Consider the following 57671-nt stretch of genomic DNA (forward strand, 5'->3'; position numbering starts at 1 on the left):
GACACCAATTTACAAAGCTCAATCAACGCGCAAAACAAAACCCCGCCGAAAATCGACGGGGTTCGTCAGCAGTCTGAGGCAGGCGCGGGCCACGGTCCGCGCCTTTTCTTCATTCAGGCCTTCGAGATCAATCCTTTTCGAAGACACGCGCCTTGGCCACGACGCCGGCGACGGCGCCGCCGATCAGCGGCGCGACGATGAACAGCCAGAGCTGGTCGATCGCTGCACCGCCCGAGAACAGCGCCGGGCCGATGGAGCGGGCTGGATTGACCGAGGTCCCGGTGACCGGGATCATGGCGAAGTGAATGCCCGCCAGCGTCAGGCCGATGACCAATCCGGCAAATGCCGTCGAGTGCTTTTCAGCGGTAACACCGAGGATCACCGTGACGAAGGTGAAGGTGCCGATCAGCTCCCACAGGAATGCCGAGCTCACGCCCCATTTCGCCTCATCCCAGCCATTGGCACCGAAGCCGCCTATGTGGCCGCCGGCCTGGCCGGAAACGATGATCCACAACGCCAGTGAAGCCAGGATGGCGCCGATGATCTGCGCGATCCAGTAGGGAATGACGTCCTTGGCCGGCAACCGGCCGGCAAGGAAGACGCCGAGCGTCACCGCCGGATTGAGATGCGCGCCCGAAATCGGACCGATCGCACAGGCCGCCGCGATGAGACCGATGCCGAATGCCAGGCCAATGCCTTCCTGACCAAGAGGCAGCGCGCCGCCGAAGCCGCCCGTCACCACCGACGCCGTGCCGATGAATACCAACAGAAATGTGCCTAGAACTTCCGCCAGATAAGTCTTCATTGCCCTCTCCTCGTGACGATCCGCCGGTCCGCGTTTTCCGCGCCGCGAATCATGGTTGGAAGAGTATTCCCAACCGAAAAACTTGGAAATCAGAGCTGTTGCGCCATGTACGATGCTTGCGCTCACCAAGTTACGAACATTAGAGATCTTTCATTTACTGATCGCTCTGCTGGTGCCGACCCGGATGATTTATTGATCATACAGTTCTGGCAGGCCACGGTCGGGCTGCTGCCTCGTCGCGAGTCGGAGCGGGGTTCAATCCGGACGTGAAAGGCTCTAAGAGCAGGCCGAGAGATGAATGTGCTCGATTTGATGGAATAACGAATGCGACTGGGCGGACGGCTGGCTGCGGCCATCGAAGTGCTGGAGGACATTGGCCGGCGTCACCGGCCGGTGGCCGATGCGCTGAAGGATTGGGGGCTCTCACACCGTTTCGCTGGCGGCGGGGATCGCGCCGCGATCGGCAACATCGTCTACGACGCGCTGCGCCACAAACGCTCCGCCGGCTGGCTGCTCGGCGAAGATACGCCGCGTGCCATCGGCTTCGGGGCGCTGCTGCTCGAATGGGGCCAGACGGCGCAATCACTCAACACCGTGCTCGAAGGCGACAAGTTCGCGCCGCCGCTGCTCAGCGCCACGGAACTCCAGGCAATCGCACAGCGCAGGCTTGCCGACGCGCCGCCCGCGGTTCGCGCCGACATACCCGATTGGTGCGAACCGCTTTTCGAACGGGCCTTCGGCGGAACGTGGGTCGAGGAGGGCGCCGCGCTGGCCACCCGCCCGCCGCTCGACATCCGCGTCAACACGCTGCAGGCTGACCGCGCCAAAGTGCTGGCCGAGCTGGCGCAGACCGGCGCCAGCGCCGCGCGGATCGCGCCACAGGGCATCCGAATCCCGCCCATCGACGGCGACGGCAGGCACCCTAACGTGCAGGCCGAGCCGGCCTTCCAGAAAGGCTGGTTCGAGGTCCAGGACGAGGGGTCGCAAATCGCGGCCACGCTTGCCGGCGCGACGGCCGGCATGCAGGTGCTCGACTTCTGCGCCGGCGCCGGCGGCAAGACGCTGGCGCTGTCGGCCGCGATGGAAAATCGGGGACAGATCTTTGCCCATGATGCCGAAAAAGCGCGGCTGGCGCCGATCTTCGACCGCATCCGCCGCTCGGAGAACCGCAACGTGCAGGTCGTCACCAAGCCGGCCGAACTCGCTCCGCTCGCCAATCATATGGACATCGTGCTGGTCGACGCGCCCTGTACCGGCAGCGGCACCTGGCGGCGCCGTCCCGATGCCAAATGGCGGCTGACGCAAAGACAGCTCGACGCCCGCAAAGGTGAGCAATCGGCGATCCTCGACGCGGCACGCGCCTATGTCAAACCCGGCGGCCTGCTGGTCTACATCACCTGTTCGGTATTCGACGACGAGAATGGCCAACAGGTCGCGGAATTCCGCGAGCGCAACAGCGGCTTTGCTCCGGTCGATCACCGTGCGCTCTGGAACAGCTGTTTTCCAGGCCATGAGGCGGCCGCGCGGATCGGCGCTGGCGGGGATGTTTCGCTGTCGCCGGCGCTGAGCGGCACTGACGGATTCTATTTCTGTGCCATGCGCAGGGCCAGTTGAACCGCACCGAGTGCCCTCATCCCGCATGGAGTTTCCCTGCTCGGCCGAGGCCTAATGCTGCAGTGCAGCAAAAGCATTTGCCTGCCGCCCATGCCTCTGCGATAAGCTTTCCCGGCAAACCTGAAGGCAATCGTGATGGCGGCAAAGATCGTACCGGCTCCAGACTATGAGGATCGCGTCAGGGCATCCTTCGCACGCCAGCAGGCGATGGCGACCATCGGCGCCGAACTGACGCTTGTGACGCCTGGCATCATCGAGATCGAGATGCCCTATTCGGCAGCACTGACCCAGCAGCATGGGTTCCTGCATGCTGGCGTCATTTCGACCGCGCTGGACTCGGCCTGCGGCTATGCGGCGTTCTCGCTGATGCCGGAGAATTCCGGCGTGCTGACCATCGAGTTCAAGGTCAATCTTTTGGCGCCGGGCAGGGGTGAGCGCTTTCTCTTCCGTGGCTCGGTGACCAAGCCTGGTCGCACCATTATCGTTGCCGACGGCCAGGCCTATGCCTTCGCCGCCGACGGCGAGGCCAAGCTGATCGCCACCATGACGGGGACGATGATGACGATGGTTGGGCGCGACGGGATTGCAGGGTGATACGATGGGTAACATTGTGCGGATCGGTGGCAAGGACGTCCTTTTCATCATGGCGGCACAGGCCGAATACGGGCCGCATTTGCAACGGTTGTTCACGCCACTGATGACGGGTGTCGGCCCGGTTGAAGCGGGCGTCAGGCTTGGCGCCGAACTGTCCTGGCTGAAGTCGGAAAAGGCGCTGCCCGATCTGGTGGTTTCACTGGGGTCTGCGGGAAGCCGGAGCCTGGAACAGACGGAAATTTATCAGGCCATCTCCGTCAGCTATCGCGACATCGATGCGTCGCCGCTCGGTTTCGAGAAGGGCGCGACGCCGTTCCTCGACCTGCCGGTGACCGTGCCGCTGCCGTTCCGCATTCCGGATATAAAGGAGGCCACGCTGTCGACCGGTGGGGCGATCATCACAGGCGCGGCCTACGACTCGATCGCGGCCGACATGGTCGACATGGAAACCTTCGCCTGCCTGCGCGCCTGCCAGCTGTTCGATGTGCCTTTGATCGGGTTGCGCGGCATTTCCGACGGGGCGGCTGATCTCAGGCATGTTGGTGACTGGACCGAATACCTCCATGTCATCGATGAGAAGCTGGCCGACGCCGTGACGCGCCTCGAACAGGCGATCGGGTCGGGCACGCTGCGGACGGATTCACCCCGTGACGAGCCGAGACCGCTCTGAACGTCAGGCTATGCAACCCATTGCGCAGACTCGTTTCTTTCTCTAAACGCTCGCCATGACAACAGCCAATCATCCCGATACCGTCCTGATTGTCGATTTCGGCAGCCAGTTTACGCAGCTCATTGCCCGCCGCATTCGCGAGGCGGGGGTGTTTTCCGAGATCGTGCCGTTCCAGTCGGCCGAGGCGGCGTTCAAGCGCATCAATCCGAAAGCCGTGATCCTGTCAGGCGGTCCTGCGTCGACCAGCGATATCGGCAGCCCGCGCGCGCCGCAGATCGTCTTCGATGCCGGCGTACCGGTGCTCGGCATCTGCTACGGCCAGATGGCGATGTGCGTGCAGATGGGCGGTGTCGCCGAAAGCTCCAACCACCGTGAATTCGGCCGCGCCTTCGTCGAGATCGAAAAGGATAGCCCGCTGTTCGAGGGCCTGTGGGCCACCGGCCAGCGCCATCAGGTCTGGATGAGCCATGGCGACCGTGTCATTGCGCTGCCGCCGGGCTTCGAGGTCTTCGGCAAGTCGGAAAGCTCGCCCTTCGCCATCTTCGGCAATGTCGAGCGCAGGATGTATGGCATCATGTTCCACCCCGAGGTGGTGCACACGCCCGACGGTGCAAGGCTGCTCAGGAATTTCGTCCATAACATCGCCGGCATCGAGGGCGACTGGACAATGCGCGCCTATCGTGAGCACGCGGTCGAGGCGATCCGCAAGCAGGTCGGCAAGGGCAAGGTCATCTGCGCGCTGTCGGGCGGCGTGGACTCCTCGGTCGCCGCGCTGCTGATCCACGAGGCAGTCGGCGACCAGCTGACCTGCATCCTCGTCGACCACGGCCTGATGCGCAAGGACGAGGCGGCGGGCGTGGTTTCGATGTTCCGCCAGCATTACAATCTGCCGCTGATCCTGGTCGATGCCTCGGACAAGTTCATCTCGGCGCTGGAAGGCGAAGCCGATCCGGAGAAGAAGCGCAAGACCATCGGCCGGCTGTTCATCGAAGTGTTCGAGGAAGAGGCGCAGAAACTGGGCGGCGCCGATTTCCTGGCGCAGGGCACGCTCTATCCCGACGTCATCGAGAGCGTCTCCTTCACCGGCGGTCCGTCGGTGACCATCAAGTCCCACCACAATGTCGGCGGCCTGCCCGAGCGCATGAACATGAAGCTGGTCGAGCCGCTGCGCGAACTGTTCAAGGACGAGGTGAGGGCGCTGGGCAAGGAACTCGGCCTGCCCGAAAGCTTCATCGGCCGCCATCCGTTCCCCGGCCCCGGCCTCGCCATCCGCTGCCCGGGCGGCATCACGCGCGAGAAGCTGGAGATCCTGCGCGAGGCCGACGCCATCTACCTCGACGAAATCCGCAAGGCTGGCCTCTACGACGCCATCTGGCAGGCCTTCGCCGTGCTGCTGCCGGTGCAGACCGTTGGCGTGATGGGCGACGGGCGCACCTACGAATTCGTCTGCGCCCTGCGCGCCGTCACGTCGGTCGACGGCATGACCGCCGATTTCTACCACTACGACATGAATTTCCTGGGTGCCGCCGCCACGCGCATCATCAACGAGGTCCGCGGCATCAACCGCGTCGTCTACGACGTGACGTCGAAGCCGCCAGGCACGATCGAGTGGGAATGATTTTGGGGCCTTCGCGCACTATCGCGTGCTATCGGAATACCCCTAAAAACGACTGATTTAATAAGCAGAAATCTTCGCCCGTCGATCGCGAACGATCGCGTGCAAAAGGACCGTTCTGACGTCTTTTTGACGGTACCGTTTTCTTGGCGCGCCAAAATCGAAAAGTGCCTTTTCATTGGGAATCACCAGCTGCGTTTCCCGTGGATGTGTTCCATGCTGGCAGCCATCCTTTCGCGGCCAGGGCCGGATCGCCAGCTTCAATGGCCAGCGGAATACCGTCGAACATGATCTTCATGTCCTCGAGCTCCGCCGAAATCTCATTGCGCTTGCCGTTGCAGTCCGGGCGTCGATTCGCCCAGCTTATTGCGGTACCCACGCCACTGGGCTATTTTAACAGTTGATTGGGTGCGGCATCTGCCAGCCATTGCGGATGCCTTTCGTGCCTTGCCGTTTCGGCGGATGTGAAGTCTTTAACGGACCGCGGCGTCACAAGCTGTGTCTTGTGACCCGACAGGTCACTAGCAGTTAAGGATGAGCCATGCTGCGATGTTGTGCTTTCATTGCGGCCCTGATCCTCGCGAGCTTCACGGCGTTCCAAGCTTGCGCCGATCGAAGGGTTGCGCTTGTCATCGGCAATTCCGAGTACCGCGAAATTCCGGCTCTGAAGAATCCGGAGAAGGACGCCGACGATGTGTCGAACACCTTCCGGCTGGCCGGATTCGACGTGTTCGTCGCTAAGGATCTCACCAAAATTGAGTTCGAAAAGCAGTTCCGCAACTACCTTGCGGCGGCGGACGGCGCTGATCTTGCGGTCGTGTACTATTCTGGCCATGGGTTTCAGATCGGCGGTGAAAATTTCCTGATCCCGGTCGATGCATCGCTCAGGAACGCGGCTGACATTGAGGTGCAGGCCGTAAAGCTCAACGATGTGCTGCAGCAGTTGCGCGCGAAATCGAAGATCCAGGTGATCATCCTCGACGCCTGCCGCAACAATCCGTTTCCACGCAAGGACTATTGGTTGCGAGACCAGCTGATCACTGCCGGCGACACCGGTCTTGCGCAGGTGAAAAGTTCGCTGAACACGCTTATAGCCTTCGCCACCGAACCCGGTGCTGTCGCTTATGACGGAAGTGGCGATCTCAGTCCTTTTTCCTCCGCCTTCTCCCGTCGCGCGCTGGCGCCGAACCAGGAGATACGCTCGGTGATGGCGGCCGTTCGCCGTGATGTGGTCGAGGCTACGGCTGGCAAGCAGGTGCCTTGGGAAAACTCATCGCTGATCGACGAGGTCGTCCTTATGCGTCGCACCAGCCGGCCCGCACTGCCGCCGGTGCTGGAAAAGGTCGTGCCGTCCGGCGTTGGGCCTGTCGCGCTCGACCTCCCGGAGCCGGTCGATGTCGATGGCGGCGCGGTCACCGTCAGCATCGAGAGACCGCCGGCGTTGGGGCGTCTGATCTTGGATAGCAAGCCGGTTGCGGCGGGTGAGTGGATCGCCGGCAAAGATCTTCCCCGATTGGAGATGGACGTGCCCAAGGGTGCTGGCGCCCAGGAAGAAGTCGACATGCTGGTCTATGCCACACGCGACAATTGGGGTGGCGAATCCCAGGGCATCCTGGTGTTCCGCGTCAAGAATGGGGAGGGCGCCGAGGGCAGGCAACTTATGGCCTCGATCGAGTCCGAGCAGAAACAGGAAGTGGTGGAACGAGGCATTCACATTACCGGCGCCGCCGAAGCGATCGAAAACCGTGACGTACAGGTTCCCGTCGGCGTGGGTCCGGTTCCGTTGAAGCTGGATTTCCCAACCACGGATCCCGCGGTCAGCCTGAAACTTGCGAGCTACCCGGCAACCGGGACACTGTCCCTGCCGGATCGGACCTTATCTCCGGATTCGCGCCTGATGGCCGATGAAGTCGACCACCTGCGCTACGAACCCCAGATTGGCGCCGTCAAACCACTGATAGTCGGCTTTGAAATCAGGGCGGACAACGCTTCGTCGAAGCCGGCGACGATGAAGCTGTCACCAACCGTCGATCCCTGCGATAGGGAGGCCGGTGAGCCTCTTGACCTGCAGGGCGTCGTCCCCGGCCTGCTGCCGAACGAAATCAGCAGCAACGCCGTCGACGTCTGCCGGGCGGCGGTCAAAGCCTATCCGGACGTCGCTCGCTTCCGCTACCAGCTCGGTCGGGCGCTGCTTGCGGTCGGCAAGGTCGATGAGGCCAAGAAGGCGATCCAGGAGGCTGCCGACAAGGGGCACGTCCGCGCGGTGTTCGAGCTTGGCTACCTCAACGCGACGGGAACGGGCATGCCCGTCAATCGCAAGCAGGCCAATACCTTCTACGCTGCAGCGTCCGACAAGGGGGATCCCTATGGGATGACCTCGTGGGGCCGCGCCTTGTTCAACGGCTACGGTGTCGAGCGTGACAGCACCAAGGGGCTGGACCTGCTGTTGAAGGCGGCGGCGATGGGGCACACCTATGCCATGAACGATCTTGCGGCGATCTTCACGGAAGGTCGCAATGGCGTGCCTGCCGATCCAGCTCGCGCCGTGGCCTTCCTCAAAGCTGGCGTCGAGCGACAGGACATGTATTCGATGAACTTGCTCGGCCGCAATTATCTCGCCGGCACGGGGGTCGAGAAGGACCCGAAGACAGCACTCTCGCTTTTCCAGAAATCCATGGATCTCGGCCAACCGTACGCTCCCGGCAGCCTTGCGCGCATGTACAGAGACGGTGTCGGCGTGCAGCAGGATCTTGCAGAAGCGCAAAGGTTATTCGAGCTGGCGACCGACCGCGGCGATCAGTCGGCCGCGTATGATCGCGCGGCTCTGGAGATGCGGAGGGGTGACAAGGCGGACCAGGCCGTGGCGGTGCGCTATCTTGCTTTCGCCGCCGCGCTCGATCTCCGCAACGAAATTCCGGATGCCAGGAGCAGACTGGCGAAGTTCGGAGCCAAGGCCAAGACGGCGGCTCTGAAGCGGATGCGTGAGGACCTCAAATCGAAGATTTCGGCGGACGGCACGTTGGACGATCGACTGGTCAAGACGGCCAGGGCGGTCTGGGAACAAGCCAACCCGCGCCGGGACTTGTTCTGATCAATGTGGAGGCAATACGGTGGGCTGGGCATCGAAAAAACACGCAATCGTCGCAACGATCCTATCAGGCGCTCTGGTTGTCGCGGGGTGCACGACCGTGACGCCGAGAGCCGAGCCGACCCCCACGGTGAAACACAAGACGAAGGTCATTCGCACGACGACCGCGCCAAAGGTTGTCGTTGCCAAGAAACTGATCAAACCCGTTGGGGAAACGCCTGAATCTCCGCCCCCCGTCTTACCGGCCATAGGCGGCGGCAATAGTGGTGGCAATAGTGGTGGCAACAGCGGCGGAAACAGCGGCAGCGGCGGTGGCGGCTGGGGAGGCTGACCAAAAGTTTCACTGAACTCGCTGATCGCCGCGCTCGGACTATGGCGACGCGCTCTCAGATGATTGCATGGCATGCGTCTTCAACCGCGCACGACGGCTAGAGCCGCTCGCCAAGCAAGGGCAAGTGCTCTATGCTCCGATCGCATGCCGGTATCGATATTGGGTTGTCCTGGGCAAGGGGGCGTTCCGTGGTCGAAGTCATCGCATTCTGGCGGAGGACGAAGGCAGGCGCTGCTGCGCAAGCCGCGGGTCTCACTATCATCGCAATGGCCGGATTGTTGCTGTTCTGGCCGCAAGCTGCCAATGCCGCGGCGAACTGGACGCTCGATCCTGCCGCCTCGGTGCTCACCTACCAGTCGGTCAAGAAGAACACGATCGTCGAGACCAACAAGATCAGGAACATCACCGGCACGCTGAGTTCCGCCGGTGACGCCAAGATCAGCTTCGATCTCAATTCCGTCGACACGGGTGTCGATCTCCGCAATGTGCGCATGCGCTTCCTGTTCTTCGAGACATTCAAGTATCCGACGGCCGAGCTGACGGCCAAGGTGGACCCGGCCGCATTTGCCGACTTGCCGGTCAAACGCCGGATCAAGGCAACCTTGCCATTCCGGCTGAGCCTGCACGGTGTCGACAAGGACCTGGAGGCGAGCGTCGTCGTGACCATGATCAGCGACACTCAGGTCTCCGTTGCTTCCGAGGCTCCCGTCGCGGTGCATGTCGAGGACTTCGGCCTGCTGCCGAACGTCGACAAGCTGCAGCAGGCCGCCAATGTGACGAACATAGTGCCCACCGCCTCGGTGTCCTTTGACTTCGTCTTCATTGCCGACGGCAGCAAGCCGGCCGCGGTTCAGACCGTCGCTGCTGGCGCCGATATCGGTCCGGTGGCCACCGATGCCGCGAAGACCAATTTCAGCGATGAGGAGTGCCTCAACCGGTTTGCCGTGCTGTCGCGCACCGGCGCCATCTACTTTCGCCCGGCAAGCGTCAGGCTCGATGCCAAGAGCCGTCCGCTGCTGGCGGAGGTCGAAGGTGTCGTCGGCAAGTGTCCGACGCTCAAGGTCGAAGTGTCCGGCCACACCGACTCCGATGGATCGCCCGAGGCAAACAAAACGCTTTCGGAACGGCGCGCCCAGGCGGTTGCCAATGCGTTGGTCGCCGACGGCGTGCCGCGCAGCCAGATCAGTGCCGCCGGCTATGGCGAGGATAGGCCGGTTGCCGCCAACGACACGCCAAAGAACAAGGCGCTCAATCGGCGGATCGAATTCTCCGCCACGAAGCTCGCGAACTGAGGTCGGGGTGGGCTCCCGTCCAATCGCGTTTTGCGCCGGCCTGCTTCGCGGCGCCGGTCTTGCCGCCCTTGTCTTGCTTTTGACTTTGACGGCCGCCAGCGCCGAGCGCCGGGTCGCGCTCGTGCTCGGCAACTCGCAGTACCAGCACGCCGCGCCGCTCGCCAACCCCGTGCGCGATGCCCAGGCGATGGCCGAGCGCTTGCAGAACCTTGGTTTCGAGGTGATCTCCGGCTTCGACCTCACCAAGCAGCAGACCCAGGCCACGGTCGCCCAGTTCGCCAAGCAGGTGCGCGGCGCCGATGTGGCGCTTTTCTTCTATGCCGGCCACGGCTTGCAGGTTTCAGGCAAGAACTATCTGCTTCCGGTGGATGCCGCGCTCGAGGACGAGACCTCGCTCGACTTTGAGACCGTGTCTGTCGATTTCATCCTGCGCCAGATGTCTCGTGAGACCAGCATAAGGCTGGTGTTCCTGGACGCATGCCGCGACAATCCCTTGGCCGATGTGCTGGCAAAGACCGCGGGCATCAAAGGTGCAAGCAGCGGGCTTGCGGAAATTCCGATCGAGAATGGCGGCGCGGGAACGCTCGTCGCCTTCGCGGCCAGTCCCAACCAACTCGCCTATGATGGCTCCGGCGACCATTCGCCCTTCACGACGGCATTGCTCCAGCACATTGGAGAATCCAATGTCTCCATCACCGAAGCGATGAACAGGGTGACCAGCGACGTCTTCAAGGCGACCGCCGGCAAGCAACGCCCCTGGATCAATGTTTCTTTGACCACCGAGGTTGTCCTGCACAAGGTCGATTTCAACGCGCCGCTGATCGTCGGCGAGGCGAGCGTTCCGCCGGCTGAAGCCGGCTCCGGAACCCGCAACACCGGCGCGTCGTCAGGCCTGGCCGACGACCAGCTTGCGCTCGATCTTCTACGCGCGAAAATCCCCAAGCTGGCGACTGACGGCCCGATTCTTTTCGATCGTCCCGTCAAGTTCGGCGACCCGGCGATCGACGGCAAGAGCATCGCCCAGTTGATCAGGAGCGAACCACTTTTCAGTCCGGTGGAAGGCCTCGACAAGTCGGTTTGGGAAGGCAAGCACTGCGACACCTGCCATGAGTGGAACGAAACAAGATTGTGCGAGCAGGCGAAGAATTTCGCCGCCAACGACGTCTCGGTCCTGCGCCTGCAGCATCCGCTCGGTACCCGCTTCAAGGTCGCTCTGGCCAGATGGGCACAAGGCGGTTGCCGGTGATGCTGGCCTGATGCCAGCATGACGGCGAATAGGGATCGGCGAAAGCCGTTACGCCTCCATCTCCGCCATCTGGATGCCCATTTCGACAAAGGCGGAAAGCACGGTAAACCGGTCCGCCAGCGAGGCGCGGGCCAGCCCGGCCAGAATTCCGGCATTGACGGCATGGGCGGCAGGAAATCCGGTCGACACCATGTTGAGGGTCGGCTCACGCCACACCGCTGCCAAAGCGATCCAGGCGGCCGGTGTCGCCGGCGGCAGGTCCAAGGCATTGCTCAGGGCAGCTTGATGGCGAGGATTGTCGGGTTCGCCGACGCGGTCGTGGACAAGCGCCAGCAATTCGAGATCCCGCTCCGCGAGGAGCTCAACAAGATTGCTCAGGCATTCATGTCCCCACCAGACGGCGGCTCGCTCGGGCAGGAGATAGGCGCAGAACGTGACGGCTTCTTCCGGCACCCGCCCGGCAAGCAGGGCACGGCAAAAATCAAGCGGCGGCTGACCGGTGGCCAGCGATTTCATGTCCCTGGCGATGGCGGGACAAGCAAGAAACAGATCCCGTGCCGTTCTGTATCCGAGTTCATTGGCCATGGCTGCCACACCCCGAAAGCCAGCGGAATAGCACTGAAGCCTGTGGCCGGGCGCCGGTCAAGCGTCAGTGTTGGCAGGTCGGCAGCCACGAGCAGCACGCGTTTGTTCGCAGACAATCGCTTGCCGATTTGATATGGTACGCGCCAGCGAAATCCTCTCGGACAGGAGTAACGGTCATGCGATGGGGCAGTTCAGCCTTGGCATTGGCGGCCATGCTTCTTTCAACGCATGTCTGCGCCGATCCGCTTCAGAAGTCGGAAGACATCGTGAAGTTCTTCGCCGGCCAGCCAGGCAATCTGGGCGCCTCGCGCGGCATCTGCGTCGGCACGGAGGAAGAGTGCAAGAGCAAGGCTGAGAAGACTGGCTCGGCTTCACAAAAAACCGGTCTCGACATGATGATCAATTTCGCCCTTGATTCCGCGCAACTCGACCAGATCGCGCGCACCGAACTCGACGAGTTCGCCAAGGCGCTGAAGGACAATCGGCTGAAAACGTTCAGCTTTGTCGTTGAAGGTCATACCGATGCAACCGGCTCGGATCGCTATAACCAGGACCTTTCGCAGCGAAGGGCGCAGTCGGTGGCGGCCTTCCTGACCGCGAACGGCGTGGAATCTACCAGGCTCGAAGCAATCGGCCTTGGCAAATCGCATCCGCGCGTCGCCAATCCTTACGATCCTGTCAACCGCCGCGTGGAAATGCGCATCAGGACCGAGTAGGCAATTGGCGCCAGGCGATCCATTAAAGGCGATACAGTCAAACGGGAGTCCAACTCCAGGAAAATCGTGAAACGGCTTTCCCGGGAAAAGCGCATCGCGCCTTCCCTTGGGAGTTGCCTCAAAACCAAAACAAAGAGATAGAGCGGTTCACCGTTTCCTCGAAGCGGTGAAATGCGCTAGACTAGCCTGGCCCAGGCGTATCCTGGATTGAATTGAGCAGGGTCGCTATTGCCTGCTTGTATTTTTCGAACTCCGGCGATGTCTGCCTGAGTTCGGTCGTGGTCGTCGCCGGCTGGCTTACATCCGTCAAAACGCGCGGCGCTTTCTGTCCCATCTTCCGTTCGGCCCAGTCAACGACATAGCTGGCGGTCTTGCCGATGAGAAACGGGTTGGCCTCGATCACGGCCGAGCCCAGAACGGCGCTCAATTGCGACGAGCCGGGCGCGGCCAGCACCTGGTGCGCTCCCTCCATGCCAAGGAAGTGGCAGAGGTAAAGGCGTCCTGCCGTTATCTGGTGGCCGCGGGCGCGCAGATAGGCCTCGCCTTCGCGCGCGAGGTTACGCACCATCTCGCGCGACAAAGTCAAGTCATAGCGAAGCGCGAGCAGGTCAGCGGTCGAGAGCGAACGGGCAAGATCGGGACGATAGGTGTTCATCATCCGGATCCAGGTCTTGGTGATGAACTGGCCGGCGCCGGTTGCTGACGAGTTGGGGTTCTTGGCACGGGCGCTGCCGCCGCTTTCGACATGCACGATCCGGTCGGTTAGCGTCTCGACGGCAGAATCGCCAGAGCTGCCGGCCCCGCCGGGATTGGCGGAATCAGCGCTGGCAACCGTGGTGACCGTCCCGAGGGGATCGATCGCTTCGCCGTTCTGATAAAGCTCGAAATGCAGATGCGGTCCGGTCGAGAGCCCGGTGGTGCCAATATAGCCGATGACGTCGCCGGCCCTCACTTTGGTGCCGACGCCGCTGGCTATGGCAAATTTCTGCATGTGCGCGTAGCGCGTCTCGCGCCCGTTTGAATGGGCGATCTTGACCAGATTGCCATAGCTGCCGCCATCGCCCTGGAAACTGATCTCGCCGTCAAAGGCGGCCAGGATCGGCGTGCCGATTGGAGCCGCCCAGTCGACGCCATTGTGGATTCTAACCGTGCCGAGGATCGGATGCTTACGGGGGCCGAAGGTCGACGTCATCACCCCGCTCACCGGCGTGACCATGCCGTTGATGACGGTCAGCGAACGAACCTGATCATCGCCGGTCACGCAGGCATACTGACCGTCGCTTTGCTGGAAGACGAAGCAGTCGAGGTTCTTGTCCTTACCCAGGACGCCGACGTAAAGCACCCGTCCGGAGATATCGCCCTGGCCGCGCGGTGTCTGCGAGTAGATCAGCACCAAGCGCTGGTCCTCGCTGGCGAAAGCGTCCAGATCCTGTCCTCTCGACAGATATATGATCGCTTCGCCGATCACGCTGGTCGGCACCTTGTTGCGCGCCGCGGTCGAGTAGATTGCGTCGAGCAGGCGATACTGCCGCTTGGGCCCGCCCTGATCCGAGGCACCGGAATAGTTGAAGAGGTCTTCGCGGACCCAGGGGTCGACGCCTGAAACGAAGGCGCCGGCCGCATTGCGCGTCAGCGTACCGACATAGACGTTCCTTGCGTAGACGGAGACCTGCATCAGCGACATGGTCGTCGTCTCGCGGTTCGGCCGGAAACCGCGCAACGCGACCACAAAACCGGGTTCGAGTCCGTCGCGGTTGAACAGCGCTTTCAGCGCCTCGCCCGCAAGCCTGGCATCGTCCGCGGAGAAATGGGCGTCGAGCACCACGCCATCCAGGCTGCGGTCGTTGAGGATTTTCACGAAAGTATCCTCCGTGGCCTCGAAGCGCTGATATTCGCTGATGACGGTCTCGACGGTGGTGTTGTTCTCGATCGCGGTTTTCTTGAAGGCGGGGAGCGCTGCCTCGCCTTGGTCGATGGTCTCGCCCCAGCCGGCCTCAGGATCGTCTGCGTCGGCTTTGGGTGCGGAACTGGCGGGGATCTCGCCCCCTTCCGGCGGCGCCTGCAGGTCGTTCGCCAGATCGCTTCGTTCATCGTTGGGCGCCACGGCAGGTGCGGGCGAAGTCGGTTGCTGATCGTCCGGTGCTGCGGCGGAAGGCTTCGGAGCAGCCTGCCGCTGCGCCTGGAAAAAGGCAAAATCCTCCTGCGTTGAGGGGATCGTCGTCATGAATTTCTCGCTGGTGCTCAGCATCACGTCAGACAGAATCTCGATTTGCGGCGAAGCCCCGGAAGTGTCGAGTTCGGCCGGGCGCGCAACCGTATGGCCCTTCGAGGCGGTGTCGGCATCGGGCGCCAGCGTGATCCACATCGGGTCGCCAGCAAGGTCGATGATGGCCGGCACATAGACCGAGGCGTCGGGCGGCACGTCTTCCATACCTTCGACGGGATGCAGGTCTTCATCCTCGTCGCCGAACGACCAGTCATCCTTGGTCAGATAGAAGCCGGTCGCGATCGCGATGATGGTGAGCGCAGCAATGCCGGCAAGAAAGCGGCGCCAAAATTTGCGTCTGCGCTCGCTCTGGCGCGCCAGCTTCTTCTGTTTGAAGCTCGTGTCGATGCTGTGCGTCACGGGCTGTTTCCGGTCAGAAAATAGGTCCAGCGCACCTGCTCAAGGGTATCGACCTCGACGAAACGCGCCGCGATATGACCTCGCTGCCAGCACTCTTCGATGCCACGGATAGAGAAGCGGCGCCGATCGACACACATCTCAGTCGATCCGTCGAGGATCGCATGGCCGAACACATCGGTCGCGTACAGGTAGATGTACCGGTTGGTCAGCTCCTCGCGGATGACGTTCACGCACTGGTTGGCGCCGATGGTCCACCAGCCGTCGGTCTGGTCGGCATTGTCGACCTTCTGTCCAACGGCGAGATTGACGACATCGAGCGTCTGGTTGCAGACGGTGAATTCGGCGTGCGCGCTGTTGGTCGAGAGGATAAAGAGCAGCGCCGCGCCGAACAGCGCGGAAAATGCCACGCGGGCGGAGAAGCCCAGCAAGAATCGAAACCAGTCTATGCGCGTCAAAGCCTGGCAAAATGAATGCAGGTAGCGAGGGTCCATCGGCGTTTCATATCTATCCGCCGAGCCGGAAATACTTGGCGGTGGCGGAAAACTGCGAACCGTCGGCCTCGATCTCCCCGAGGATCTTTGGCAAAAGCTCGGAGGCCGGTGTCGGTATCGAGAACATTGCCGCCTGAATATCCCGCGGCCCGGTGATCACCAGCATGATCTGCGGCAGGGCCTTTCCGGCCGCCTTGTCGGCGGCGCCTAGACCGATCGGGATGCTGAAGGTCGCCTTGTCGGTTTGCGCCACCATGCGGTCATCGAGGTTGAAGGCGATGCCCCTGTGGTCGATCAGCATGACGTTGGAAACGAGCCCGCCATGCGTTACCAGCGCGCCGGTGATCGGCGCGCCATCCGCCACCGACGCCCGGTCGAGAACGAGCTCAGGCCTTTCCACCTGGTTCCGGTCGAGGAAGCGCAGAAAGTTGGTCACTTCACACTGGGGCTGCTCGATGAGACGGACGCTGATGTCCGGCTCGAGATGAAACTTCGTCTTAAAATCATTGAGCATCTGCTCGAAGGGCTGCACGGCTGTTGCAAAGCCTTCGATAGCGGCGGCGCTGTCTGTTGCCGATGTCAGCGACGCGTAAAAACAGTCGCCGCCGCTGAAGTCGCGCACCCATGAAGCGCGTTGCACCGTCTCGTCGGCCGCTTTCGCCGGCGGAACCGCCGGCTTGGGCATATTGATCGCGACTTCGGTATTTCCGGGCTGCGTGGTCACCGGCGGCCGCGGCTGCCGGGATGGCTGTGCTGTCGGTGCCGGGTCTGGCGGCGCGGTTGATGGCGTCGGCTGGCTGGCGGTCGGGGGCGGGGCCGCCGGTTTTGCCGGCGGACTAGTCGGCTGCGCCGGTAACGGGCTCTCCGAAGTCGGCGGCGAGGAAGCCTTAGGCTTGGCCAAATTGGAAAGCATGTCGACGAGATCCGTTGCGCTGGGTTTTATCGTCGGCGGGTTTGCACTTTCCCCAGCCTTCGGCACTGACACGGGTGGCGTCTGGGCAGGCTTGATCTCGACCGGTGGCAGTTGCGCCTGATTGTTGTTGGCCGTGAATTCGGGCTGGGCCGCCGGGGCCGGCTTCCCTACGGGCGGCGCGACAGGCTCCTGCTTGTCGGTGGTCGGCGGCTGGGCGGCCGGCGCCTGCTCGGCGGGCTGCTGTGGTTCTGTTGCCGGCGACACCTCCGGCCTGGGGGTCGCTACGGGGGTTTCGGTGGGCTTGGCTGGCTCCGGTTTCTGCTCGGCCGCCGCGTCCGCCTGGTTCTCAGCCGGTATTGGGGACTTCACCTGTGCATCCGGTAGGGCAGGTGGCTTCATTGTCTCGACAGGGGCAGCGTTGTCAGCTTTTGACGGCTCTGGCTGAGGCTGTATCGGTGATTGCGGCTGAGGTTTCGATGTTTCCGGCTGCGGCGTTTGGGCCACCGGCTTGGGGGCCTCCACAGCGGGTTCGGGCACCGGCTTCGGCCTCTCTTCGGCCGGCGGGGGCGCAAGAATCCCACTGAAGTAAAAACCGCCCCCCAACAGGAGTGCCAGCGTCAGCAGGCCGCCAGCGATAGCCGGCATCCGCGACGATCTTCGCGGCGCAGCCGGCTTGGGCGCGCTGGCCGGCGCGGGCGCTGGCGCGGGCCTTGGTTGCGACAGATGCGCCGGCCGCACATGTTCGACGAAGCGCTGTTCGCCCGGAGACGCCGAAGGCTGGGGCCTGGACTCGGACAGCGCCGTCCAGCCGGCGCGCGGCAAGCCCGAGCGTTCACGCGAACCATATGATGCCGGCGGCAATGTCACGTCGACATCCTCGCTACGCGTTGCCCTGGCGATCTCGGCCATGCTGGCCGGCCGATCGCGCGGATCCGGCTGCAGCATCGCGCCGATGAGCTCGTGGAAATCGGGATCGATGTCGGACAGGTCCGGCACGGCCCGGCGTTTCTCGATGACCTCGTACTGCGTGCCGCTCATATCGAGCGGCTTTCCGCGCAATGCGGCGGCGAGCACCAGTCCGAGGCTATAGATATCGGACTGCTCGCTAATCTCACCGCCATAGAGGCCGAGCTGTTCCGGCGAAACGTAATTGTATTTGCCAGCGAACTTCCCGCCGATCAGCGTTTCACCGCCCGCGGCCGCCGACCGGGCGATGCCGAAATCGATGATCTTGGCACGTTCCACCCGCCCGCCAGGCAGGATGATGTTGTCCGGCGAGAGATCGCGGTGGACCGCGCCCGCCTGGTGCACCGCGGCAAGCCCCGACGTCAGGCGATGGCAAAGCCGACGCACTTCCTCCCCCGGCATCGGTCCGCGACGCATTATGTCGAATAGGGATTGGCCGTCCACGAACTCCATCGCGAGATAGGGCCGGCCAATCCTCGGATCTATGGTGAAGACGTGATAGCGCACCACCGCGTCATGCGACAGATGGTTGAGGATCGAGGCTTCCTTGCGGAACAGCGACAGGATCGTCTGGTCGCGGGCGAATTCAGGCAATACGATCTTGATCGCCACATGGTCGCCGGTTTGGATGTTGTGGCCGCGATAGACTTCTCCCATGCCGCCGGATGCGATCCTCTCGTCGAGTTCGTAAATGCCGCTGAGCTGCGTGCCGACGCCAGCATAGGTGACGTCCGTCAATATCCGGGTCTTGTCGTCGTCGCTCATCTCGCCAGGCTCTCCACTCCGGGCCGATCCGAATGGGGCGCATCGTTGCGCCCGCCACCGATCTTCACGAGTACGATGGTCACATTGTCGGTTCCGCCACGCGCCAGCACAGTCTCCAGCAGATGCCGGCACGCCGCCTGCGGTGTTGCGGATCTCACCGCGGCTTCGATCTCGGCATCGCTGACATGCGCCGTCAGTCCGTCGGTGCTCAGAACGAAAACATCCCCCGGCATCAGCTCGCCCTGCTGGAAATCGATCTCGAGCTCATCGCTGACGCCGACGGCATGGGTGATGACATGGCGGCGCGGCCAGGTAAGTGCTTCCTCAGCGCTGATCATGCCGCGGTCCAGCAGTTCCTGGACCTCGGTGTGATCCTTCGAGACCTGAAGGATCACGCCGTTGCGGACCAGATAAATGCGGCTGTCGCCGGCCCACAGGCCGGCGAACCGTCCGTCCATGGCAAGCAAGGCCGCGAAGGTGGAGCCGATGGTGATGCCGCGGGATCGAGAGATGTTGCGGATCTCGGAATTGGCGCGGCTCATCCGGTCTTCGAAGCGCGCGCGAAGGTCCGGCGCCGAGCTCGCGATGCCGATCGTCGCCAGATGATCGACGATGCTGGCCGATGCGACCTCGCCGGCCTCGTGCCCGCCCATGCCATCGGCCACCACCCAGAGACCGGTCTGCGGCTCTATCAGGTAATTGTCCTCGTTGTGGTCGCGCACGCAGCCCTTATGGCTCACGCCGAAGCTTTCGATGGGAAGGACGGCAGTGCTCAATTTGCCACCAAGCGCTCGCGAGCGTCCTCTGCGACCAAGCATGGGCAGCGCGCCCACGCTACTTTGCCACAAGCGCATAGATTAGAGTACCAAAATGAAGGCTGAAGCTGGCAGTGCGCTGGAACACAGGCATGTCAGAACGCCTTCGGACAGCTGAAGCTGGACAGGGCCGGCAGCAGGAAGGGATTGGTCCCCGGTCCGGCCTGGATCGTGTAAGCGACATCTCGTCCGCCGATCACGAAGCGGGCTTCGGTGTTGGCGCCATTGGCGGTGATGGTCGCCTTGTCCAACAGACGCTTCAAGGCCCACGGTCCCTCGAATTTAAGAGCGGAGTCGCGGCCTGGCATCTCCGGCAGCAGGGTGAGACTGGCGGAAGCTGAGGCCGTGCTGTTCGGCCACGTCACTGTGCCTGGCGCGTTCCCCGTCTGGCTGCTCTGGACGGTCTGGCCGTCAATATCGAGAACCGCGTTGTCCGCGTCGCCATTCAGCGAAAAAGGCGTGATGGTGATCGAAACCGACGGCACCGAGCCGCCGGAAGGGAAGAAGGCGCTGCGGATTTCGGCGGCCGACTCAAATGATTTCAAGGTCGACTTCGCCAGGTCGCGGCTGGTGCGGGCATCCTGTCTCCAGGTCCATTCCTGGCCGGTCATGTCGATCAGCGGCGCAAGGTTCTGCGCGAAGAAGCGGTCCATCAGCCCGCCCGGCGCGAAAAGCTTGGCGAAATCCGCTATCGATATCTCTTCCGTGCCGTCGCTGGCGAAGGGATAGCGACCGTTGACCACCTGCTCGCAGACTTGTGTGACCGTCTGGTCGAGATTCTTGTTGAGGTTGGCCACCGAGGCTTCGGCGACATTGCCCTCAAACTCGTCCGCTGCCGCGTTGATCATGTGCGCAAGCGGCTTCGGAAGGCGCGAGACATTGGCGCGCAGCGTGGAGATCTGCAGCTGCAGGTTGGCGTTGAAGCGTTCGGTCTGTGAAGGGACATCGGCGGACAGCTTCAGGCTTTGAAAGATGTCGCGGAAATTCCGCGTCAACGCATCGAGCGGCCGCCGTCCGCTGGCGCCGCTGACTAGGGACTGGAAGGATCGAAACTGTGCCTCGACGCTCGCGCCGGCATTCTGCGCAACAGCCGACCCAGAGCCGGCACGGCTCTGTGACTTGCCGCCGGCGATCTGCAGGCCGATGCGTGCGAGACCCTTGGCCATGCTGGCGGGGTCCTCCCGTGCCGCGCTGCTCTCGCCTTCGGCCATGGTGTCCTCCTTCGTCAATGCGGTCTCATCGGCGACCGCCGTGAAGAGCTGATCGAGAGGCGAGTCCGGCGCGGCGAGGGCGGAAAGCGCCAGGTATTGAGGCCTGTCCTTGAGCAACGCCTTGAACTTCAGCTGGTCGAGTACACCGTTCCATGCGGAGGAGAATTCCTTGCTATAGCGGTCGATCAGTTCGGGACCGAGCTTGGGCAGGTCCTGGTCGATGCCGCCCTGTTCGCCGCCGCCACCAAGCACCCACTGGTCGTTGACGAGCATCTGCGCGATGCGCGAGAGTTGCGGCAGGAAGAAGCGGTTGAAGCCGGCGCGCGTGTAAAGCCCGGGAACATTGAGATCAGCGAGGTCGCTGCCATCCACGCGTTCGAACAGGAGCTGCGCCTCAGGGCCGGCTTTCGCTTCGACGGAAAAGTTCTCCAGTCTTGCGGCGTAGATCGCCGACTTGATCAGCGCCGAAGCGCGGTCGGCAAGGCTCATGCGCCCAAGCGAGCGTTGCGCGGCTTCGATCAGCGGCTGGTTGAGTTCGAAGGCGGGATCATAGGCGTCGTCGAGTGCAAGCATTGCGCGCAGATGCTTTTCGAGCTGTGCGCGGCCCTGGCGGTTGTTCTCGCCGGGATAGCGGTTCTCTTCCCAATCCTGCCTCATCCAGGAAACGATCAGCTCTTCATCGACCTTGGGAGCCTTGCCGCCCAGCATCAGGTAGATCTTCAGCGGCTCGTAGAGCGCGATAGGATCGGCCATCCTGGCTTGGATGGTCCGCTCCGCCTGCACCAGGAGCCGGGAGCGGAATGTCCGCTCGAGCGCTTGCCGATAGGCAGCCCTGGAGGCCGACAGCAGCCTCTCGCGCTGGCTAAGCCCGAACGTCTCCTCGATCGGCTTTCCCTGATCGCCATTCTCGTACCCGGCCGGCAGGTTGCGCAGCTGGTCGAGCGGGCCGATGACGTTTTCCAGGTCGACGTCGGTCACCGTCGTGCTCTTGAGCAGCGAATCCGCGCTGTCGCGATAGTGCGCCATGGCCTGCCTGGTGGAGGCGATCAGAGATTTGTTGGCAAAGAAGCTGAGGCCGAGCACGCCGAGCGCCGCCAGGGCGGCCAGCGCAATCGCGGCGAGGCCACCAAGCCTAGCAAGCCTGGCGCGCCGTTCGGCCGTCCGGTCGAAGGATACCCAGCCCGATTCCGCGAAGATCACATTGGTCAGGAGATCGTGCAGGAAGAAGCTCTTGCCGGTGCCGGAAAGATGCGCCTGCGAGGCACTGCCGAAGCTGCGGCCGATAGTGCCCAGCACCTGGTCGAACGGTGTTCCTTCCTGAGTACCGGAGGAGAAATAGAGACCCCGCAGGCTGACATTCACCCGCAATCGAGAGGCATCGAACAAACTGCCGATGAAATGCGTTATCCGGTTCCTGAGTGCGCCAAACTGCGCCGGGAAGCCGAATATGGCTATGCGCGCCACAGGGTCGGCCTCTTCCTGCAGGCGATCGACAACTTCTTCTGCCAAGCGCTTCGCCAGCCCGTCGAATTCGGCCGGTGCCTCGCCGGCCATGTTCCTTGTGCGATCGGCGGTCTGAAACGTCGCGCCCCACACCTTGCGCCTGCGCGCCTCGTCGAATTCACCGAAATAATCCATGAAGCCGGAGACGAGATCGGCTTTCGTGAAAAGCAGATAGACGGGAAACTGGATCTTCAGCACCTCGTGCAATTCGCGCAGGCGGTTTCTTATCTCGGCGACATGCGCCTCGATTTGCTGGTCGTCGAGGCCAATGAGATCAGCGAGGCTGATGGCGAGGATCACGCCATTGATCGGTTGCCTGGTGCGGTTCTTCTTGAGCAATCCGAGGAAAGCAAGCCAGCTTGCCTTGTCGCGCTCGCGGTCCGATTCCTGCGTCGTGTAGCGGCCGGCCGTGTCGATCAGCACCGCCTCATCGGTAAACCACCAATCGCATGACCGCGTGCCGCCGACGCCGGCCACCGGCTGGGCATTGCCGGAGCCCGCAAGCGGAAATTTCAGCCCGGAATTGACCAGAGCCGTTGTCTTGCCGGCGCCTGGCGGGCCGATGATGATGTACCAGGGAATATCATAGAGGAAGTTGCGCTTGCCGCTCGTCCGCTTCAGCGTCGCGATGGCTTCGCTCATGCGCGCTTCGAGCACCTGTGAATCGTCGTTCCGCTCGTCGCCGCGCACAATGGCCGCTTCGAGCGCCTTTTGCGCCTTGCGCCTTTTCCAGAAGCGAATGCCATAGAACAGCGCCAGCACCGCAATGGTCACGCCGATGATCACCGCCCTGAGCCAGATGGATCCAAGCGGGCGGGTATCGGCGAAGCGGATCAGCGGTCCGGCATACCAGACGGCGGCCGAGTAGCCGGCCAAGGCAAGCGTGCTGAATATCCGCAGCGCCCAGCGGATCAGCCGCTCCTCGCTGCGCCCGCTCACAACGTTTCGTCCTTTGGGATCATCACGTCGACGCGGCGGTTCCTGGCGCGGCCATCCGCCGTCGCATTGTCGGCAATGGGCTCGTCTTCGCCCTTGCCGTCGACGCTCAGACGCGATGGATCCTTCAATTGCTTGGCCATCATGGCCTGCACCGCTTTCGCGCGCGCGACGGAGAGATCGAAATTCGATTTGAACGTGCTCGACTTCTTCGGCCTTACATTGTCGGTATGGCCGACGATCCTGATCGCTCCGGGTTCGGCGTCGAGCGCCGTGGCGATATCCGCCGCGATGGGCTGGAACTGTGCCTTCAACTCAGCCAGGCCGGATGCGAACAAAAGCTGGTTGCTGATCTCGACAACGATAAAGTCGCCCTTCGTGCCGACGCTCAGTCCGCCAGCGGCGATCTCCTTGGCGAGTGCAGCGCGGATGCGGTCGATCTGCGTGGTGCTTGGAGGAACTGGCAGCGGCGGGTTGGCTTGCACCGGTTCAGCGGGTGCCGCCACACTGGCGCGTTCAATGGTAACCGGGGTGGAAGGATTGAGCGCCAGCAACTCGCCGGCGGTTGCATCGCCTTCATCGGTGATCAATATCCGTAGACCGAAGAAGGCGGCAGTCACCAGGGCCGTCGCGGCAGCAGCAATCGCCCAGAGCGGCAGCCGCCTCCGTGGCTTGGCCATCGCCGCAGCCATGCCTTGCCACCACGGAGAAATGTCCTCGGGGGGGCGCGGCCTGAAATAGCGTAGCGTGTCGTAGACGTCGCGCCGGACGCGTTCGAGCATGTTCGGCCCACCAGGCAATCCCCGGTACTGGCCTTGGAATCCCAGCGACAGGCAGGCATGCATCAATTCGAGCAGGTCGTAATGCGCTTCAGGCTTGGCGAGGATATTGTTCAGCGCTTCGTAGAAGCCGGCGCCTGTCGGTTGCATGTGGAAGAACTGCACCACCAGACTGTGCTGAGGCCAGGTTTCCTTGTTCGGCCACGGCAGGTTGCCGACGAGATCGTCGGCCGTTTCGCAAAGTGCGAATTTCGCGATCCGCGCATCTTCTTCCTCGATGCCGGCTTTGGCGACAGTACGGTCGAAGGTCTCGATGGCGTCCGCGATATGCTGCGCCAAGGCCGCCGCTTGCCGTTCGACCGGGATCAGCCGCAACTGACCGAACAGCAGAAGCAAAGGGCCCGCAGCGGCAAGGAGAGGATTTGCGGCGGTGTACTCCACGCCAGCAGTGGCGTCGAGCAAGGCGTCCTGCTGCAATGCCGGTGCCGCTGCGGGCGCCCTTCCGTGCTTGGCCTCCTGGACGACCACGGTTCCGGACGACCAGCCCGGCGGCACCTGCCGGCCGACGCCGGGGTCGAATACGGTCGATTCCCTGGCGGGCGATGGACGAGGTCGCACGCTTTGCGGACCGGAACTACCGGGAGACACCAGCGGCTTTTGCCTTGGCCGCGGCGCGCGGATGACGGTTTTGTCCGGCGGCTCGGAGGGGTCGTCCTTCGAGCTCATTGGCGCACCATCGTAGAGGTCCAAGGAGCTTCTTTCAGGCCCGATGAAAGATGCGCACCGGGCTGAGTATCAACAACGAGCCGCACGGAAAGACCGATCTTGCCGAAACATGACATTCCTGCACACGCTCCAAGCCACGCCGCTTTGCCAGCCAGGCAAGCTCCCACATGCTATCCTAATCGCACAGCAAGCCGATTGAAATCGGAAAGCAGGATGACCAAAGAAGCGGATTTCCCACGAGGCCGGTCGCACAGCCTGTAAGAGACGTGTTCGCGACGTTTGCCGAGCATGGCTATTTCTGCTTGCCAGCCTTGGCGTAGGCGTCGGCGAAATAGGCAAGGAAGACATCCAGCATGCCGTTTTCGTGCTTGTCCTCCATCGTCCGCCACGTTGCGACGAGCGCATCCCAGGCTTGGCTTTTCCTGGATGAAAAGGACGCCGGCGGGATTCTTTTGGCGGTCGCCTCCGGCGACAAGTCGTCGAGCAATCTCGAGAGCGCGGCCTGCATGGCGGCGTAGGTCGCGATTTCGTGGGTCTTCAGGTCGTGGAACGCGTCCTCGATGCTATGCCTGGCATCGAGATAGCCGGCCCGGCGCTTGGCAAACATGATCTCCAATATGTCATCGGTGCCCGGAACGAATTTCAGCGGGTTGTTGTCCTCGGCGCCGATCATCGTACGGTGCGCGCTTTTGGCGAGCACCTTGGCCGCCGCGCGCGCCTTGAGCAGCAATGACAGTTGCTCGACGGTGGTTCTCAAGACCGCGCCGATCTCGGCGGCGACGTCATGCGGGTCACGCGACTGCAACAACTCCGGCGGTAAGCCGGCTGCCTTGGCGATATCGCGAAGTATCCCGTCCGCTTCCACCGGCTGCATGGCCGGGACAGCCGGGCTGGGCTGCAGTGCCGAAGACGTCGACAGCGGCGCTGCCTCGACGGGGCGCCGCCGCGCCGGATTGGGGAATTGCACACCGCCGGGTTCAAGCGGCCTTCCCGTCGACGGTGGCAACTCGTGCTGTGTCGAACCGGTCCTGGCTTGCGGACGACCGGTGGTAACGCTTTCTTCGTCAATGGAAACGACGATGACATAACGGCCGATCAGCAGCCGGTCGCCTTGGGTTAGCCGGTGCGGCGCATTCATGCGCTGGCTGGAGCCGTTGACGAAAGTGCCGTTGCGCGAGACGTCAAGAAGCCAGAACGAGCCCGCCTGGTAGCGGACTTCGCAATGCCGGCCCGAGATGAACTTGTCGGGGTCGGACAGCGTCCAGTCGCAATTTTCGCGCCCGATTTCGAAGCTGCGGTCGCGGGCGCCGTAGCTCGTCGCGATGCCTGGCGGCACCCTGTCAACATTGCTGATCTGGAGCGAAATGAACATTCGAAACCACTGGCAATCCTGAATCCTGGACATTCTAGCAGCTTGCCAGCGCAGTGGGACAGGTGCGTTTCACATGAACGCACGCCATGGTTTAGCCCTTGCTCTTATTTGGCCTTCATCAAACATATGCTACGCTTGCAGCGATCCGATGCGGTGAATTCGAAAACCTTCCGAACGTGAGGGCGGGGCTTCAATCCATCACACTGGCCGCGTCGAGGAGGGGCACGACCCATGCCGAACGAACGTGCCACGGTTGTACAGACGCCCGTCGGCGCCGACGTGCTGACCTTTACTCATCTCGTCGGTCGTGACGAGATCAGCCGATGTTTCGCCTATACCGTCGGGTTCGTCAGCAAGAGCCGTGACGTCGATCCGCTGAAGATGCTGGGGGGCGTCGTTTCCGTCGAAGGTGAATCCGATCCAAAGCGCTGGTTCAGCGGCCTGGTGTCGGATTTCAAGCTAACGCGCATAGAGGATCGGTTGGCTTATTACGAGGCCAGCGTCAGGCCTTGGCTCTGGTTCCTCGGCAACACCACCGACTGCCGCATTTTCCAGAACATGACCGCTGTCGAGATCGTCGAAAAGATCTTTGCGAAATACGGCATCGCAAAATTCGAGAAGCGACTGCAGGGTTCTTATCCGTCGCGCGAATACTGTGTCCAATATGACGAGAGCGACCTCGATTTCGTGCAGCGATTGTTCGAGCACGAAGGCATTTTCTATTTCTTCGAGCATGATGAGGGCAAGCACACGCTCGTGCTGTGCGACGCGATGAACAAGCTGAAGCCAGCGCCAGGCTACGAGAAGGTGCTTTACAATTTCGAGGGCCATGGCTCGCGACGCGATGTCGAATACATCACCGAATGGATTCCAGGCAGTGCGGTGCGTCCGGGCGCCTACGCTCATACGGATTATGATTTCGAGAAGCCCGGCGCCGACCTGATGGCGAAGTCCTCCCAACCCTTCAGCCACAAGGAGGCTTCGGGCGAGAACTATCGGCAGCCCGGAGCGCATCTGGATGTCGGGCGCGGCGACACGATCGCCGGCATCCGGCGTGAGGAACTGCAGGCCGTTCACCAGCACAGCACAGCGGTTGGCACTGTGCGCGGCCTTTTTTCCGGCTGCAAATTCACGCTGGACAGTTTTCCGCGCGACGACCAGAACCAGGAATATCTGGTGGTCAGCGCCGAATACCGGCTGTTCGATCCGGGTTACCGGACGCAGAATGAGGCCCATAGTGAGAATTTCAAGGTGGTGCTTGGCGTTGCGCCCACCAAATTGCCCTACCGGCCAGCGCGCATCACACCGCGACCGATCATGCGTGGCCCGCAGACCGCGACGGTGGTGGGTCCTTCGGGCGAGGAGATATTCACCGACAAATATGCCCGAGTGAAGGTGCAGTTCCATTGGGACCGCCTCGGCAAGAAGGACCAGAACTCGTCCTGCTTCGTGCGCGTGTCGCAGACCTGGGCCGGCAGCGGCTGGGGCTTCATCCAGATCCCGCGCATCGGCCAGGAGGTCATCGTCGATTTCATCGAGGGCGATCCGGACCTGCCGATCATCACCGGCCGCGTCTACAACGCCGCCGAGATGCCGCCTTACGCGCTGCCGGGCAACGCGACGCAATCTGGCTGGAAGTCCAATTCCTCGAAAGGCGGCGGCGGCTACAACGAACTGATGTTCGAGGACAAGGCTGGTTCCGAACTCGTCAATTTCCAGGCTCAGAAGGACCACCATCTGCTGATCAAGCACGACCGTAACAAGACGGTGCAGCACGACCAGTCCGATCGCATCGATCACGACGCCAAGCATTCCGTGGGCCACAATCTTGACGAGGACGTCGGCAACAACAAGACCGTCAAGGTCGGCGTCGATCAGACCACCCATATCGGCAGCAATGACACCGAGACGGTGGGCGCGAACCGCTCGCTGACCGTCGGCGCCAACGAGACCATCCATGTCGTTGGCAATTCGACGGAAAACATTGACTCCAGTCATTCCCAGACCGTGGCGATCGTCCAGACCATCACGGTGGGTGCCGCGCGCGTCGACACGGTGGGGACTTCCGAGACGCGAAGTGTCGGAGCGGTGCAGACGAACACGATCGGGGCCTCGCGGAGCGTGACCGTCGGTGCGGGACAGAGCCACAGCATTGGCGCATCGGACAGTTGGACGGTGGGGGCAAACCAATCGGTCGATGTTGTCGCAAACCAGAGCTTCAACATAGGTGGAGCGCATGCCTCCCAGATCGGCAAGGGACGGGACGCCAAGATCGCCGAGGACGATGCGACCGATGTCGGCGGTTCGCGGGCGTTGAAGATAGCCAAAGGCAGTCTGGTAGAGGTCGGCGAGGACGGAGCCATAAAGGTCGGCAAGACCCTGATCATTGAAGCTGGCGATGCCATCACAATTACATGCGGCTCGGCTGCGATCGCTATGAAGAAGGACGGCACGATCAACATTTCCGGCAAGGATATTACCGTCAATGGGTCGGGTAAGATCAATGTGAAGGCATCGAGCGACATCACCATGAAAGGCTCGGAGATAAAGCAGAACTGAGGGGCCTCGATGACAAAGATCGTAGAGCGAATTGAAGGCGTGGTGATTGGCATATTCCTGGGCTTCGGCGAGGACGCGCCCCTTGTCGTCTTCCCGGGAAACCCTCGAGAAACAGCAGTGGCCGCGCGCAGCCTCACTGAGCTCACGTCGGACATGATCGGCGCGGAGGTGGCGCTGTTGTTCCAGGATGGAGATCCCGGTCGACCGTTGATTGTCGGGCGCATCATCGATCCCGCGCACCGGTCAAATGTTCCCCACGTCATCAGAGACGGTGAGAAAATGAGGATCACTGCGAATGAACGTCTTGAGCTGCGGTGCGGCAAAGCTACGATCATCATGGAAAAGGATGGGCACATCACCATCCGCGGCACCTATGTGACCAGCCACGCAAGTGCCACCAACCGCCTCCGCGGTGGCTCGGTCAATCTGAACTGATGCCAGCGCCCGTTCTTCGCGAGATTGTCCGCCAACACGCTGAGATGGCTGCGTTCCTCTGGACTGTTTACGACTACAACCTGCTCAACCCCGGCAAGAATCCGGACATGGATGAGGAGCGGCTTGCCCGACTCGTCGAGCGTTTGGAAGCACATCTTGACGGACTGCGAGTGGCTGGCGAGGTCGGCATCGAGATCGCGAGCGAGCGCTACGCCGAATATCCCGAAGCCGGGGAATTATTCGTCGTGCGCATGCTGTCGATCAAAGAGGCGTTGCGCATTGCCGATCTCGACCTCAGAAGGGTGCGGGCTTATCTGGCTGCGAAGCCCAAACCAGACACGCCGGCCGTCTCAGGCCGTCAGGTGTAGTCAGGCCCGACCCATTCCGAGCCGTCATATCTTATGGCAGAGTTCCCGCCGGCCACCGTTAGATACGAGCCGTTCGACGAAAGACGGTAGACGGGAAAACCGTCTTTCAGGTTGGAAACCGTTGCCCCGTCGAACGTGAACACCCCCTGTCCGCCGCCGGCAATGTGGATTGTCTTCCGGTAGAATGCCATTTTGTAGAAATCCCGACCGCGTTGCGAGACGTCGGTCCAGGCAAGGCCCGCCCCGCGGAACAGGGTCCCTGCGCTGCCTGAGACCAGGACATCCGTCGACGACAATCCCAGCAGTCCAACTAGGATCGCGTTGGTCGGCAACTGGATTTGAGTCCACTGCCTGCCGTCATAGTGCCAGAAAAGCGCTCCTTCGCCGGATACATAAAGGTCACTCGGCGACGACCCTGCAATGCAAAGAATGGTGTTGCCGAGCGCGGGGCTAACGGCGGCCCAGCGTGCGCCATCCCAGCGATAGACAACCTCCTCCGATCCTCCGGCGTAGACGGTGTTGTCGTCGAAGCCCCAGACGGTATTCAAGTGGCGAGGCGAAACTTGGCTTGACGTCCATTCGCTCCCCGAGCCCGAATGCACCATGCCGTTGTCGTCGCACACATAGAGACGACCGGAACCGGAGCGCCATATGTCGGTGAACCAACATGGTTTTTCGTAAATTCGTTCAGTCTGATTGTCGTCGCTGGCCACGTCGGATTCCGAAATGACGAATGAGTAAAAACTCTCTCCGTCGTAATACGCGACGGCGGAGAAAATGGTCCCGTCATCCGCTGCAACCGTGCCATTTACCGTTACGCTATAATCAGCCATGTTATCTCTCCTAGCGTCTGCGAACCGTGCTCGATGGGGTTGGTTTGAACTTGCCGGTTGCTGGTGCACGCGCCTCGGTGCTGTCTTTCTTTTTCTCCGGTCCGCTCATGATCTCCTTGAAGTGAATGTCGCAAATCATCCTCAGGCATTCGATGGCGGGGTGCTCCTTGCCTCGTGGTCCATCCGGGATGTTCTTGGCCTTTTTCATGGCCTCCATATTGGCTTCCCGAACTTCCTCGTAGCTTGGGTTCGTGCCTTTCGCGCGCTGTGCCTTTGCCCATTCGCCTTGGGCGGCTGTTTTGCGGCCATGCTCGGTGTTGGGATCGGTGGCGTCTTGGAGGCAGACGCAGGGCGCATCGTTCATCGTATAGCTCGGCGTCGTGCTGATGGCCTGGCCGCCGCGCGAATTCTGGAAACAGGCATTCTGCAGGATGTGGTCCGATTGCTGATTGGACGAGCATTCCTTGCTGGCGTCACCGTAGCGGTGCACCTTCATGCCGAGCTTTGCCAGAATTGACGCGCAGGACTGCTTGCCGACCTTCAATTTTCCGATCTTTGGCCAAGGCGGCGCGTTGCCGGTCGGAGAAGCATGATTGTTGGTCGACAGGTCAGTCATGCGGCTGACGGGTTCGCCATCGGCTTTCACGTCGCTCGACCAGGCGACAGCATATTCCTTGCCGGTATTGACCGAAGTGATCACGCCTTTCTTGGCGGCGCATCCGGCCTCTGTGCCGCTGGTCTTGGTGTAGTACGACTTATTCTTCTGGGTAATGGTCTCGCCACCGATCTTGACGGTGCCGGTGCCGTTGTCGGTATCGGAATCAAGTCCGAACGAGGGATAGGGAATGGGGACGCCCGGCGGCGTCGCGGGGTTTTCGGGCGGCGTGAAGCAGACGTCCGGAAAGGCGGCGATCACCTTGTTGGCCTGTGCCTTGCAGGCAACTTCGAGACCGTTCGCGTAGACAGTCATCAGGCTGCCCTCGCGGCGAGGATTGCCGCCCCGCAGGCACCGGCATCGTTCGACGCTTCGATCAGCACTGGATTGCCGGCGGCGTATCCCTTGCGGGCCGCCATCCAGGCCATGCCGATCATCAGCGGGACCACGGCCGCGCCGACATTGCCGAGGGATTCGCCGGGCGACCAGATGTCCTGAAAATCGTGACGGCCGCGTAGCAACCTCAGGCTCGCCAGGGCGCTCTGTTTGAACCAATATTGTTCGCCGATGAGATCGGCGATGCGGTAGCCAAGCCGGTTCATCTCGATGCCGGTTTCCTTGAATGCAGCGCTGTAAGCGGACGTCATGCCGTCGGCACGCAGCGGCAGATCCTCGGCATTGTAGATCGTTGCGGATTCACGCGCCAAACCCAGTCCGAAGAGGCGGAGGCCGTCGCCACGCGAGCCCGTGCATAGAACGGCGGCGGCAGCCTCGCCTGGAATGAAGCCATTCGGATTGTCAGCGGCAAGCAGGCGATTTTCGCCGAGATAATAAGCGATGGCAGGCGCCGTCAGATAGCTGTCTACGCCCGCGATCATCACATAGGGAACCTCACCCGAAGCGATCATCCTGCGCGCCTGATCAAGTGCTATGTGTCCGGAAGTCCGGCCATGCGCGACGATACGTGAGCGCATGTTGGGTTCGATTTCGGTAATCTCCGAAACATTGCGGAGCAGGCGCACGCTATCGCCGGCCGGACGGCCCGGGCGATCTTCCTCGGCGAGGCAAAGGATGAGCGCGGTCTGGCCACGCGCCTGAGGGATAGTCTCGAACGCCTCGCAGATCGCGGCTGCGGCCAGGTGCGCCATACGTTTTTCGCCGATCCAGTCCCGTGGCAGCGGCACGGGCGCGCCGATCAGCAGATCGGTTCCCGAGCCGACGAATCTCGTCTCTTGGAAGCCGTCGAGGCGCGCACGCATTGCAGCGCAGGCCGAGGGTGAATCGAGACCGACGGCCGTCACCATGCCGACAGAGGCTATGTCGAGCCTCGTACTCATGCGTCTTCCACCTCCTCGGACGCGGCTCCCTCGCTTCGGACATAGTCCCTGCCGGTTGCACGGGCACGCAGCATCGACTCCGTCGGCGGACCGACCCAACATTCCGAGAAATCGAGGATAGTCTTCTGGATGCGCTGCGAAACACGCCACACGAGCGAGAATCGACGGTTCTCGGGATCGAGCAGGATAGTGTCCGGGTGAATGCTCGCCTCCAACGACTTCTCGTTGCCCTTGAACAAGGTGATCGGCAGTGCCGTCGAGGGCAGCCGGAAGCCAACACGTCCCTCTGGAGTCAAATTCACGAGCACCACCTCCTCCCCGCCTCTTGGATGGTCGATCTGCTGGTCGGGCGGCGCCATCTGGAAATAGCGTTCGTCGAAATCCTGGGGCAGGAAGGGAAAAACGTTGTCGATCCAGTTCTGATCGTAGGTGCCGCCATATTCGATGCGGCCCGGCCAGCCCCGGCCCATTGGCCCGAAGCTCATCGGCTTGTAGTCGCCGAACGGCGAGCGGATCTCTTCGCCGACGGCCTGGGTGTTCGGCAACCGCAGGCCCGGAACGAAACGCTGGTTCTTCGAGCGCGACCAGCCCGTGCCGACGGGATTGTACTTGTAGCTGGCGGGAAGCTTGTCTTCCGGGTCCAGCCGGTCGACGCCACCCCACGCGACGTCGTAGGAGATCGGCAGTTTCAGGAAGGGCTGCGGCGCGGTTGCGGTGAAGACCGGCCCAATCGAACGCCACTCGCGATGGCCGACAACCTCGAACAGCTTCGACCAGTTGCCTACCTTGATGCCGACCGGCACGCGCTCCGCCGGACGTCCTCCCGGCGCATAGGCGCAACCGTTGGCGATCACGTCGCAGCGCGGTTTGCGGAAGGCGAAATCAGTCTCCCAGAGCGTCGCCGAATAGCCGGGCGCGCCGGTCTGCGTATCGGCCATGACGAGCGGGACCTGCTGCGCCGATTTCTGCACCAGGCCGCCAGGCTTCGCCGGAAAATCGAACGTGCCTTTCACCACAATGACAATCCACTCATGGCCGGCCTTGTCCATGCCCATGGTGAACTGATGCGGATAGCCCATCTGGTTCCAGATCTGCATCAACTGGTCTCCCAGTTCGCGGCGAAGATCTGCTCCAGGGTCGGTTGAGGCGCCTGCGGATCGACATCGAAAATATCCGAACGCGCTGTCCAAACGACCAGGTCGTCAACGACGTCGCCATTCTGCTCGACGCATGGCACCGGCAGGGCGACAAGCGCGGCGTCCAGTTCGTCGGGCGTCATCTCGCCGCGTTGTGCGGCGAAGGCAGCGTCCTCGATGCTGTCGAACCATGTATCGGCGTAGGCCAGCTGAAGGGGAGTTCCGGCGAGCTGCGCCACGATGCTCAACGGAAACCGCCTTCCGACCCTGTCAGCGCTCCGCAGCACGATGCCGGCCGAGGCGCCGAAGGTGGTGGGGCCAGCCAGGAAGCGCAACGCCATGCTCTGGGGCCAGGCTTCGAGCTCGAACAACGGCACGATGTGCTGGGCCAGCCAGCGGTCCCATGTGCGCACGAAGTCTCCAGGCAGCCGCCGGGTCACGAAATCGCCGGTGGCGGGCATCTTGCCGTAGAAGCCGGGCACTATCAGATCTGCGGCGGACATGTGAACTTCTTGAACATTTCGAGCGTGTACGGATTCTCGACGCTGGCGGCCTTGAGTTCGAAATCGGCCCACATTCCCTTCGTGCCGAGCCGCAGGCTGTAGACGTCGGTGAGCTTGGTCGCGGCGAAGCGGCCGCCGCGCAGCATTCTGAGCCACGCCCAGCTGCCGGTCTCGTTGAGCATCACTTCGGGCGAACCATCGACCGGTTGGAAGGCGAGCGAAATCACCCCGGTGCCATCCTTGCCGGGCCACGTCATCGGCTGCGGCCTGGTCGCATTGTTGTAGTAGACGAGGTTCTGGCCATCGAGGTTGAGCGTGACCCGCGCCACGTTGGGTGAGAGGTCCTTGGGCTCCAGCGTAAAGTTCATCACCGGGCCGGTGCCGCCGGGAAACAGGTCGTCGCGGATATGCCTCGCCTGCTCGAACGCGGCGAGCGCCGCGGGATCGAGGCCGAAATCGGCCCGCCACTTCCACGGCTCGCTGGCGGTGTCGACATAGTTGATCAGATGGTCGTTGGTGAAGGCATCGATCATGCCGGTCGGTCCGAACAGACGTTGAAAGTCGCGCACATTGACGTCGACCGCACTGTCCGGGCTGAATGGATAACGGTTGTTCAGCGCCGCCTGGCAGAAGGGGAGTATGTCGGCCCGCCAGATGGCGTTGAGCTCGTTGGTTACGGCCTTCTGCGAGAGGCCGCTGGTGTCGCCGGCAATGCCGCCCAGCCAGTCATTGATCGGCGAAGGCAGGATCTGCGCCTGCCTGGCGACCGCGCCGGTCAGTTCGGCAAGGCCGCCCTGCTTCTTGATCGCATCCTGCGGATTGGGATTGGCAGTCACTGTCTGCAGCACATTCGACAGCGCCGTCAGCGCCACAACGGCGGCGTCGAGCGCCGGCGGCTGGCCGTCGACCTGGGCGATGGTGCCTTTGAGCGGCTTGAAATGCTCGGCAACGAGGCTGCCGGTCATGTCCACCTGACTGGCGGAACCGGCGCGCGGCAGAAGCTTCGCGCCTGTGGTCACGACCTTGCCCAGCTTGCCGAGTTTGCTGAGCAGCTTCGAGCCGGTCGTGACGGCAGCGCCACCTTTGTCGGCCGACGTGTCGTCGGAGCGGGTGAGGTCGGTCTCCTGCACCACTGCCGTCAACAGCCGCTTCAGCGCTGAGTCGGCGCTTGAAAGGTCCTTGAGGTTCTCACTGGCGATGTTGAGATCGGTAAGCGGCGCAAGCCGCATGTCGCGCAGGAAAGAGTCCCATTGGGCGATATAATCGTCATAGTAGAGCTTCAAGATGTCCTCGGAGAGCGCCGAAACCGAGGTCTCCGAATTCTCCGAGCAGCCGCCGGCAAAGACCGCGCGATCGAGGGCCGCCTGTCCCGCTACATCCTCGACCCGGTCGAGGATCGCGTCGTGGAAGCCCGCATAGGTATAAGGGCCAGGAACACCGACGCGCAACGTCTTGTCGGAGCGGCGCGCGAACACTTTGGCGCCGTTCGGCCCAGCGAAATTGGCCGGCACCCATTCCTTGACGGCTGCCACTTCCGGGTCGGCCAGCAGCTGCTTGTAGGCGCGCTCCGGCAGTGAGATCGTGCATACGGTCTTCAGTGCCTCCGCGACCAGTTGCTTATCCGGGGCGATGTAGCTGTCGTCGACGGCCATGCGGCGGATAGCGGCAAGTTGATGCTCTTCGGCGTCGGCAGTGGGGAAGGGCGGAGCCGCCGCGAATTGCGGCAGGCTGTTCACCCACCAGTTCTGGGCGAAATCGGTGTCCATCTGCGACAGGCCGGTCATCATCCGGTAGGTCTTCAGCGCGCCGAGCATGAAATCCGGATCGCGGATTTGCCGCCACATCGTGGCCTCGAGCAGGGCGACCATATGCGGCTCGAGCACATTGCGCAGCGCATGGTCGTAGGTATCGGTCTGTGCCCGCACCAGCTCCGCCGAAGCGGTCGGGCCGAGCAGGTTATGGACGGCGTCCGGTGGCTGCGTTCGAGCCGTCGTCACTGCGTCCATCGCCGCCAGCGCGCCATCCATGGTCGGCTGCTCGACCGCGGCCGGCATGGCGGCGACGTCGGTGAGCGGCCCCTGCAGGGCTTCGAACTGACCGGCCTGTGCGGTGATTGCATTGCGGTTGTCGAGGTAAGACCATGTGAACACCCCGCCTGCCAGCAGAGCCGCGAGCGCACAGGCGGCGGCAGCGCCACGCCAGATCCAGGCGCGGCGACGCTGCGCCAGCGGATCGTATGTACCGAGGCCAGCCTCCTTGAAGATGACTTCGGTGAGGAGGTTCCTCAGGAAGAAGCTGCGTTTCTCGACGCGCGCCGTCGGCATGGCACGGCGCGGCGGCAGTCCGAAGGAGGACGACAACGCCGCGGTCAGGCGGTCGATGGGCGCGCCTTCCTGCGTCGCCGACGTCAGATAGAGGCCGCGCAGCCAGGCGGCTTCCTCATAGCGGCTTTCGCCGAACATCGCCTCGACCAGCACCTGGATCGGCTCGGAGAGGCTCGCCAGCTGCGCCGGAAAGCGGAAGATCTCGGCACGCGATCCGAGCTTGTCCTCGTCTTCCAGCCGGGGCACCAGCCGCCGCTCCAGCTCGGTGGCAAGCTTGGCGAGCTCCGTCTGGATCGTGCCGGCATTGACGCGGGCATCGAGCGGGAAAGTGGTTCCCCATACCTGCTCGCGCGCGGTCGTCGACAGGCCGCCGAAAAAGGCTTCGAACCCTTTGATCAGGTCGGCCTTCGTCAGCATCAGGTAGACAGGAAGACGAATTTCCAGCCGATCGTTCAGCTCCGCCAGCCGGCGGCGGATCTTGCGGCCGTGGGCCTTGATCGCCTCGTCGCCCTCCGAGAGCGCATCGATCGACAGCGCTACAATGACGCCGTTGAGCGCGCGGCGACCCCGGTGTTTCTTCAAAAGGTCCAAGAAGCCCAGCCATTCCGCGGCGTCGACGTCCGGCTGGCTTTCCTGCTGGACGTAGCGGCCGGCGGTGTCGATCAACACCGCGTTCTCGGAGAAGAACCAGTCGCAATTGCGTGTGCCGCCGACGCCCTGCAGATCATCGGTGAGGTCGATTGGGAAGTTGAGGCCCGATTGGCGCAACGCCGTGGTCTTGCCGGTGGCAGGAGGGCCGACGATCACATACCACGGCATTTCGCGCAGGAATTTCCGTCCGCCGAGCTTGCGCCGCTTGAGCTCGGCCATCACCTCGCCGAACTTGGCGCCGACGGCCGCGACACTCTCCTCGCCGGGGGTGAGCCGCTTTTCGGCCACGGGTGCCGCGATCTCGGCGACGAACATGCGGTTGGCGCGGATCGCGCGCCGTTGCGCGATGATAAGCCAGATCAGCCACAGGATGATCAGCCCGGCGATGATGGCAATGCGCACATTGTCGGATTCGAATGGCGCGTACCGCCCGACCTGCACGATGGGGCCGAACACCCAGATCAAAAGCGAAAGCAGCGCAATGCCAATCAGCGTCCAGAGAAACCGCGAGGTGATGACCGCCCAGAGGAAGCGCAGGATGAACATCTCAGAGCCTCTTCTCGACCAGGACTTCGACGCGCCGGTTGAGCGCGCGTCCCTCGCGCGTCGAGTTGTCGGCCACCGGCTCGGCGTCGGCGCGGCCTTCGGAATGGACGCGCTCCTGTGGCACTCCCGCCTGCACCAGGAGGTCCGCTATGGTTTGGGCACGTGCCTCCGAGAGCCGCTGGTTGCTCGCGAGCGGATTGGACCGTTGCAGGCGCACATTGTCGGTATGACCGACGATCGTGATGTTTCCAATCAGCTCCTGATTGGCGAGGATCACCTTGGCGATCGACTCGATCAGCGGCTCATAGCCTTGGGACAGTGTCGGCCGCGAGGATTGGAAGAGCTCGGGGTTGGAGGACTGGATGATCAGCTTGGCCAGCGAGACGCTCTCGGTGCCGCTGAGCGCGCCCTTGAGGTTCGCCGGCGCTTCGGCCTTGAACTCGGGCAGCAGCGCGAAATCGACCGGCTGTGGCGGTTCAGGTTCGGGAGCATCTTGCTTGGGTGCGGCGCGGATGACGTCGCCACGTGAGGCCGGCGGCAGCGTGCGCACGAGCGCGGAGAGTTCGACCGCCTGGCCGCTCAAGCCCATCGATAGACCGACATAAGCGGCGGCGGCGATGACAACCGCGGCAAGCGGCATCACCCAGATCGGAACGATGAAGCACTGCGGCTCGTCTGAAGCGATCACGCCTTTCCAGTTCGGCGACAGCGGCGCGTCCTCGGCGTCCGCATTGCGCAGGAAGCGCGCGGCTGCCACACGCACGGCATTGAGAGAGCGGTCGCCGGCGCGGCCGGGCACCCGGTATTTGCCGCGGAAGCCGAGCGCCAGACAGTAGTATTGAAGCTCCAGCATCTCGCGGTCGCGGTTCTGATGACGCTCCAACTCGTCAAGGCGGGTGAAAAACTGGGTGCCGGCATCGACGTCGCCGCGCAGCATGACCACCAGCGGCTGGCGCGGCCAGGCGCTGGCGCCGCCCCAGGGCGTGTTGAGCGCGAGGTCGTCGAGCAACGCCGCCACGGCCCAGGCCGCCTGGTCCGCGCGCTCCAGCGAGGAGCCCGCTGCCATCGTGGCGTCGCGTGCTTGAACCAGCTCGTCGAGCAGGCGCGTCCGCATCACTTCCGGGTTCTCCGGCGCCAGCGCGCTTTCGAGTTCGGGCGCGAATTCGAGCAATGGCGCGAAGATGTTGATGAGCGTGTTGGGATGAGCGCGCGCCCTTTTGACCGGCGCGCCCGATACCAGCGGCGCCATCGGCCGTGGCACGGCGCCAGACAGCCTGATGCGGGTGCGCTCTCGATCCTCCGACAGTCCGAAAGGATCATCCCGGCTCATGGCCTCACCTGTTCACTGAATAGCAGTCGACCTGCGGCTCGCTCGGCAGGACACCGGAAACGCCAATGACGAAGCCGGGGGCGTCGAGCAACGAGGCCCAATGCTCGCTTTTCTGATCCAGTTCCAGGCACAGCCGGTCGCCATCATAGGGAATCTCGCGGGGCTGAGAATGAAGCGGCTTCAGCGGAATGCCCGGCAGGCGGGACTTCCAGAGCCCTTCGAACTGATCGGCGGCGCCGACTGTCGCCTGGTTGACGAAGATCTTGCGCAGCGCGTCTTCCGACAGTTCCGATCCGACGCGGATGACGATCCGGCTGGCGACCAAAAGCTTCGGGTTGTCGATGCGCACTTTCCAGACATTGGTCGCGTGCCGCATCACCGGCAGCGCGCGCGATTTCGGCTCGATGTAGCGCAGGCTGAGGATGAGCGAACGCAAGGCGTCCGCCAGCGCCATATAGGGGGGGCCAGGTGCCATGTGGTCATAGGCCGGCAGTTCGCCGAGCCGCCGCGAACTCGAGCCGTAGGTTGCCATCTCGCCGGCGAGTCCCGCAAGTTCGAGATAGAGTTCGGCCGGATGAAAGACATCCTGGGCAAGCATATGGGCAAGCCGTGGGCGAGCGGCATTGGCGAGGTGTAGCATCAAAAGGTCTTCGACGCTGCGGCCGGCGCCGCCCATCACCATCTTGCCATGCGCTTCGGCGATCTGGTCGAGGCCGGTGACGACCTCCTGCAGCAATTGCCGGTACCAGTGGACCGCGCCGGTGATCAGCGTCGGCGGCAGGAACGTCTCATCAAGCGAGACGCCGCCGTCGGCGCGCACACCTTTTATGTCGGCGATCGGCAAGGCGGTGTAACCGCCGACCGATTTGCCGGGCGCGATCAGGGCCGCTTGCGGTCGGGCGATCTCGATCTCTTCCGGATCGGCGCCGCTCTGGACGGCGTCGCGCACCGAAACGACCTTGCCGTGGTAGCGCGCGCCCGTCGATGCCGCATGCGCCGGGTCGAATCCGACGCCACCGGGCGGCTCGAGCGGCAGTGCGACCAACACCGGACCGGCACCGGTATCGGCCGTGACCGGCAGCGGCTTCGGGGCATCCATCAGTTCCGGGATGGAGAAAGGCGTGCCGTCCGGGAAAATGCCACGGGCGGACACGATCGAGACCTGGCCGGCGTCGAGCAGCGATTGGTCGAGGGTCAGTTGCTGGAAGCCGAAAGTATGGAGCTGGCCGGCCTGCAATGCGCCGCGCACCATGCCCTCGAAGAACCGATCCTGCTGCTGGAAATGCTGGGTCCTGAGAAACAGGCCCTCCGACCACAGCACCCTGTTTGCATCGCTCATGCCGCTACTCTCTGCACGCAACCATCTGCTGCTTTGTCGCTACGCGGAAATGCCGCCCTTGCCGAGGCTGACGTTGATGGTGAATTTCGACCCTGGCGACACCGACTTGGTCGTGCGCCAGTTGCGTCCGCCAGGCTCGCGGATCAGGGCCACGAAGCCGAGGGCCGCTGCGTTCGGTTCGACCGTTATGGTCTTGGCCGCCGTCTTGCCCGGCGCGACCGAGATCGTGTCGGAGCCGAGGAGGTCGGCCCCGAGCGCCGAACTCGCGTTGCCCTGCAGCGCGAAATAGTCTGCCGAGTTGAACTTGCCGGTGCTGGCAAGCCGCATCACCAGAACCGTCACCGGCCGGTCGCTACCGCCCGGTCCTGGATTCATACCGGCGCCGCCGGTCACGTTGACCGAGATAACCGATGGTTTCGGCGGGCCGCTCTGGCAAGCCGCAAGCAACCCCGTAGCGCCCAGGGCAACGACGAATTCGCGTCTGTCGATCATGTCCTACTCCTCTTCATATGCGTCCCTGAAGTCCGCGCCGATCTCGCCCAGGAAACTCGATTCCGCACTCTGGGCGATGTCGCGGTGGCGTTTCTGGTAGAGCTCCCACAGCTTGGCGTTGCGCCCGCCGGAGAGCAGATTGCCGATGGCGGAATTGGATTTGAGTTCTTCCTCGATAGCGGCCGGGTCAAAACGGTCGATCATGCGCCTGAGTGCGGCCTGCACCCCCCGCCAGGCGCGCACATGGTGCTGCGCAAGATCGCGCACCGCATCGGAAATCGCCGCCTCGCCGGAGAGAAAGCCCGGACTGCGTTCCGAGATGATGGTGACGATGACATCCTCGACCGTCGGCAGGAATTTAAGCGGGTTGACCTCGGAAGCACCGACCACCGTCTGGGCGACGCGGGCGCTTCCCTTCTCCTCGGCGCGCTTGCGCAGGAGTTGCATCAAGCCATCCAGCATCAGCCGGTATTCGCGCCCGAACTTTTCCATTTCGGCGATGGCATCGCGGCCGGGAAAATCGGCCTCGTCGACGCCCATGCCGCGTAGAAATGCGGCACGAAGCGCCATATCACCGGAAGCAGGCCGCGCGGGGCGCGACGGCTTTGACGCTGGAACGGCGCGGCGCGGCGGTGGTGACGCCGCTTCCTGCGCCGGCATATCCCAAGAATGCGCGGTTCGCGGCTTTTCAACCTGATGCTGCGCACGTCCTGCCAAGTCGGCGCCGTTGGTGAGAGGCGGCGTCGCGACCGGTCCAAAGCTGAAATCGTCATCGAGGCTGGCTGGCTTTGCCGCATGCTCGGGCGCATCGTTGCGCGAAGACATTTCACCAAACCCGAACGGATCTGGCTGACCTGGAGCAGCGGCACCGCTGGAGTCCGGCGTCGCCACCGGGTCGAGGCTGAACGGATCGTCAAAGGCGGGCGAACTGCGTTGGCTCGATGGGCGGTCATAAGCCCCAGGAACAGGCTGCTCGAACGGGTTCGGCAGATCCGCCGGGCGCGGCGGCCGCGGCTCTTCCTCGACCTTGGCCGAGAAGAAGTCGTCGCCGCCGATGCTGGCCGGCGTTCGCGCTCCCGGCGATGACCACGCAGGCATGGGATGACTGGCGACCGGCGCAGGGCCGATCGACGTCTGGCTCGCTTTGGATTGAACCTCGACATAGACCACATAGTCGCCCATGCGCAGCCGCATGCCGCTCTGCAGCCGCATCGACCGGCCAGGTCCTAGAGGGCTGTCGGAATCGTCGACGAACAATCCGCTGCTCGACGTGTCGGTAACGAAATAATCAGCCCGGCCGCCGCTGATCTTGCAATGCGCGCGCGAGACGAACATGTCCGGGTCGTCGATCTGCCAGCCGGCATCGGCGCCGCGCCCGATCACCAATTCGCCCTCGTCCAGCCGGGTCTGCCTGACCACTTGCGAGCGCGGCCCCTGTTCCAGCGTCAGCAGCAGGCTCATGCGGCCGCCTCCGCGATTTCCGGCCGCCAACCCACGATGGTGCGCAACCTGAGATCGTCGGCGTCACCCTTTTCGGCGGGCCGTGCCAGCCAGGCCGTCCGGCCAAGCTGGACAGTCCCGACCCGTGGCGGCGGCACGGCGTCGCGCGCGAGCACGATGCGCAGATCGACGTCGAGCGTCTCGCCGATCATGTCGCGCACCGCCTTCTTGAACAGGCCAAGACGCCGTTCGCCGGGCAGGAACGACTTGAAGTCATCGAGGCTCAGCGGGCCGACGCGCAATTCGATCCTGCTTTGGCGGCTGAAGACCCGCGGCCCAATCGTCGCACCGCGTCCGAGAACGGCATAGGCCTTGCCGAGACGCGTCTGCAGCGCCGTCGGTATGGTGATCCAGGCGGCGACGAATTCCTTGATCTGCACCTGTACCTTGAAGGCGGTGGCGAGAAACAAGGTAAGCCGCTCCACGCCATCGACCTGGTTGGCGAGCGATCCAGCCTGTCGCAGTCGCACAGTGTCTAGTTCGGGATCCTGCGTGCCGGGGAGGCCGATCCCGGACATTGCCTCCAGCATGCCGCGAACGCGCCCGCCGACGGAACGCTCGACCTGAACCGCCGGATGCGCGTCAGCCCAGGCGCGGTAGTAAAGCGCCATCATGCGGTGCTGCAGGATGTTGACGAAATCGACGAAGGTCGTGTCGCTGGTCTGCTCGGCGTCGGCCCCCGTGAACCAGCGCTGCGACAGCCGGTCGAGCACCCAGCGCGTCAGATGCAATGGCATCGGTCCTTCCGGTCCAAGCAGCCCGAGATTGGCGACGGTTACTCGCGCCGGGGCCTTGCCCCCGGTGTCATGGAGCTTGACGACATCCCGGGCCGAGAAGCTCAGGCGCACATGCTGGCCAAGTCTCGCCGGTTCGCGGTCGGCCGTTCCGGAATGGCCGAACAATCCACGGCGCTGCTCCAGGCGTCGCAGCAGCTCGAAAAAGTCGAAGCTCTCCGATAGCGGTTCGGCTGCGACCGTTGCGGGCTCCTCTAGATCAGGTAGCGATTGCCGGGCGTCATCGGCCATGGCACATCCTCCTGCTTCTGCAACAACCGCGTGCGGGTCCGCACAAATCCGTTTATCCCAGCGTGGCGGGCGAACAGCCGCGAAAGCAGGGCCGAAAGCAGCAGCGAGCTTTGACCCGCCAGCACGGACTGGTCGACATGCAGTGTTATCTCGGTGCCGCGTCCGAAGCACATTGGCCCGTCGATCTGGAGCCGCTCGATCACCGGGCGCGAATCGATACGGACGATCGAATGCACGTTGCGGGCAAGGCCCGGATCGCCCCGATCGGCATAGAGGTCGAGCAAGGCATGCAGCGGATCGACGCCACGGCCTTCCTGGGCAAGGCTGAGGAAGTTGAGAGAGAGCTGCGCCACCAGCCGCCAGGCGAGATTGTCGGCGCGGGATTCGCCTTCAGCGCCGGCCGGCAGGGACGCCGGGATTGCCGGCTGCGGCGCCCGTAGTGCCCCGAGCAAGCGTACCGCTTCGACCGGATCGGCCGTCTCCAGCGTCAGCGTCGGCGTATCGTCCAGGATCGGCAGGTCGCGGTTGGTGCAGAGCGCCGTGATGTCTAGACGCTTGAGCGGCCGGTTTGGTGCGCTTCCTGCCGGGCGTGAGACGGCGATAAAGACATCGTCGCCCGTGTAGGAGGTGCGGGTCAGGCCCTCGCGCCGCTCGTCTTCCGTGGCCCGGCGCGGCCGTCGCTCGGTCGAATAGACCCAGCCGCTGCCGCTGTTCTGCCCCAGGCTGAACAATTCGGGAATTGTCGCCTCGCCGCTCTCCGCGTCGGCATCCTCGACCCGGGAGACCCGGAAGATCTCGAAATCCCGCGCGCGGGTGCGGTCGGCGTGCAGAACCTGACGCGTTTTGCGCGGATCGATCTCGATGACGTTGCATTCGCGTTCGAAGAGATTGATGACCGGCGTCACGAACAACTCGAAATCGGCGGCCGTCACATCCGCGAGCTCGGGCACGGGGCGGCGGAACAGGAAGATGATCTCGATCCCCGCATCGCACTTGCGCACCACCGGCTGGAGGCCGGCGACCCGCACATAATGGAAGCGCTCCGGGATCATGAAATATTCGCGCAGCAGCCGATATCCCTCGAAGGTCGGACGGGTGCGCGGCATCAGCGCTTCGTCGTCGCGGATGCCGACCATTTCGGGCTCGGGCAGCGCCGATAACCGATCGGTCTTGCCTTGGGCCCGCGCGCCGACGGCCGAGCAGGCGCCGAAGATTGCATCGAAAAGCATCGGTGCCTTGGCACGCCCGGCGAAATAAAGGTCGAGACGGTCGAGCGACAGCTCGCTGAGCTTGCCTTTTCCTGTCCGGGCGAGGGTGACGCGAAACGCCGCCTCGCGGCGCACATCACCGATCGGCGCGATTCCGGCGGCGGCGAGCGCGCTGCGATCCTGGAAATAGCTGACCGAGGTGATGGCGATCGGCCACAGCGTGACCTCCTGCGCGGTGGTGAAGGTGGAGCGCGTCGAAAGCCCTGGATGGAGGCCGGAGACCAGTCGTGTGCCGCGCGCGACGGCGTGGCCGGCGATCATCGACTGCACCTGCTGGCCGGGTTTCAGCACAGCCATCGCCGTCGCCGGCGCCGGCGTCACCAGATCCGGGTAAAGCACATCGAGCACGGCGCGCGAGAAGCGCGAGCGCTCCGCGTCGACCTTCAGACGGGTGCGCGCGGCCAGGAAGGCCACGCCGTCAAGCAGGCGTTCCACATAAGGGTCGGGACATGGGACCGTATCGAGGGAAAGATTGCGGGCAACCGCCGGATGCATGTCGGCGAATTCCGCGGCCAGCGCCCGGATATGGGTCAGTTCTTCTTCGTAGTACTCCACGAAGACCCGATCCATCTCACGTCTCCCGGAATTCGGTTCGTGCCAGGCCGTTGTCGAGATTGATCGTGGTGCGCAGCCGCATACGCTCCGGCGTCGGGGCCATGATCAGCACCGCGTCGATCTCGATCTTGAGGCCGACGTTCTTGTCGCCGAGCGTGACGTTGACGGTGGTGGCGCTTTCCTTCAGGCGCGGCTCGAAGGTGGCGAGCACCGCGCGGATTTCGCGCGCCAGCGCATCGCGGTCGAAATCCCGTGACGAGCGGCCGGAAAAGGACGGCACGCCATAATTGATCACGCTGCGGCGCACCTCCGGAAAGTCGGTGAGCGACGGCAGTTCGTCCAGGGGCTGTTCATGTTCGGCGTCGGAGAGCATCGGCACGGATTCGAAACGCTCGGTGTTGAACAGGGCCTCGATGTCGCGCCGCACGGCTTCTCTCAATACGCGCGCCGAAACGACCACGCCGCGGCTTTCGATTTCGGCGCGATGCTCGGTCTGGAAGGCCAGCCGGTGCAGGCGCCGTTTCTGCTCGGATGTGAGTTCGGCGTCGGTATCGACGGCGCGCGCGCTGCCGGCAAGAAGAGCCTCGACGCGCTCGTCGCCGAGTTCTTCATCCAGCTGACGGCGCAGCCCGTCGATCTCCGACGTCAGCCCCGGCAAGTCGTTGACGAGGCGGTCCCAGAGGGAGGGCTGGACCGCCTCGCGCTTTGCCCGCGAACTGCCGGCAAGCTGCGCCTTCGCGCCGGGCCGCTTGGCCTCACTTGCCGACATAGACGTCCATTTCGATCTCGTCGTCTTTGTCGTAGACGAACTTGATCTTCTTATAGGCGAAGCTGACTTCTTCCTCGATGAGGTCCGCCTCGTCGGCGGCCTGCCGCATGTCGTATTCCATGATCGAGGCGTCGGTGAGCGTCACGACCAGATAGTCGCTGGTCTCGCCGTCAATGGTGCGGCGTGCCGAAAACACCACCTCGTCGAGTGCCTTGTTCTCGAACAGAGCCTTCTTCAGATATGGCGACGACTTGTCGTAGTGCTTGGAGAATTTGATCATGCCCATCGACACACGGCCGCGTCGCGAAAGCGAGTTCGGGTCGTAGGGAGCAATCATCTTGTAATCGACGCCATGCACTTCGATCTCGTCTTCATGGCCGTCGCGCTTGCTCGGACCCTTGATATCCGGAACTTTCAAAAACCCATCAATCTTCATTGAAGGAGCATCGCTTCTCTCTGTGGTCGGCATTGTCTTTCTCCACCGCTTTCAAAACGAAACAGGATGACTTCACTGCGATTTCAGCCCTTCACCGACGGCAGTTCCGACACCAGCCGGAGGGATGCGTTGATGCCTTCCAGCTGGTAGTGCGGGCGCAGATAGAAACGGGCATTGTAGTAACCGGGCCGGCCTTCGACGCTGTCGACCTGAACCTCGGCCGCAGCAAGCGGGCGCTTGGCCCGCGCCTTGTCGTCGGCAAAGGCCGGATTGGCCAGCACGTACCGGTTGATCCATTCGGTCAGCCAGATCTCCATATCGGTGCGTTCCTTGAACGAGCCGATCTTGTCGCGCGCGATCGCCTTGAGGTAATGCGCGAAGCGCGACACCGGGAAGAGGTAGGGCAGGTTGGCGCTCAGCCGTTCGTTCGACTGGGCGTCGGGGTCGACCAGACGCCCGGCCCGCGTCTCGTCATCCTGAAGCGAGTGCGCGCCGATGAAGGCTGCGAGATCGGTGTTCTTGCGGTGTAAGATCGGCATCAGACCGAGCTTCGCCAGTTCCGCCTCGCGCCGGTCGTCGATGGCGACCTCGGTCGGGCATTTCATTGCGATCGAACCGTCGTCCGTCGGGAAAGAGTGAACCGGCAGGTTGAGTACCGTGCCGCCATTCTCGACGCCGCGGATCTGTGTTCCCCAGCCATAGAGCTTGTGGCTGCGGTTGATGTTCACGCCCATCGGGAAAGCGGCGTTCATCCAGACATATTTGTTGTGGTCGCCACCCACCTCTTCCTCGAAGGTGAAGCCCTTCACCGGAACGGTTTCCGAGCCGTAGGGCAGGCGTGCCAGAACGCGCGGCATGGTGAGCCCGATATAGCGTGCGTCCTCGCTCTCGCGCAGCGACTGCCATGAGGCATAGGCCGGATTGTTCACGATCATCTGCAGGTCTTGCGGGTTCGGCAGTTCCTGCCAGCTGTCCATGCGGAACAGCCGCGGCGAGGCTGCCGCGATGAACGGCGTATGCGCCGAGGCACAGACGCCCGAGATGTTGCGCAGCAGGCCGACGTCACGTGGATGGTTGGAAAACTCGTAGGCGCCGAGGATGCAGCCGATCGGCTCGCCGCCCAGCATCGAATACTCGTCCGTGTAGACTTTCTTGAAAATCGGGCTCTGGTCCCACATCTGGCCTTCATAGTCTTCCAGCGTGTCGGCCAACTGCTCCTTGGAGATGTTCATCACCCGGATCTTCAGCTTGGTATCCGTCTCGGTATTGTTGATGAGATACCAAAGGCCTCGCCAGGTGCCTTCCATCTCCCGCACTTCCGGGGCATGCAGGATCTCGTTGACTTGCGTCGTCAGCATCTTGTCTATGCCCGCGATCAGCGATTTGATCGACTTGATCGCATTGGACGAGATGCTCGTCGTCTCGGAACGGGACTGAGCGGCCAGCGCCAGGTTGCGCACCAACTGCTGCAGCTTCTCACTGTCGTCCTTCTTGACCTTGAAATCCTTTTCAAGGAGGCCGCTAAACTCGCCAAGATCGATGGCTTCCGCCTCGGCGGTAGCGGCTGCGGTCTTTTGCTGTTCGGCCATGACTTACTCCTCGCCCTTGCCGTCAGATATCGCCTGGCCGGCGATCTTGCTCAGCAGCGGCTCGTTGTTCAGAAGCTGCGCAATACGCTTTTCGGCGTCGACGCGGCCATCCATGAAGCCCAGCAGTTCCTCGAGTTGACGCCGCATCTTGAGGATCTCGGCCAGTTGCGGCACCTGCTCGGCGATTTTGTCCGGCGCGAAATCACCCATTTTGGAGAAGGTGAGATCGAGCGCCAATTCCTCGTCCCGCTCGGCGCCTTCCGCTTGCGGCAACGTGTTCTTCACGCGCGCCTTCACGCGCGGTCCCATCGCTTCCATGAATTTGGGGAAGCGATTGGCGTCGGTTTCGACGAAATTGCGATCCAGAACCGACTTTGACGCTTCCTTGGTCTGCGAGGCGCCGGAAAGGTCGGCCATGACAGCCATGACGAACGGCAACTCGATCGTCGTCGGGCTGCCATAGGTTTCGACGTCGTAGGCGATCTGCACGCGCGGGGCGCGGTTTCTTTCGATGACCTTCGCTTTGCTCTCTGCTGGCATGCCTGTTACCTTTCATCCTTCTGGGTCGGCTTCTTGGGATCGGGGACACCGGCAAGCAGCCGGAATTCCTTCAGCCCCGACGGGGCGAGATCTTCCATCAGTTCCACGAAATCCATGTGCACCATCCGACGCACGCGCCGGGCGAGATGCGGGATAGGACTCGACGGTTCGGTGCGGTCGTAGAATGCGACCACCAGATCGAGGCATTTGACGACCTCGTCGCGCGAGTTGATCCGGTCAGGCAGGCCGGTGCTGGCTTCCACGGATCTTGCCGCACTTGCCATCGTCTCGGCTCCATGACCGTTTCGGGGTGGCGTCGATGCCGGTGGAGACGCCTGGGGGGCAGGCTTTGCCTCACCGTTGGCCACGGCGCCGGCGCTGGAATTCCGCTCCAACGTCGTCAGCATGCGCTGGAGGAACTTCTTCAAATCCGGAATGGCCGCGCCATTGCCGTCGATGCGGGCATTGAGCGAGGTATCCACCGCCTCCAGCGCCGAAATCGCGGCGCGCGCATCGGCCAAGAGTGTCATGATGGTGTCCGTGGCCTGATCGATTTGCGCCGCGCATCCTGTGCGAACCCGGTTCAGCATCTGGTTGTGGGCGGCCGTCAGTGCCGCTTTTTCGGCGGTCCCAAGGCCGGAGGCAGCTTCCTGGAGCATGACGCGCTCGTCGAGCGCTGCCTGTTCCAGATCTCGCCCGCTGATCGGCCCGATCGCGCGCGGTGAGAAGAAGACAGTCTGCCTAAGGTTCGCCAGCAGGCCCTCCTGGCCGTTCTGGAGGTCAAGCAACGCGTTGATGCGTCGCAGCGCCGCCTCGCGCGGCGTGGCGCCTGTCCGCAAAGCCGGATGCATCGTATCCCAATACTGGTCGAAAGTCCTTGCGATCAGGGTCAGCCCCAGGGCGAGGCCGGCGAGCCTCTCTTCATTGGCCAGAGCGCGCGTGACGATGACCAGAAGGCGCAGATCCCGGCCGCGCGACTGCAATTCTTCCGCTTTTTCGAGGACGGCCGCCCAGTCCACCGAGATGGTCGACTGCGAAGCCTTGTTGCCGCCGTCGTGGATGACCTTGAGCTGGGCTTCCGTGAGCCGCTCCAGCTCGTGGAAAGCCGGGTCGTTGCGTAAATCCTCTCCCGACGGATTCGCACCGTCCAGAGGATTCAGCCAGAGTGCTAGATCAATCACACGTACCCCCAGCAGGCGGCCCCGTGACTCCGATGTGACGCAACGTTATCATCGGTCCCACGCCACGACAATTGAACACATGCTCGAAAACTAACAGAAGCTGAATGCCTCACTTATCTTTCGGCGAACCCCTTGGGCGACTGGCGGACCAGGCATGTAAATGGCTCGCATGGTTCGCACCGCAATCGTTGCAGAAGTGTGCAAGGTTTGTGTAACCGCGCGGTGCCGCCCGGATAAGCTTCGAAGAACTCGCTCGTCATACGGCTTTGTCAAGCAGCCGCTTCTATGGCAGGGTATGGCCAGCAGATTTCGGGGGCAGGTCCAGATGGAACAGCGCCGGTCGTCGCAAAGTTTCAAGCGCAAGGAACTCGTTGCGAAGCTCAATCCCACGGGGGTGCGCGCGTTCAAGGCCGCGGCGGACACGGCCAAGCTGCGCGGCAATCCTTATGTCGAGCTCGCCCATTTCGTCCAGCAATTGGTGTTGTCCGAGCGCTCGGATGTGCAGATGATCGTCGCCGATGCCGGGCTGGATGTCAGCCGGCTGACGGCGGACATGACCCGCGCCATCGACAAGCTGCCCTACGGCGCGACCTCGGTGGAGGAATTCTCCGACCATATTTTTCACGCGATACAGGAAGGCTGGAACCTAGCCACGCTGGAATTCGGTGTCGAGGAGGTACGCAGCGCGCATATTCTTCTCGCCTGCCTGAAGACACCGGTGTTGGAAGGGCTGGTTTCGAAGATCAGCGCTGAATTCGACAAGATCGACGCCGACGGAGTCATTGCCCGCTTAGCCGATGTCACTGAAGGCTCGCTCGAAGCTGGCTCACCTCCCGCCGCCGCTGCCGAAACACCATTGAAACGCGGCCCGGGCGGGGATTCGGCGCTCGCCAAATACGCGACCGACCTCACTCAGCGCGCCCGTGACGGCAAGATCGATCCGGTCGTCGGTCGCGATCCTGAAATCCGTCAGATCGTCGATACCCTGATGCGGCGCCGGCAAAACAATCCGATCCTGACCGGAGAGGCGGGTGTCGGCAAAACGGCGATCGTCGAGGGCTTCGCCTTGCGCATCGCCGAGGGCGACGTGCCGCCGCCGCTTCAGAATGTCAGCGTGCGCATGCTCGATGTCGGGCTGATGCAGGCGGGTGCCAGCGTCAAGGGCGAGTTCGAAAAGCGGCTGAAGGCCGTCATTGACGAGGTGCAGGCCTCAGAGACGCCGATCATCCTTTTCATCGACGAGGCCCACACACTGATCGGCGCGGGCGGCGCGGCGGGAACCGGCGACGCGGCCAATCTCCTGAAGCCCGCGCTGGCGCGCGGCGAGCTGCGCACGATCGCCGCCACGACGTGGGCCGAATACAAGCAGCATATCGAGAAGGATCCGGCGCTGACCCGTCGGTTCCAGACGGTCAAGGTCGACGAGCCTTCCGAAGCGGTGGCCGTGCTGATGTTGCGCGGTGTCGCCGGCGTGCTTGAGCAGCACCACCAGGTGCAGATCCTTGACGAGGCGATCGAGGCTTCGGTTTCCCTTTCACACCGCTACATCCCGGCCAGGCAGCTGCCGGACAAGGCGGTCAGCCTCCTCGACACCGCCTGCGCCCGCGTTGCCGTCTCGCAGCATGCGACGCCGGCCGAGGTCGAGGACATCCTGCGCCGCCGCCAGGCGCTCGAGGTGGAGAAGGGCATCATTGGCCGCGAGGCAGCGATCGGCATCGAAGTGGCCGACAGACAGGCCCGCGTGGAAGCCGGGCTGGCGGAAACCGAGACCACCCTTGCGGCAGCGCAAGCACGCTGGGATCGGGAAAAGGCACTTGTGACCGAGATTCTCGACCTTCGCGCCAAACTCCGTGGCGAGGGCATGCCGCTTGACGTGGTGGAGGACGGCGAAGCTGTTCCGGGCCAAGCTGTCGAAGCGCCAGCGGCCGAAGCGCATGAAAAGAAGGCACCTGGGGCCAAAACGCCGGAGTCCGAGGCGGCGGAGCCCAGCAGCTCGAAGACCGGATTCACGAAAACAAAGGCGGCAAAGACGGAGGCCGTTGTGGCCCACGAGCCTGCTCCTGTTTCGGATACCGCTACTGATCTGGCACGACTGCGCGAACTGATGGCGGAAATTGCCGAGGCGCAGGGCGAGACCCCGTTGATCCTGCCGTCGGTCGACCGCAATGCCGTGGCGGCCGTTGTCCAGGACTGGACCGGCATCCCGACGGGACGGATGCTGTCCAGCCAGACCGAGAAGGCACTCAATCTCGCCGCCACCTTGTCCGAGCGCGTGGTCGGTCAGGACCATGCTATGGAGATGATCGCGAGACGCGTCCAGACCAGCCGCGCCGGCCTCGGCGCGCCGGAAAAGCCGGTCGGCGTGTTCCTGCTTTGCGGCCCGTCCGGCGTCGGCAAGACCGAGACAGCCCTGGCGCTGGCCGAAACGCTTTATGGCGGCGAGCAGAACCTTATTTCGATCAACATGTCCGAATTCCAGGAGGCGCACACTGTCTCGACGCTGAAGGGCGCGCCACCCGGTTATGTCGGCTATGGCAAGGGCGGCATCCTGACCGAGGCCGTGCGGCGCAAGCCCTATTCGGTGATCCTGCTCGATGAGGTCGAGAAGGCGCATCCGGACGTGCACGAGATCTTCTTTCAGGTCTTCGACAAGGGTATGATGGACGACAGCGAGGGTCGTCGGATCGACTTCAAGAACACGCTGATCCTGCTCACCTCGAATGTGGGCTCCGAGGTCATCATGGACCGCACGAAGAATGGCACCTTGCGCGCCGGCATCGACGATCTGGACAGCGCCTTGCGCGGCCCGCTGCTGAAAGTGTTTCCTGCCGCTTTCCTTGGCCGGGTCGTGACAATCCCTTATTATCCGCTTTCCGATGCGATGATCGAGGCGATCACCAGACACCAGTTCAGCAAGATCGCGCGGCGGCTCAAGGCAAGCAACGATGCCGAGCTGGTGATCGGCGACGGCGTCATGGATCTGGTCAAGGCACGCTGCACCGAGATAGAGTCTGGCGGACGCATGATCGACGCCATCCTGACCAACACGCTGCTGCCGGAGTTGAGCCGCGGCGTGCTCAACCGTTCACTCGAAGGGGCGAAGATGACAAAGGTCACCGTGGGCGCCTCGGCGGAAGGATTCATCTACTCTTTCGAATAGACTTCGATTGGAACCGGCCATTCGAGCATTCGCACGCCGACAAAAGCGCATTACCCGACGTCGTTGCCAAATTTCCGTGTCAGGCTATATCTCACCAGTTGGTGGAGACCGCCTCCAGCGACGTTTGTCATCGGCAGAGAGGGACCCCTCCGCACGCTACGCCAGTAGCCAAAACGCTGCATTTCGCGGCTGTCATGAAACAGAAGAATATTCGTCGACCAGGCGAATCGTGACCGGGTAGACCGTCATGATAGATGCGCAGTTCGGCCGGCGATCAGCTTCCGGCAGTCAGCGATTCGAGGACGCAAGGGTTCTATGGCGAGCACCGATGAGTGAGGCGGATGTGCCCCGACCAGGAGACGGCCTATCGAACCGGATGGTTTTCGGATGACATCTGTGCGGCATGGTCGCAGTCAGGCAGATCGGCCATAATGTTAACACAATGTTATACCGTTACCTACGGGTGAAGCGGGGCAGGCCGGTCCGGCCTCTCGAACTGCAAGAGGAGAAAGACATGCGTTCCTTTCCATTCGCGGCGGCGCTGCTGTTCGCGGCGACGCTGCTGGCAGGCGCTGGCGCTCGCGCCGAAGACAAGGTGAACATCGTCGCGGCCGAGAATTTCTTTGGCGATCTCGCCCGCCAGATCGGTGGCAGCCACGTTTCCGTGACCAGCATCCTTGCCAACCCCAACGACGACCCGCATCTGTTCGAGACCAGCCCCTCGACGGCGCGTACTGTCGCCGACGCCAAGATCATCATCTACAACGGTGCGGACTATGACCCTTGGATGGACAAGCTTCTTTCGGCCTCGACCAGCACGCAGCGCACGACAATCGTGGCCGCGGATCTGATCGGCAAGAAGTCGGGCGACAACCCGCATCTGTGGTACAATCCGGTGACGCTGCCGGCGATCGCCAAGGAACTCGCCGCCGATCTTTCGAAACTCGATCCTGCCAACGCGGCGGATTATCAGGCCAACCTGGCGAAGTTTCAGTCGTCGCTGGATGCAATCAACAAGCAGATAAATGACGTCAAGGCGGCCTATGGCGGGACCGCGGTAACCGCTACGGAGCCGGTATTCGGCTACATGGCTGAAGCCCTCGGCCTCAAGATGTTGAATTACGACTTCCAGGTGGCGGTCATGAACGACACGGAGCCGAGCGCGACACAGGTGGCTGCGTTCGAGAACAGCCTGAAGGACGGATCGGCCAAGATCCTGTTCTACAATTCGCAGGTGACGGACGAGGCGACGACGCGCCTTCTCGACATTGCCAAGCAGAACAAGGTCACCGTCATAGGCGTCACCGAAACGGAGCCCGCCGGCCAGACGATCCAGTCGTGGTTCGGTGGCCAGATCGGCGACGTGCAGAAAGCCCTTGCCGCGCGCACGCAATGAACGTCATCGCCTTCGACAGGGTTACATTGACCTATGGGGGACGTCGGGTGCTTTCCGACGTCTCCTTTTCCATTCCGCAAGGCGCGTTCGTAGGGCTGCTCGGTGCCAACGGCGCCGGCAAGACGACCATGCTGCGCGCCATCCTCGGACTTATCCGCCCGGCCAGTGGAGCGATTTCCGTTCTTGGCCGGCCACCGACACGCGGCAATCCCGTTATAGGCTACATGCCGCAGGCGCGCCGCATCGTGACCCATGCCGGCATCAGCGGCTTCGATCTCGTCGTCACCGCGGCGGGCGGCCATCGCTGGCGCTGGCCCGCGGCGTCGGCGCTCGAGAAGGACATGGCATGGAAGGCGCTGGAAGAGGTTGGCGCGGCCGATATCGCCAGGAGGCCATTCGCGGAGCTGTCGGGGGGCGAGCGGCAACGTATCCTCATCGCCCAGTCCTTGATCGGCGACCCCAAGCTTCTCCTGCTCGACGAGCCGCTGATCAGCCTCGATGCCGCGCATCAGCGCACCATCATCGAACTCGTCCATGAAGTCGGCGAACGGCTGGGCATCGCCGTGATTTTCTGCTCGCACGAGATCAATCCCTTGCTGCGCGTCGTCGATGCCGTGCTCTATCTCGGCAACGCCAGTGCCGCGATCGGCAGCGTCGATGAGGTCATCAACGGTCCGGTCCTGTCGAAGCTTTATGGCACGCACATCAACGTGGTGCGGGTAGCCGGACGCATCTTCGTCATGGCGGACGGCATCGAGTTGGAAGGGGCTGCGCATGTTCACGATGTTTGACTACGAATTCATGCGCAACGCCTTCGCGGCTTGCACGGTCGTCGCCATCGTGACCGGGGCGGTCGGATATTTCCTCGTGCTGCGCGGCCAGACTTTCGCCGGACATGCGTTGGCCCATGTCGGATTTCCCGGCGCGACAGGCGCCGGCTTGCTCGGCCTGTCGCCATTCTTCGGGCTGACCGTCTTCACCGTTCTGGCTGGTATCGGCATCGGACTTCTGGGGGAAAGAGCGCATCGTGACGTCGCGATCGGCATCGTGCTGACGCTTTCGCTCGGTCTCGGTTTGCTGTTCCTGCATTTCTACACCGCCTTCGCGTCACAGGCGACGAATGTGCTGTTTGGAAACGTGCTCGGCATAAGTTACCGGACAGTCATCATCCTTGCTGTCCTGTCCGTGGTGATCTTGGCGGCGTTGATCTTCATTTCCCGGCCCCTGCTCTTCGCCAGCCTGCAGCCCGAACTGGCGGAGGCGAAGGGCGTGAACCTCGATTTCGTCTCGACCATGTTCATGATCATTGTCGCGGTGACGACTGCCGAGGCGACCCAGATAGTCGGCGTGCTGCTCGTCTTCGCGCTGATGGTCGCCCCGGCGGCAACAACGCTGCGCCTGGCGCGCGGCGTGCTGCGAGGCATTCTTATTTCGATCGCGCTAGCGGTCATCATCGCCTGGACCAGCCTGTGGCTTGCTTTCCTGACCGATTGGCCGACGAGCTTCTGGATCACGTCGCTCGGAGCAGCCGCCTATCTGGCTGCCGGCCTCATCCAGCGTTGGAGGGCGGCGCATTGACGGGCAGAAGGACCACGCGTTTCTTCAGGCCTGCCGTGCCGTTCACGGTATCGACCTATGCGTGTCTTGCTTCAAGGGATCGCGCGGCCGGGTGAATTGCGGAGCAGGCGGCTCGTAGCGGTATTTGCCAGGGCTCGACCCGTTGGATGGAGCCTCCGATGGTTGGGACATGGCTGCTGGAGGCTTGGTGGCGATGGCCGCGCCTCCGAGCAGAAGTCCGATCGCGACCAGCCAACTGCCCAGGATGCGTGCGCCGATCGTGTACCATGCAGGTCGGAAAATCCGCCCGGTCAGGCCGATTGCGACGATGACCCAGAGGGCAATGATCGTCCCAAACAGCGGGATTCGAGGGTCGTTCACGGTAGGGTCGGTGAGCTTTATGACGACGGCAAAAAAAGCGCCGATCGGCGCCGCCGCCACAGCGATTGTCCAGCCTCTGAAGCGACCGGAAACGATAAGGACGATGCCAACTATCAGCATCGAAAACGGCGCAGTGAGGAAAGCGTGAGTCGTCGCGCCCGGCACGTCGGCCATAAGGGCAAGATATCGATCATAAACCAACGCCCCGACCAGTTCGCCCAGCAGGAAGGTCGCGAGTGTGAAAACTCGAAGCCTCACGCCTACCAAAGCGGTTCCAACGCCCAGTCCGACCAAGGGCAGGATACGTTCGGGCGAAAGGGCGCTGTTGAGGATCCACCATGATGTCTGTGTCCTTTCGGAGGACGCTGCGAGCGCGGCGATCATGGCGATCCCGGCGACAGCCAGAACCGGGCCCGACCATCGATACAGGAATCGCCCGGCCGAGCGCCCGGGAGTTGCTTCAGACGGCAAGGAAATAGAGGCCTCCCGCCGCGATCAATCCGCCCAAGGCCTGGGACAACCGCCCGCCGAATGCCTTGCCCAGCAGAAGTCCGACACCGATGCCCAGCAGGTGGATGAAGCCGGTGGCGATGACAAACCCAATGGCATAATCGGCAGGGTCGGCTGCATTGGGCAGTTCCGCCCCATGGGCGTATCCATGGCAGATTGCAAACACGGCAATCATAAGCAACGCGACCCATTCCGCCGGCCGCCAAGCGCATGCAATGGCAAGCCCCAAGACCATGATCGAGAGGGCGATACCAGTCTCGACACCGGGTAGCGCGACCCCTGCAATCCCGGCGATCCCGCCCATGACCATGATCAGCGGGAACGCAACCGGCAGCGCCCAGATCGAACGTCCGCCGATCTGGGCGCCCCATAGTCCCACAGCAAACATCGCCAGGAAATGATCGGGCCCGGCCAGCGGATGTTCAAAGCCGCTGCCAAATCCACCTGTCCCTGGCTGAATGATATGCGCTTGCGCCATTGTCGACCCGGCCGTCAAAGCGGTCGCAGCCGCCACGAGACGGTAAGAATAGTAGCCAAGCCGGATTTCGTATCTGCCGGACGGCAGGCTCGCTTTTTCTTCAGGAAACTGCGCCACTCACGGACCTGCCACGATTGCCAAAACGCCAATTGCCGTTGATGGAGCCATCAAAATTGGACTTTTATGGGTAGTGGGTCGGTTTCTAAGCCATTCGATCGCTTTCTGTAAGGCTCTCGAATGATTAGTTTCTCGGCTTCCTTGGCCTCGATCGGCGCGACGGTATCATCGATCTCTCGAGGGCTTGCCAACGATACCGGCGGCCACCGCCGGGTGATGCGCGGTGAAGCATGGATGCATCCACCCAAGTCTCACATCTTTCTGCTTGATACGTTATACTATAACCGATAACAAGATGAAAACCGTCCCTCAACGGAGTTCCCTCCATGCAGACCCAGACTCCAGTGACCGTGCTGACCGGCTATCTCGGCGCGGGGAAAACCACGCTTCTGAACCGTATCCTGTCCGAAAATCACGGCAAGAAATATGCCGTCATCGTCAACGAGTTCGGCGAGGTTGGCATCGACAACGATCTTATCGTCGACGCCGACGAAGAAGTGTTCGAGATGAACAATGGCTGCATCTGCTGCACGGTACGCGGCGACCTGATCCGCATCATCGACAGCCTCATGCGCCGTCGCGACCGTTTCGACGCGATCCTGGTGGAAACGACCGGACTCGCCGACCCGGCGCCGGTCGCGCAGACTTTTTTCGTTGACGAGGACGTTCGCTCCAAGACCAGGCTCGATTCCATCGTGACCGTGGTCGACGCCAAGCATCTGCTCGGCGAGATCGATGAAGCGCACGAAGCCCAGGAGCAGTTGGCATTCGCCGACACGGTGCTGCTCAACAAGACCGACCTCGTCTCGGCCGAGGAACTGAAGGAGGTCGAAAGCCGCATCCGGCGCATCAATCCCACCGTTTCCATCCACCGCACGCAGCGTTGCGACGTCGATCTCGACAAGGTTCTCGGTCGCAATTCATTCGACCTCGACCGGATCCTTGACGTGGAGCCGGATTTCCTCGTCGAGTTCCACGAGCATGAGCACGATGACCATGTGACCAGCTTCGCTCTGGTCACCAGGGAAGCGCTCGACCCGAA

The 57671-nt window shown here is 62.8% G+C and carries 45 protein-coding genes (1 of these 45 running past the window's edge); 16 read left to right on the forward strand and 29 right to left on the reverse strand.

What is annotated here, in order from left to right; all coding sequences use genetic code 11:
- Window positions 1–127 precede the first annotated feature (127 nt).
- Window positions 128–805: an MIP family channel protein gene (locus FJ934_RS07785; protein WP_140608413.1), complete on the reverse strand. Its 678-nt coding sequence runs from the start codon at window positions 803–805 to the stop codon at window positions 128–130.
- Window positions 806–1129: 324 nt separating this feature from the next.
- Here FJ934_RS07785 and FJ934_RS07790 point away from each other — a divergent pair, with 324 nt between their 5' ends.
- The 4 genes from FJ934_RS07790 (at window position 1130) to guaA (ending at window position 5301) form a co-directional block, all read left to right on the forward strand.
- Window positions 1130–2419, forward strand: coding sequence for an RsmB/NOP family class I SAM-dependent RNA methyltransferase (locus tag FJ934_RS07790; RefSeq protein ID WP_140608415.1), 1290 nt, complete (start codon window positions 1130–1132; stop codon window positions 2417–2419).
- A 135-nt stretch (window positions 2420–2554) separates the two neighbouring features.
- On the forward strand, window positions 2555–3013 hold the full coding sequence (locus FJ934_RS07795) for a PaaI family thioesterase (RefSeq protein WP_027146613.1): 459 nt from the start codon (window positions 2555–2557) through the stop codon (window positions 3011–3013).
- Window positions 3014–3017: 4 nt separating this feature from the next.
- On the forward strand, window positions 3018–3683 hold the full coding sequence (locus FJ934_RS07800; RefSeq protein ID WP_140608417.1) for a 5'-methylthioadenosine/S-adenosylhomocysteine nucleosidase: 666 nt from the start codon (window positions 3018–3020) through the stop codon (window positions 3681–3683).
- A gap of 55 nt (window positions 3684–3738) precedes the next feature.
- Complete coding sequence (gene guaA, locus FJ934_RS07805) at window positions 3739–5301, forward strand: glutamine-hydrolyzing GMP synthase (protein ID WP_140608419.1); 1563 nt, start codon at window positions 3739–3741, stop codon at window positions 5299–5301.
- Between the two features lie 172 nt (window positions 5302–5473).
- On the opposite strand, the gene FJ934_RS28645 is transcribed toward guaA, so the two are convergent.
- On the reverse strand, window positions 5474–5596 hold the full coding sequence (locus FJ934_RS28645; RefSeq protein ID WP_264296510.1) for a hypothetical protein: 123 nt from the start codon (window positions 5594–5596) through the stop codon (window positions 5474–5476).
- A gap of 243 nt (window positions 5597–5839) precedes the next feature.
- Here FJ934_RS28645 and FJ934_RS07810 point away from each other — a divergent pair, with 243 nt between their 5' ends.
- The 3 genes from FJ934_RS07810 to FJ934_RS07825 all read left to right on the forward strand — a co-directional run bounded on the left by FJ934_RS07810 (window position 5840) and on the right by FJ934_RS07825 (window position 11255).
- Window positions 5840–8389 (forward strand): caspase family protein, encoded by a 2550-nt coding sequence (locus tag FJ934_RS07810; protein ID WP_140608421.1) that lies wholly within the window; start codon window positions 5840–5842, stop codon window positions 8387–8389.
- 516 nt (window positions 8390–8905) lie between these two features.
- Window positions 8906–10009, forward strand: coding sequence for an OmpA family protein (locus FJ934_RS07820; protein WP_181165552.1), 1104 nt, complete (start codon window positions 8906–8908; stop codon window positions 10007–10009).
- A 7-nt stretch (window positions 10010–10016) separates the two neighbouring features.
- Entirely contained in the window at window positions 10017–11255 is a 1239-nt protein-coding gene (locus FJ934_RS07825; protein WP_140608427.1) for a caspase domain-containing protein, read from the forward strand.
- 48 nt (window positions 11256–11303) lie between these two features.
- On the opposite strand, the gene FJ934_RS07830 is transcribed toward FJ934_RS07825, so the two are convergent.
- On the reverse strand, window positions 11304–11840 hold the full coding sequence (locus tag FJ934_RS07830) for a hypothetical protein (RefSeq protein ID WP_246671450.1): 537 nt from the start codon (window positions 11838–11840) through the stop codon (window positions 11304–11306).
- A 212-nt stretch (window positions 11841–12052) separates the two neighbouring features.
- Here FJ934_RS07830 and FJ934_RS07835 point away from each other — a divergent pair, with 212 nt between their 5' ends.
- Window positions 12053–12556 carry an OmpA family protein gene (locus FJ934_RS07835; RefSeq protein WP_140608431.1) on the forward strand — a complete coding sequence of 168 codons (504 nt, stop codon included), beginning with the start codon at window positions 12053–12055 and terminating at the stop codon, window positions 12554–12556.
- Window positions 12557–12737: 181 nt separating this feature from the next.
- Here the strand turns inward: FJ934_RS07835 and FJ934_RS07840 are convergent, their stop codons facing one another.
- The 7 genes from FJ934_RS07840 to tagH (FJ934_RS07870) all read right to left on the reverse strand — a co-directional run bounded on the left by FJ934_RS07840 (window position 12738) and on the right by tagH (FJ934_RS07870) (window position 25659).
- Window positions 12738–15182 (reverse strand): M23 family metallopeptidase, encoded by a 2445-nt coding sequence (locus tag FJ934_RS07840; RefSeq protein WP_140608433.1) that lies wholly within the window; start codon window positions 15180–15182, stop codon window positions 12738–12740.
- Window positions 15179–15673 carry a DUF1036 domain-containing protein gene (locus FJ934_RS07845; RefSeq protein WP_181165553.1) on the reverse strand — a complete coding sequence of 165 codons (495 nt, stop codon included), beginning with the start codon at window positions 15671–15673 and terminating at the stop codon, window positions 15179–15181. Before FJ934_RS07845 ends, FJ934_RS07840 begins: the two co-directional genes overlap by 4 nt.
- A gap of 13 nt (window positions 15674–15686) precedes the next feature.
- A complete protein-coding gene (locus tag FJ934_RS07850) occupies window positions 15687–18317 on the reverse strand; it encodes a serine/threonine-protein kinase (protein WP_140608435.1) in 2631 nt (876 codons plus the stop codon).
- Entirely contained in the window at window positions 18314–19093 is a 780-nt protein-coding gene (locus FJ934_RS07855) for a PP2C family serine/threonine-protein phosphatase (RefSeq protein ID WP_140608437.1), read from the reverse strand. Before FJ934_RS07855 ends, FJ934_RS07850 begins: the two co-directional genes overlap by 4 nt.
- Before the next feature lie 134 nt (window positions 19094–19227).
- A complete protein-coding gene (gene tssM, locus FJ934_RS07860) occupies window positions 19228–22761 on the reverse strand; it encodes a type VI secretion system membrane subunit TssM (RefSeq protein WP_140608628.1) in 3534 nt (1177 codons plus the stop codon).
- 20 nt (window positions 22762–22781) lie between these two features.
- On the reverse strand, window positions 22782–24287 hold the full coding sequence (gene tssL / locus FJ934_RS07865) for a type VI secretion system protein TssL, long form (RefSeq protein ID WP_140608439.1): 1506 nt from the start codon (window positions 24285–24287) through the stop codon (window positions 22782–22784).
- A gap of 292 nt (window positions 24288–24579) precedes the next feature.
- Window positions 24580–25659 (reverse strand): type VI secretion system-associated FHA domain protein TagH, encoded by a 1080-nt coding sequence (gene tagH / locus FJ934_RS07870; RefSeq protein ID WP_140608441.1) that lies wholly within the window; start codon window positions 25657–25659, stop codon window positions 24580–24582.
- 231 nt (window positions 25660–25890) lie between these two features.
- Between tagH (FJ934_RS07870) and tssI the strand changes: the two genes are divergently transcribed.
- From tssI to FJ934_RS07885, 3 genes are read left to right on the forward strand one after another with little or no spacing between them, the layout of a single operon-like run.
- Entirely contained in the window at window positions 25891–28218 is a 2328-nt protein-coding gene (tssI, locus tag FJ934_RS07875) for a type VI secretion system tip protein TssI/VgrG (RefSeq protein ID WP_140608443.1), read from the forward strand.
- Between the two features lie 9 nt (window positions 28219–28227).
- Window positions 28228–28653, forward strand: a complete 426-nt coding sequence (locus tag FJ934_RS07880) for a DUF6484 domain-containing protein (protein WP_140608445.1) — start codon at window positions 28228–28230, stop codon at window positions 28651–28653.
- On the forward strand, window positions 28653–29021 hold the full coding sequence (locus FJ934_RS07885; protein ID WP_140608447.1) for a hypothetical protein: 369 nt from the start codon (window positions 28653–28655) through the stop codon (window positions 29019–29021). Before FJ934_RS07880 ends, FJ934_RS07885 begins: the two co-directional genes overlap by 1 nt.
- Here the strand turns inward: FJ934_RS07885 and FJ934_RS07890 are convergent.
- The 17 genes from FJ934_RS07890 to tssA all read right to left on the reverse strand — a co-directional run bounded on the left by FJ934_RS07890 (window position 29012) and on the right by tssA (window position 49030).
- Window positions 29012–29854, reverse strand: a complete 843-nt coding sequence (locus FJ934_RS07890; RefSeq protein WP_140608450.1) for a hypothetical protein — start codon at window positions 29852–29854, stop codon at window positions 29012–29014. The two genes, FJ934_RS07885 and FJ934_RS07890, sit on opposite strands and share 10 nt — an antisense overlap.
- A 10-nt stretch (window positions 29855–29864) precedes the next feature.
- The gene (locus FJ934_RS28315; RefSeq protein ID WP_246671451.1) at window positions 29865–30824 is read right to left on the reverse strand and encodes a DUF4150 domain-containing protein; all 960 of its coding nucleotides are present in this window, start codon (window positions 30822–30824) and stop codon (window positions 29865–29867) included.
- Window positions 30824–31846, reverse strand: a complete 1023-nt coding sequence (locus FJ934_RS07900) for a 3-oxoacyl-ACP synthase (protein WP_140608452.1) — start codon at window positions 31844–31846, stop codon at window positions 30824–30826. The genes FJ934_RS28315 and FJ934_RS07900 overlap by 1 nt, the downstream gene beginning before the upstream one ends.
- Window positions 31843–32943 (reverse strand): DUF2169 domain-containing protein, encoded by a 1101-nt coding sequence (locus tag FJ934_RS07905; protein WP_140608454.1) that lies wholly within the window; start codon window positions 32941–32943, stop codon window positions 31843–31845. Before FJ934_RS07905 ends, FJ934_RS07900 begins: the two co-directional genes overlap by 4 nt.
- Entirely contained in the window at window positions 32943–33485 is a 543-nt protein-coding gene (tagF, locus tag FJ934_RS07910) for a type VI secretion system-associated protein TagF (RefSeq protein ID WP_140608457.1), read from the reverse strand. Before tagF ends, FJ934_RS07905 begins: the two co-directional genes overlap by 1 nt.
- Entirely contained in the window at window positions 33467–37006 is a 3540-nt protein-coding gene (gene tssM / locus FJ934_RS07915) for a type VI secretion system membrane subunit TssM (RefSeq protein ID WP_140608459.1), read from the reverse strand. Before tssM (FJ934_RS07915) ends, tagF begins: the two co-directional genes overlap by 19 nt.
- A gap of 1 nt (window position 37007) precedes the next feature.
- Window positions 37008–38336, reverse strand: a complete 1329-nt coding sequence (gene tssL, locus FJ934_RS07920; protein ID WP_140608461.1) for a type VI secretion system protein TssL, long form — start codon at window positions 38334–38336, stop codon at window positions 37008–37010.
- 4 nt (window positions 38337–38340) lie between these two features.
- Window positions 38341–39675 (reverse strand): type VI secretion system baseplate subunit TssK, encoded by a 1335-nt coding sequence (gene tssK, locus FJ934_RS07925; RefSeq protein WP_140608464.1) that lies wholly within the window; start codon window positions 39673–39675, stop codon window positions 38341–38343.
- A 39-nt stretch (window positions 39676–39714) separates the two neighbouring features.
- The gene (gene tssJ / locus FJ934_RS07930; protein WP_140608466.1) at window positions 39715–40167 is read right to left on the reverse strand and encodes a type VI secretion system lipoprotein TssJ; all 453 of its coding nucleotides are present in this window, start codon (window positions 40165–40167) and stop codon (window positions 39715–39717) included.
- A gap of 3 nt (window positions 40168–40170) precedes the next feature.
- Window positions 40171–41628, reverse strand: a complete 1458-nt coding sequence (gene tagH, locus FJ934_RS07935) for a type VI secretion system-associated FHA domain protein TagH (RefSeq protein ID WP_140608468.1) — start codon at window positions 41626–41628, stop codon at window positions 40171–40173.
- Window positions 41625–42692 (reverse strand): type VI secretion system baseplate subunit TssG, encoded by a 1068-nt coding sequence (gene tssG, locus FJ934_RS07940; RefSeq protein ID WP_140608471.1) that lies wholly within the window; start codon window positions 42690–42692, stop codon window positions 41625–41627. The genes tagH (FJ934_RS07935) and tssG overlap by 4 nt, the downstream gene beginning before the upstream one ends.
- Window positions 42656–44530: a type VI secretion system baseplate subunit TssF gene (gene tssF, locus FJ934_RS07945; protein ID WP_140608473.1), complete on the reverse strand. Its 1875-nt coding sequence runs from the start codon at window positions 44528–44530 to the stop codon at window positions 42656–42658. Before tssF ends, tssG begins: the two co-directional genes overlap by 37 nt.
- 1 nt (window position 44531) lies before the next feature.
- On the reverse strand, window positions 44532–45284 hold the full coding sequence (gene tssE, locus FJ934_RS07950; RefSeq protein WP_140608475.1) for a type VI secretion system baseplate subunit TssE: 753 nt from the start codon (window positions 45282–45284) through the stop codon (window positions 44532–44534).
- Window positions 45271–45720, reverse strand: coding sequence for an Hcp family type VI secretion system effector (locus FJ934_RS07955; RefSeq protein ID WP_181165554.1), 450 nt, complete (start codon window positions 45718–45720; stop codon window positions 45271–45273). Before FJ934_RS07955 ends, tssE begins: the two co-directional genes overlap by 14 nt.
- An 83-nt stretch (window positions 45721–45803) precedes the next feature.
- Window positions 45804–47309, reverse strand: coding sequence for a type VI secretion system contractile sheath large subunit (gene tssC, locus FJ934_RS07960; protein ID WP_140608479.1), 1506 nt, complete (start codon window positions 47307–47309; stop codon window positions 45804–45806).
- 3 nt (window positions 47310–47312) lie between these two features.
- Window positions 47313–47849, reverse strand: coding sequence for a type VI secretion system contractile sheath small subunit (gene tssB, locus FJ934_RS07965; RefSeq protein ID WP_140608481.1), 537 nt, complete (start codon window positions 47847–47849; stop codon window positions 47313–47315).
- 5 nt (window positions 47850–47854) lie between these two features.
- Window positions 47855–49030 carry a type VI secretion system protein TssA gene (tssA, locus tag FJ934_RS07970; protein ID WP_140608483.1) on the reverse strand — a complete coding sequence of 392 codons (1176 nt, stop codon included), beginning with the start codon at window positions 49028–49030 and terminating at the stop codon, window positions 47855–47857.
- Window positions 49031–49355: 325 nt separating this feature from the next.
- On the opposite strand from tssA, the gene tssH reads away from it, so the two are divergent.
- The 4 genes from tssH to FJ934_RS07990 all read left to right on the forward strand — a co-directional run bounded on the left by tssH (window position 49356) and on the right by FJ934_RS07990 (window position 55164).
- Window positions 49356–52190, forward strand: coding sequence for a type VI secretion system ATPase TssH (gene tssH / locus FJ934_RS07975; RefSeq protein WP_140608485.1), 2835 nt, complete (start codon window positions 49356–49358; stop codon window positions 52188–52190).
- 514 nt (window positions 52191–52704) lie between these two features.
- Complete coding sequence (locus FJ934_RS07980) at window positions 52705–53586, forward strand: zinc ABC transporter substrate-binding protein (RefSeq protein WP_210241950.1); 882 nt, start codon at window positions 52705–52707, stop codon at window positions 53584–53586.
- Window positions 53583–54377: an ABC transporter ATP-binding protein gene (locus FJ934_RS07985; protein ID WP_140608489.1), complete on the forward strand. Its 795-nt coding sequence runs from the start codon at window positions 53583–53585 to the stop codon at window positions 54375–54377. The genes FJ934_RS07980 and FJ934_RS07985 overlap by 4 nt, the downstream gene beginning before the upstream one ends.
- Entirely contained in the window at window positions 54361–55164 is an 804-nt protein-coding gene (locus tag FJ934_RS07990; protein ID WP_210241951.1) for a metal ABC transporter permease, read from the forward strand. Before FJ934_RS07985 ends, FJ934_RS07990 begins: the two co-directional genes overlap by 17 nt.
- A gap of 42 nt (window positions 55165–55206) precedes the next feature.
- Here FJ934_RS07990 and FJ934_RS07995 read toward each other — a convergent pair whose 3' ends face one another.
- Complete coding sequence (locus tag FJ934_RS07995) at window positions 55207–55908, reverse strand: hypothetical protein (RefSeq protein WP_140608491.1); 702 nt, start codon at window positions 55906–55908, stop codon at window positions 55207–55209.
- Window positions 55909–55984: 76 nt separating this feature from the next.
- Window positions 55985–56629, reverse strand: coding sequence for a HupE/UreJ family protein (locus FJ934_RS08000; RefSeq protein WP_348642481.1), 645 nt, complete (start codon window positions 56627–56629; stop codon window positions 55985–55987).
- A 326-nt stretch (window positions 56630–56955) separates the two neighbouring features.
- Between FJ934_RS08000 and FJ934_RS08005 the strand changes: the two genes are divergently transcribed.
- A protein-coding gene (locus FJ934_RS08005; protein ID WP_140608493.1) for a GTP-binding protein crosses the window boundary here: on the forward strand, window positions 56956–57671 show its 5' portion. The gene runs 247 nt beyond the window's last position; 716 of the gene's 963 nt are visible here — the first part of the coding sequence; the start codon lies at window positions 56956–56958; its stop codon lies beyond the right edge, outside the window.

The organism is Mesorhizobium sp. B2-4-12 (genome assembly GCF_006441575.1).
GTDB lineage: Bacteria > Pseudomonadota > Alphaproteobacteria > Rhizobiales > Rhizobiaceae > Mesorhizobium.

Coding starts and splice junctions, on each gene's coding strand:
- FJ934_RS07785 (WP_140608413.1), bottom strand. CDS start 805: ATGAAGACTTATCTGGCGGAAGTTCTAGGCACATTTCTGTTGGTATTC.
- FJ934_RS07790 (WP_140608415.1), top strand. CDS start 1,130: ATGCGACTGGGCGGACGGCTGGCTGCGGCCATCGAAGTGCTGGAGGAC.
- FJ934_RS07795 (WP_027146613.1), top strand. CDS start 2,555: ATGGCGGCAAAGATCGTACCGGCTCCAGACTATGAGGATCGCGTCAGG.
- FJ934_RS07800 (WP_140608417.1), top strand. CDS start 3,018: ATGGGTAACATTGTGCGGATCGGTGGCAAGGACGTCCTTTTCATCATG.
- guaA (WP_140608419.1), top strand. CDS start 3,739: ATGACAACAGCCAATCATCCCGATACCGTCCTGATTGTCGATTTCGGC.
- FJ934_RS28645 (WP_264296510.1), bottom strand. CDS start 5,596: ATGAAGATCATGTTCGACGGTATTCCGCTGGCCATTGAAGCTGGCGAT.
- FJ934_RS07810 (WP_140608421.1), top strand. CDS start 5,840: ATGCTGCGATGTTGTGCTTTCATTGCGGCCCTGATCCTCGCGAGCTTC.
- FJ934_RS07830 (WP_246671450.1), bottom strand. CDS start 11,840: ATGGCCAATGAACTCGGATACAGAACGGCACGGGATCTGTTTCTTGCT.
- FJ934_RS07835 (WP_140608431.1), top strand. CDS start 12,053: ATGCTTCTTTCAACGCATGTCTGCGCCGATCCGCTTCAGAAGTCGGAA.
- FJ934_RS07845 (WP_181165553.1), bottom strand. CDS start 15,673: ATGGACCCTCGCTACCTGCATTCATTTTGCCAGGCTTTGACGCGCATA.
- FJ934_RS07850 (WP_140608435.1), bottom strand. CDS start 18,317: ATGAGCGACGACGACAAGACCCGGATATTGACGGACGTCACCTATGCT.
- tssL (WP_140608439.1), bottom strand. CDS start 24,287: ATGAGCTCGAAGGACGACCCCTCCGAGCCGCCGGACAAAACCGTCATC.
- tagH (WP_140608441.1), bottom strand. CDS start 25,659: ATGTTCATTTCGCTCCAGATCAGCAATGTTGACAGGGTGCCGCCAGGC.
- tssI (WP_140608443.1), top strand. CDS start 25,891: ATGCCGAACGAACGTGCCACGGTTGTACAGACGCCCGTCGGCGCCGAC.
- FJ934_RS07880 (WP_140608445.1), top strand. CDS start 28,228: ATGACAAAGATCGTAGAGCGAATTGAAGGCGTGGTGATTGGCATATTC.
- FJ934_RS07885 (WP_140608447.1), top strand. CDS start 28,653: ATGCCAGCGCCCGTTCTTCGCGAGATTGTCCGCCAACACGCTGAGATG.
- FJ934_RS07890 (WP_140608450.1), bottom strand. CDS start 29,854: ATGGCTGATTATAGCGTAACGGTAAATGGCACGGTTGCAGCGGATGAC.
- FJ934_RS28315 (WP_246671451.1), bottom strand. CDS start 30,824: ATGACTGTCTACGCGAACGGTCTCGAAGTTGCCTGCAAGGCACAGGCC.
- FJ934_RS07900 (WP_140608452.1), bottom strand. CDS start 31,846: ATGAGTACGAGGCTCGACATAGCCTCTGTCGGCATGGTGACGGCCGTC.
- FJ934_RS07905 (WP_140608454.1), bottom strand. CDS start 32,943: ATGCAGATCTGGAACCAGATGGGCTATCCGCATCAGTTCACCATGGGC.
- tagF (WP_140608457.1), bottom strand. CDS start 33,485: ATGTCCGCCGCAGATCTGATAGTGCCCGGCTTCTACGGCAAGATGCCC.
- tssM (WP_140608459.1), bottom strand. CDS start 37,006: ATGTTCATCCTGCGCTTCCTCTGGGCGGTCATCACCTCGCGGTTTCTC.
- tssL (WP_140608461.1), bottom strand. CDS start 38,336: ATGAGCCGGGATGATCCTTTCGGACTGTCGGAGGATCGAGAGCGCACC.
- tssK (WP_140608464.1), bottom strand. CDS start 39,675: ATGAGCGATGCAAACAGGGTGCTGTGGTCGGAGGGCCTGTTTCTCAGG.
- tssJ (WP_140608466.1), bottom strand. CDS start 40,167: ATGATCGACAGACGCGAATTCGTCGTTGCCCTGGGCGCTACGGGGTTG.
- tagH (WP_140608468.1), bottom strand. CDS start 41,628: ATGAGCCTGCTGCTGACGCTGGAACAGGGGCCGCGCTCGCAAGTGGTC.
- tssG (WP_140608471.1), bottom strand. CDS start 42,692: ATGGCCGATGACGCCCGGCAATCGCTACCTGATCTAGAGGAGCCCGCA.
- tssF (WP_140608473.1), bottom strand. CDS start 44,530: ATGGATCGGGTCTTCGTGGAGTACTACGAAGAAGAACTGACCCATATC.
- tssE (WP_140608475.1), bottom strand. CDS start 45,284: ATGTCGGCAAGTGAGGCCAAGCGGCCCGGCGCGAAGGCGCAGCTTGCC.
- FJ934_RS07955 (WP_181165554.1), bottom strand. CDS start 45,720: ATGAAGATTGATGGGTTTTTGAAAGTTCCGGATATCAAGGGTCCGAGC.
- tssC (WP_140608479.1), bottom strand. CDS start 47,309: ATGGCCGAACAGCAAAAGACCGCAGCCGCTACCGCCGAGGCGGAAGCC.
- tssB (WP_140608481.1), bottom strand. CDS start 47,849: ATGCCAGCAGAGAGCAAAGCGAAGGTCATCGAAAGAAACCGCGCCCCG.
- tssH (WP_140608485.1), top strand. CDS start 49,356: ATGGAACAGCGCCGGTCGTCGCAAAGTTTCAAGCGCAAGGAACTCGTT.
- FJ934_RS07980 (WP_210241950.1), top strand. CDS start 52,705: ATGCGTTCCTTTCCATTCGCGGCGGCGCTGCTGTTCGCGGCGACGCTG.
- FJ934_RS07985 (WP_140608489.1), top strand. CDS start 53,583: ATGAACGTCATCGCCTTCGACAGGGTTACATTGACCTATGGGGGACGT.
- FJ934_RS07990 (WP_210241951.1), top strand. CDS start 54,361: ATGTTCACGATGTTTGACTACGAATTCATGCGCAACGCCTTCGCGGCT.
- FJ934_RS07995 (WP_140608491.1), bottom strand. CDS start 55,908: ATGATCGCCGCGCTCGCAGCGTCCTCCGAAAGGACACAGACATCATGG.